Here is a 57,671-nt window from a genome sequence, read left to right as displayed (position 1 = left end):
TGAATATTGATCCAACTTTACGTGCTGAAAATCTTACTGTAGAGCAATACTGTCAGCTCGCTAATGCATGGATATAATCGTATGGCAAACCTACTTATCGGCGATATTCATGGATGTTATGATGAATTTATGCGATTACTTGAGAAAGTCAATTTTTCATCATCAGATGTATTATGGTTGACCGGAGACTTGGTAGCAAGAGGCCCTAAATCACTTGAAGTTTTACGATTTGTTAAACAAAATAATCAACAGATTCGTTTAGTATTAGGTAATCATGATCTACATTTACTATCCATTTATGCTGAAATTACGTATTCTAAAAAGAAAGATAATCTTAATGATGTAATTGCAGCTCCCGACTATGATGAATTGATGAATTGGCTGCGAAAACAACCTCTTCTTCAAATAGATGAAAACTTAAAGCTCATTATGACCCATGCAGGCGTTTCACCACAATGGGATCTTGAAACACTAAAAAAATGTGCCCATGACCTAAATGTTATGTTATCAAGTGATTCTTATCCTCTTTTTCTTGATAAAATGTATGGTAACTTCCCAAATGAATGGTCATTAAATTTAAAAGGGTTTGATCGATTACGTTACGCTAGCAACGCTTTAACACGTATGCGATTTTGTTATGAAGATGGCCAGCTTGATTTCTATTACAAAAAACATCCTGACCAAGCCCCTGCAAAACTGAAACCATGGTTTTTAATGCCAAGAAAAATTCCTGATGAATATCATATTGCTTTTGGACATTGGGCTGCATTGAATGGTAAAGGAACGCCTGAAAATATTTATGCTCTTGATACAGGATGTTGTTGGGGAGGAAAATTAACATGCTTACGGTTCGAAGATAAAAAATATTTCAAAAAAAGAAACATTGAAACGAAGAATTTAGATAAACTTCTATAAAAGGATCACATTTATTATGTCTTTTTTATCTGTCATTAAATCTATTTGGAAAGTAGTCAACTTTATTAGGGAAGTCTTTCTAAACCTAGTGTTCTTAATTATCCTTATTCTCATTTTTAGTGGTATTGCATTAATTAAAGAAATACAAAAAGAAGATACTACTCCCAAACACGGTACTTTAGTTTTAGATCTTGAAGGTATTATCGTAGATAGTACACTTTACAATGATAATATCTATGCTTTACAAAATAAAATTTATGGAAAAAAGGTAAATCTTGCTCGTGAAAATAGCTTGTTCGAATTAACACAAAAAATAGATCAAGCAGCCGCTGACCCCAATATTAAAAATATGGTATTGAAATTAGATCACTTTGTTGGTGCCGATCTTAGTTCGCTACAGTATGTAGGTAAATACTTAGCTAAATTTAAAGCAAATAAAAAGCCTATTTATGCTATTGGTACAAACTTTAATCAAAGCCAATATTATTTAGCAAGCTATGCCGATAAAATCGCTTTGACACCACAAGGAGCCGTTAATTTATATGGTTTTGCTGCAAATAATCTGTATTATAAAACATTACTGGATAATTTAAAAATTAATACTCATGTTTTCCGTGTCGGTACCTACAAATCAGCTATTGAGCCATTTATCCGAGATGATATGTCGGAAGAAGCAAAAAGTAACACTACCCATTGGTTGACACTTATGTGGAATAATTATCTAAATGATATATCTAAAGAACGAAAAAAAGCTACAACACAATTAGTTCCACCTTCTAATATTATGTTATCAGAATTAAAAGCAGTTAATGGCAGTATGAGCCAGTATGCTTTATCAAATGGCTTAGTCGATGTTGTAACATCAAATTATGAATTTGAGAAAAATTTCTTTGAATCCGTTATTCAAAAAGAAGATTTGCCTGAAATTAGTATTTATGATTACAAACTAAAAGCTGAAAACAAGCCAATTAATAAAAACATCACAAAACCACTTATATCTGTAGTCTTTGTCAATGGCGCTATTGCTGAAGGTGAAAATAATAGCAATATTGCAGGAAGCCAAGAAATAGTTACACAATTAAAAAATATTCGTGAAAACATTAATACTCAAAATATTCAAGCTGTTGTTCTGCGAGTAAATAGCCCCGGCGGAAGTGTTGATGCCTCTGAAGCTATACGTAGTGAGTTAGAATCATTACGTGATTATCAAGTTCCTGTTGTTGTTTCAATGGGCGGAATGGCGGCTTCCGGAGGATATTGGATTTCAACAGCTGCCGATTATATTGTTGCTAGTCCAAATACTATAACTGGCTCTATTGGTATTTTTGGTATTATTCCAACATTTGAAAATTCACTTTCGTACATTGGTGTTCATAGCGATGGTGTATCAACATCCCCATTAGCAAATAATAATTTTGCTAAAAATTTACCAGATGAAATGAAGCAACTTATTCAAATGAATATTGATAACGGTTATAGCACGTTTATCTCTTTGGTAGCAAAAGCACGAAACATGACAATAGAGCAAGTCGATAAAATAGGACAAGGCCAAGTATGGTTAGGCGCGGAAGCTTACAGAAATGGTTTAGTCGATAAATTAGGAGACTTTGATGATGCTATTGAAATGGCTGCGTCGCTAGCTAATCTTACTGATTACAGAATTGACTGGCAAAAACCTGAAACAAACTGGTTTAATGCTTTTTATTCAGACATGATTGCTATGTTACCTAAATCAACAGCAGAAGTTTTGTTTGAAAAATTACCTAGCGTTAAACAAATCCAACAAAAAGCATCTTTATGGGATAAATTTTCTGATAAGCAAAATCGTTATATTTATTGTTTAAACTGTGCAGATGTGCATTAATACTATTCAATTTTAGCCACCTTTTTGGTGGCTTAATTGATCTCTTTTTGCTATTTTGATAAAAATAACACATATTATTTATCAGATCATGGATGTATGGATAACTCACTGTTTCGTCAATTTCATAATTATATGAGTCCATATAATGGTTAATACCCATACGATTAACAAGATAAATATTACTCAGTTCGAATAGCGTAAGAATTATAATTTGAAATCAATAACCAATTTCTATCTTTTATTGGGTTAAATAAAATAATCCCTTATATCATCTCCATAAACATATAATACTTCATTAATGATGGTATTACATCTTCATGATTTGTTAATTTATGGCGATTAACCTAAAGCTTTTTAGATTGTGCTCCCCACAATAATAAAAAGGCCTTTTTGTTTGTCAGTAATTACTATCTAAAATTTTAAAAAATAGCACATCTAGGTAAAATTCTAATAGAAAATTGGCAAAAAAAAGCTCTATATAGAGCCTTTTAATATTATTAATATATGGTTATCGACGATCTGCAAAAACTCTTAATAACATAATGAATAAATTTATGAAATCAAGATAAAGTGTCAATGCACCCAAAATGACAAAACGTCTAAATACATTCTGATCGTCTTGAGGTAAATCTTGACCAAATTCTTTAAGTTTTTGAGTATCGTAAGCTGTCAAACCAGCAAAAACAAATACGCCAATATAAGTCACAGCCCACATTAATGGAGCGCTTTGCAAAAATATGTTAACTAAAGATGCAATAACAATACCGATTAGTCCCATAAATAAGAAACGCCCAAAACCTGATAAATCTCGTTTTGTGGTATAACCATAAAAAGCCAAAGCACCAAACATCCCTGCAGTAATAAAAAAGACGCTTGCAATTGAAGATGAAGTATAAACTATAAAGTAAATAGAAAAAGTACATCCATTTAAAACTGAATAAATCATAAATAATGTGGTTGCTGCAGCTCCCGACAAACGATTAATAAAACCAGAAATAACAAAAACTAATCCTAGTTCAGCAATCAACAGAACCCACATACCTCGATACAAAATTTCCAAAAGCTGTATACTATTAGATGCATACCATGCTACCAAGGCTGTTAAAAGTAAACCAACTGTCATCCAACCATAAACATGGCTCATATACGTTTGTACACGGCTATTAGATTGTTCAATAATTGAACCGTTAGGGGTGTAACTCGTCATTCCATACCTCTCGAATTAAATGTATAACAAAAACTATCACTATTATATATTAAATAATAATTAATACCATTTTTTCAATGATTCTATATCCGATTTTTTTGCATCAATCCATACGTCACCATTTTCTGTTCGTTCTTTCTTCCAAAATGGAGCTTGATTTTTTAATACGTCCATAATAAATTCAGCTGCTGCAAATGCATCAGATCGATGCGCACTACTCACACCAACAAATACAATTTGTTCATTAACACTGATCTCACCAATTCGATGAATAACGGCAATACGACTCAATTGCCATCTTTCTCTAGCTTGAGAAATAATATTAGTTAAAACTTTCTCTGTCATTCCTGCATAATGTTCTAAAAAAAGGCTCAACATATGTTTTTCAAAACAGCGAACTTTTCCCATAAAGGTTACCACGGCTCCATCTTGTGACAATTCAGAAAGCCAATCAATTAATTTTTCAGTATAAATCGGTTCATTACTAACTTTAATGATATCCATATCATCCGCCTGTTACTGGAGGAAAAAAAGCGATTTCATCACTAGATTGAATAATATAATCAAAATCAACAATACATTGATTTACAGCACATAATACTGTTCTTTCTTTTAATGCTAATGACCATTTATCACCAAGTTTACTTAACCGCTCAATCAGAAGGGAAACCGAGAGTTGATCTGCATCTAACGTAACTTTATCAATACCCACTAATTCTCTAATCTGAGCAAAAAAAATGACATTATTCATTTTATCTCTATACATTTATTCGGCGATAAAATCACCGGATTTACCACCTGTTTTGTTTAATAATCTTACTTGCTTAATTACTATATCTTTTTGAATTGCTTTGCACATATCATAAATAGTCAAAGCAGCAACAGATGCAGCAACTAAAGCCTCCATTTCAACGCCTGTTTGTCCATTTAAACGGCAAATTGACTGAATTATAACACATTGTTTAGTAATATCAGCTTGAATATTAACCTCAATTTTAGTCAATAATAATGGATGGCAAAGCGGAATAAGCTCCCAAGTTTTTTTGGCTGCCTGAATTCCAGCGATTCTTGCAGTTGCAAAAACGTCTCCTTTATGATGTTTTCCTTCAATAATCATATTAATTGTTTCAGCATTCATTATTACTAACGATTCAGCCCTTGCTTCTCTCGTAGTTATTTGTTTATCTGAAATATCAACCATATGAGCATCACCGCGCTGATTAATATGTGAAAATGACACTGGTATTTTGTTCCTTTTAAAATGATCATTCAATCCATACAATCAAGATAACAAATTTTACAAGTAGATACCACCTTTCTATTAATTAGATAAATTTTCAATAATCAATTAGAAATTTTCAACAAAGATTTAAAAAAGTTAATTGGAACAGCCACTTTGCGAGTTAAGCAAAAACTGCGTACAATATAGCTTTCTTTAGTTATATTGTGATAGTTTAATGTTTATCGCTCATATTGCTTTACCTTTACCACTTTACCAGCTTTTTGATTATCAATTAATGACACCTGCAGAAGTCGGAATGCGGGTAAAGGTTCCTTTTGGAAAACGAGATGCAATAGGCATTATTGTTAGTATTGACCAACACACTAATTTTGATATTAAAAATTTGAAAAAAATTACCGCTATTATTGATACTGTTCCTCTTTTTACACCTTCAATATGGCAGCTATTAAATTGGGCAGCAAGCTATTATCATTATCCTATCGGTGAAGTACTATTTCACGCTATGCCAACTTTATTGAGACAGGGGCGCCAAGCGGCTAAAGATGAAATCAAACATTGGCAATTAACCGAATTGGGACAACAATTTGATTTAGCGTTATTAAAACGTGCCCCCAAACAACAATTATTACTTTCATCCTTAAAAAATAATACTGTGCAGGAAAATGATTTTGGTGCAACTATTTATTATGAATTACATAAAAAAAAATTAATTCAACAAATCAGTTACCGACCTGATAGCGTTAAATGGCAAATTAATTTCTCAGTAAATTGTAGTCCAATTCAGTTAAACAAAGAGCAATCTTATGCAATTAATACAATCAATGAACAAACTGACCAATTTGGTGTTTTTTTATTAGAAGGAGTAACAGGCTCGGGAAAAACGGAAGTTTATTTAAATATCCTAGCTAATGTATTATCAACAGGCAAACAAGCATTAGTGCTCGTACCAGAAATTAGCCTAACACCACAAACGATTGAGCGTTTTAAACAACGTTTTAACGCACCTATAGACATTTTGCATTCTGGTTTAACTGACAAAGAAAGGCTTAGGGTCTGGCTACAAAGTAAAAATGATGAAAATGCAATTATAGTTGGTACTCGGTCTTCACTTTTTAGCCCATTCAAAAATTTGGGAATGATTATTATCGATGAAGAACATGATAGCTCTTATAAACAACAAGAAGGATGGCGTTATCATGCTCGAGACTTAGCTATCATGCGTGCTAAAATTGAAAATATTCCAATTTTATTAGGCTCAGCAACACCATCACTTGAAACACTAAAAAATGCTCAAAATCATAAATACCAATTATTACAACTTACTGAAAGAGCAGGTAATGCATCTCTTGCCAAGCAGTCAATTTTAGATATTCGCGGACTACCGCTTATAGCTGGGCTATCACAATCTTTAGTTGACCAAGTAAAAAAACATTTATCTAATAATAATCAAGTAATGTTATTTCTAAATCGTCGAGGGTTTTCACCACAATTACTTTGTCATGACTGTGGTTGGATTGCTGAATGCCCCCGTTGCGAACATCCTTATACTTATCATCAAAAGCAACATAAATTAAGTTGTCATCATTGTGATACCCCGAGATCAGTCCCTGAGCAATGCCCTAAATGTGGATCAACTCATTTAATACCAATAGGCGTAGGAACTGAACAACTTGAAAAACAGCTTGAAATTCTATTTCCTAATATCAAAATTAGCCGTATTGATCGTGACACAGTAAGTAAAAAAGGAGCTTTAAACAATTATTTGTATAATATTCAACAAGGTGGAGCTCATATTTTAGTGGGAACACAAATTTTAGCCAAAGGTCACCATTTTCCGGAAGTCACTTTAGTCGGAATTATTGATGTTGATGGCGCTCTATTTTCAAGTGATTTTCGAGCAACTGAACGATTTGCGCAACTCTACACTCAAGTTTCAGGAAGAGCCGGACGTGAAGCAAAAGCAGGAGAAGTGATTTTACAAACATATCATCCGGATCATCCATTACTTAATATATTATTAACAAAAGGCTATCGAGCATTCGCTAATGCAACTTTACAAGAACGGCAACAAACACAATTACCCCCTTTTAGTTATCAAGTACTGATTCGTGCAGCAGATCGTAATAATTGCTATGCACCTACATTTTTACAACGAATTCATGAATGGCTAAAAGAAAATGGTGCTCCAGAATTATGGCAGCTTGGTCCTATTCCTGCCAATCAACCTAAAAAAGCAGACTACAATCGTTGGCAATTGCTTTTACAACATACTAATCGTCAATTGTTGCAAAAAATATTAAATCAACTCGTTATCGAAATTGGAAAATGGAGTGAAATATCAAAAGTAAGATGGAATATTGATATTGATCCTATCGATAATTAATATTGATTATCCACCGAAAATAATCGGTGGATAATCAAATTATAATGTTATTTTTCCAGCATTTTTGTCCAATGTAGCCTGACCAATACCGGAGACCTCTTTAAGTTGCTCAATTGATACAAATGCACCAAATTTTTCACGATATTCAATAATCTTACGAGCCTTGTTAATACCAATTCCTGTTAGAGCTTTTGTTAACTCCTCAGCGGTAGCAGTGTTAACATTTACCTGAATAACTTGTTTTTGTTCTTGTTTCACAGACTCTTGTTTAATCGTTTCTGTAACTGATGAATCAGCGAAACTCAAAGATGAAAAAGTAATACTAAATAAAAAAATAAATAATAGTGAAAAAAGTTTCATTTAATTAACCTCTAAAATAATTACGCAAGTAAATTTGCTTTATCACTATCTCACCTAATTAAGCAAAAAAATTTTAAATATGCGAAAAATGAGAAAAGCCACCAAGGTGGCTTTTCTTTTTCATCCAATTTTACTTTATTATTCGAGATATATCACAAATTAGCATCTGGCATAATTTCAATCTTAGCTTTAGAGCGAATATCATTGATTAAAAAGTAATAAGTGCTTTCATTAATGAAAGGGAGCAATTCAGACGAAATATCTCTCTTTAATTCTGGATTTTTGAATTTTGTTAATGCCATAATATAAGCATTCTTATAATCTAAATATTCAACACCATAAACACGCTTGTTAGTTGCTGAGGGTACCAAATCAAAAACCATGCGAACTACTTTCGGATCAAATTCTTTAGATTCTCTACTCAAATTATAATTTTGAGTAAATTGTATATGTTCAGATTTCCCTTTTTCATTTAATTCAGTCATAAAACTATCTACAGTAGATTTAAAACGGCTCTTAGCTATATCATCATACAGCTTTTTATTGATGATATCTTGAACTTCAGCAAACTGAGCAATACCATCAGATTTATAGTCAATAACTTGTATTACAAAATCTTTAACATTAATATCGTTTCCAACAGGAATCATATCAGAAACTTTATTTGTTGCCTTCCCATTAGCAACCATTTCATTACTAAACGCAACATCTCTAACTTCAGGATAACGCAAAATAGAATCGTTATTATTGTAATAGGTCCAGTCTGATTCTTTTAGCTCTAATCCTACTTCTTTAGCTACTACCTCTAAATCATTTGGATTGTTACTAAGTGCAGACTTAATCTTATTTTCTGTATTTATGAAAGCTTTCTCTGCTTTTTCATTTTGTAGTTTAGTTTTGATTTTATTTTTTACATCATCAAAATCTGTTACTTTTGATTTTTTTAAATCATCTAATTTAACAATTAGATAACCACTTTCAACTTGTATAGGTTTTGAAATTTCGCCGATTCGGTGTAAATTGGCATCTTTAAATGCTTGTGGTAAAGAGTCATCATCAGCAAACCAACCTAGTGAACCATTTTTACCGTAAGGTGATATTTCACTACTTTGGTTCATATTCTTTATGACATCAGTAAAATCAATGCCAGATGAAAGATCTTTTATAATATTATTGGCTTGTTGATTATCAGCTGTAAAAATGACACTAAAAGCTTTTTTGGCAGGGAATGTGTAATCTTTAATATTATTATTAAACTCTCGTTTTACTTCTTCATCACTAACGGAGATTGAGTCAAAATAATCTTCCTTATTATTAGCAATATACTTAAATTTTACCCTTTCCTTCCTAAAAAATTCATTCTGATGTTCATCATAATATTTTTGTTCATCTTCTGTTGATATTTTCACATCATTCATACTAACTATAGAAGAGTTTATTGTAGCAGCATAAACTGTTCTTGTTTGATCTTTTAATAATGATATTTCAGAATCAACTGGTAATACAAAACTACTGTCAACTAGCGCACCAATCAATTGTTGTTGTTGTAGCAATGCTCTTAAAGATTCAGCATATTTATCTGGAGTATAGTTATTAGCAGAAAGTAAATCTAAATACTTTTTATTATTAAATTTACCATTTTCAAAAAAGACAGGTTGTTTTCTGATATAATTTTTTATTTGATCATTAGAAATAATAGTATTAACTTCCTTTGACAATTTATAAACTAGAGCATTATTTACTTGATAAGACAATATATTACGGCGAAGTTGCTTAATAAAAGCACTATCTCCTCCTGCATTGGCGGTTTGGGCTTTAGCTTGAGCTTCAAACTCTGCTCGACTAATTCCTTCACCATCTACTTTTGCAATATATTTCTGTTCATCATGTGAACTACCACCAAACCCTAAATAACCGACACCGGTAAAGATAAAACTAATAATGATTACTGCAAAAATAATTTTAACAGCAATATTATTTGCCGCATTTCGGATTGTTTCCATCATTTCTTGCGATTCTCCATAAAAAGAAAGTTGAATTTCGCAAGTATAGCATATTTAACTAAATTGGCTATTATAGGAATGTTAAAGGATAAAAAAAGATCAACATTAAGCTGATCTTTTTATAATAAAATAATCAATTTAAACGAGTAGATACGCCAACATTATTTTTTACCTTTTTGATTGTTTTTTTAGCAGTTTGCTTTAATGATACTTTTTCAGCTACTGGCTCTATACCAAATGGATTGTTTTGTAAAGCAATAGTAATTACCTCATCAATCCATTTGACGGGACGAATATCAATTTCTGCTTTAACATTATCTGGTATTTCTTCCAAATCTTTAATATTATCAATTGGAATAAGTGCAATTTTAATTCCACCTCGATGCGCAGCTAGTAACTTCTCTTTTAGCCCACCTATTGGTAAAACTTCTCCACGTAATGTTATCTCACCAGTCATAGCAACATCAGAACGAACAGGATTACCAGTTAACGTTGAAATGAGTGAAGTACACATTGCAATACCTGCACTTGGTCCGTCTTTTGGAGTTGCCCCATCAGGTACATGCACATGGATATCACGTTTTTCGTAAAAATCGCTATTTATACCTAATTTTTCTGCACGAGCCCGTACAACAGTTAATGCCGTTTGAATAGACTCTTGCATCACATCACCGAGTGATCCTGTATAAGTTAATTTACCTTTACCTGGCACACTGGCAGATTCAATAGTTAGTAAGTCTCCACCTACTTCTGTCCAAGCAAGGCCAACCACTTCTCCAATACGATTTTCATTATTTGTTTTACCATAATCAAAGCGCTGCACACCTAAGTAATCTTTAAGATTATCTTGAGTAATTATCACTTTTTTCAACTTATTATCCAAAGCTAATTGTTTAACAACTTTACGACAAATTTTTGCAATTTCTCTCTCTAAGCTTCGAACCCCTGCTTCTCGAGTATAGTAACGAATAATGCCGATAATAGCAGAATCTTCAATACTAATTTCTTTTTGCTTCAAACCGTTATTTTCAAGTTGTTTTGTAATTAAATGCTGTTTGGCAATATTCAACTTTTCATCTTCTGTATAACCAGAAAGGCGAATAACCTCCATACGATCCAATAATGGCGCAGGAATATTCATTGAATTTGCTGTAGCAACAAACATTACATCGGATAAATCGTAATCAACTTCTAAATAGTGATCACTAAAAGCATTATTTTGCTCAGGATCAAGTACTTCTAATAAAGCTGATGCGGGATCCCCTCGCATATCAGATGCCATTTTGTCAATTTCATCTAATAAGAATAATGGATTTTTAACCCCGACTTTAACCATTCGTTGAATTAATTTTCCCGGCATAGAACCAATATATGTACGTCTGTGCCCACGAATTTCAGCTTCATCACGTACTCCCCCTAACGCCATTCGAACATATTGGCGGCCTGTTGCTTTAGCAATTGATTGACCAAGTGAAGTTTTACCAACACCTGGAGGTCCAACTAAACATAAAATTGGACCTTTAACTTTATTTACTCGACCTTGTACTGCTAAGTACTCTAAAATCCGGTCTTTTACTCTTTCAAGGCCATAATGATCTTTATCTAATACTTTTTTTGCACCTTCTATACTTTTCTTGACTTTACTACGCTTATACCAAGGCACTTGTATCATCCAATCTATATAACCACGCACAACAGTTGCCTCAGCTGACATTGCTGGCATCATTCTCAATTTATTTAGTTCTGCCAAGGCTTTATCTGTTGCTTCTTGAGGCATTTTTGCTTTAGTAATTTTATTTTTTAATTCTTCATATTCATCAGGTTTATTATCTATATCACCTAACTCTTTATGAATTGCTTTGATTTGTTCGTTAAGATAATATTCTTTCTGTGCTTTTTCCATTTGTTGTTTAACACGTTGCCGAATATTTTTTTCAACTTGTAACAAATCGATCTCAGCTTCCATCATTGCAATAAGCAATTCAAACCGTTTTTCAAGATCAGCTGTTATTAAAATTTGCTGCTTTTGTTCAACCTTCAAAAATAAAGTTGCAGCAATCGAATCAGATAATTGTGAAGGTTCTTTAATTAATCTAATGGAATCAACTACTTCTTGGGTAATTTTTTTATTAAGTTTTGAATATTCTTCGAAATTAGATAGCACTACACGAATTAATGCTTCATTTAAATCCTCTGGATTTTTCTTTTCTCTAAGAGGTTTAATATTTGCTATTAAAAAATCATCTTCATCTTGTTCAACAATATCCAAAATTTTAGCACGCTCAACCCCTTCAACTAAAACTTTCACAGTTCCGTCTGGTAATTGAAGTAATTGCAAAATATTAGCCACAGTGCCGATTTCATATAAATCATCAACATCAGGGTCATCTTGAGATGGGTTTTTTTGTGTCACAAGAAAGACTTGTTTATCCATTTCCATTGCACTTTCAAGGCAACGTATTGATTTATTTCGTCCGACAAAGAGAGGAATTACCATATGAGGGAACACGACAACATCGCGTAATGGTAAAATAGGCATAATCATTTGTTTAGTTTGTTTTGTTTTCATTTTTTTCTCTCTAGTAGTACAACCCCATTTGATAGATATTGGGATCGTTTTAAGGTATTCAAGCCTATTTTTTATTGTTTATAATATGTATTATCCTTAAAACATGGTTGATAAAATCATTCAGAATTTTAATGTTAAATTTCATTATTTATTCTTTACTTACTGCTAACAAAATAGCAGCAAGTAGAGGTATCTAACCAGTAAGTTCTGTATCATTACGATAGACTAATTTTGGTGCTTGAGATTTTTCTACTGTATCTTGTTCAACAACGACTTGTTTAATACTGTTCATTGAAGGTAAATCATACATAGTATCAAGTAAAATATTTTCTACTATTGAACGTAAACCTCGTGCACCAGTTTTACGTTTCATCGCTTTTATTGCTATAGCATCTAATGATTCTTTAGAAAACTCAAGATCAACACCATCCAGTTCAAATAATGCTTGATATTGCTTAGTTAAAGCATTTTTAGGCTCAGTTAAAATACTAATTAATGCTTCCTTGTCCAATTCAGAAAGAGTACCAATAACAGGTAGCCGACCAATAAATTCTGGAATTAATCCAAATTTAACTAAGTCTTCAGCTGCTATCTTAGCTAATAATTCAGATTCAGAAGCCCTTTGTTTAGTACTTTTTACTTCAGCACCAAAACCTATTCCAGTATTAGTTGAAACACGATTTTCAATTACCTTGTCTAACCCACTAAAAGCACCACCGCAAATAAAAAGAATTTTTGAGGTATCAACTTGTAAAAATTCTTGTTGAGGGTGTTTACGACCGCCTTTAGGGGGAACTGAAGCAATAGTTCCTTCAATAATCTTTAACAAAGCCTGTTGAACACCTTCTCCTGATACATCTCTTGTAATAGATGGATTATCTGATTTTCGAGTTATTTTATCGATTTCATCGACATAAATAATCCCACGTTGCGCTTTTTCCACATCATAATCACAATTTTGCAGTAATTTCTGAATAATATTTTCAACATCTTCACCAACGTAACCCGCTTCAGTTAATGTTGTGGCATCAGTCATTGCAAAAGGTACATCTAAAAACCGAGCTAATGTCTCTGCCAATAATGTTTTACCGCTACCAGTAGGACCAATTAATAAAATATTACTCTTACCTAACTCGACATCCTTACTGCTAGTATAATTACGTAAACGCTTATAGTGATTATAAACAGCAACAGATAAAACTTTCTTTGCATAATCTTGACCAATAACATATTCATCAAGATGTGCTCGAATTTCATGTGGTGTTGGCAATGGCTTATTGATGAACTCTTCATGTGAAAGAAAGCTTTTTGTTTCTTCTTTTAAAATATCATTACATAATCCGACACATTCGTTACAGATATATATAGATGCTGGTCCAGCAATCAGTTTACGAACTTCATGTTCACTTTTACCACAAAAAGTACAATAGAGTAATTTTTCTGAACTTTCTTTATTCACTTTTACCACCTACCTATATTTTTAAGATCGTTTGTTATATATGGCATCAACCAAGCCATATTCAACTGCTTTTTCAGCAGACATAAAATTATCACGATCAGTATCTTTTTCAATTACACTAATATCTTGTCCTGTATGTAACGATAAAATATTATTTAATCGACTTTTAACCTGTAAAATTTCTTGAGCATGAATTTGAATATCAGAAGCCTGTCCTTGAAAACCACCTAATGGTTGATGAATCATTACACGAGCATTAGGCAAACAATAACGCTTCCCTTTAGTTCCAGCAGTTAAAAGTAAGGAACCCATTGAACAAGCCTGACCAAGACAAATTGTACTTACATCTGGCTTAATAAATTGCATTGTGTCATAAATAGCCATACCTGCTGTCACTACACCACCAGGTGAGTTAATATATAAATAAATATCTTTTTCTGGATTTTCAGCTTCTAAAAATAGCATTTGAGCGATAACAAGGTTAGCCATATTATCTTCGACCTGACCAGTTAAGAAAATAATGCGCTCTTTTAATAACCTTGAATAAATATCATAAGCTCGCTCACCACGAGAACTCTGCTCAACAACCATTGGGATAACACTCATGTATGGTTCTAAAGACATTTTTATCTCCTATTTAAACAAAATAGCCCAAACAGATATTCCTTATTTGGGCTTTATAGTGATCTTATTTAGATTAAATTAAACAGCTAATAATTATGCTACTTGCTGATTCATTAATTCAGAAAAAGAATATTTTTTATCTGTTACTTTTGCACTGGTTAATAATAGATCAACAACTTGATCTTCTAAAGCTACAGAACGAATATTATCCATCGCTTTCTTATCGTTACGATAATATTCTATAACTTCTTTGGGATCTTCATAAGCTGTCGCAATTTCATCAATTAATGACTGAACTCGAGAATCATCCGCTTTAAGCTTATTTTTCTCTATAATTTCACTGAATAATAAACCAATACTAACACGTCTCTTCGCTTCAACTTCAAACAATTCTTTTGGTAATTCGACTGGTTGCTTCATGTTGCCACCAAAACGTGATAAAGCCTGCTTACGCAAGACATCAACTTCACGTTCAATTAATGCTGTTGGAACATCAATCTCATTATGTTTAACTAAACCATCAATAACTTGTGTTTTAATTTTATTACGAATTGTTGCATTAAGCTCACGAGTCATGTTCTTACGAACTTCTGCTCGTAAACTTTCAACAGTACCATCAGCAATACCAAAACGTTTGATAACCTCTTTGGTAAGTTCAGGAAGTTCAAGTTCTTCAATTTTCTTAAGTGTTGCAGCAAAAACGGCTGGTTTACCTTTCAAATTTTCTGAGTGGTAATCTTCAGGGAAAGTAACATTGATATCAAACTTATCACCAACTTTATGTCCAATAATTGCATCCTCAAAACCTGGAATCATTCGACCTTGGCCTAATACTAATACAAAATCATTAGCTTTACCGCCCTCAAATTCTTCACCATCAACTTTACCAACAAAATCTAAAGTAACACGGAATTGTTCTTTAGCATCTTGGTCAACTTCTTTCCAAGTTCCTTGTTGTTTACGTAGCGTTTCAATCATTGTTTCAATATCTGCATCAACTACTTCTGCAACTGGCTTTTCAATTTCAATTTTATCTAGATCTTTAACTTCAACTTCCGGATAAACTTCAAATTCAACAGTAAAAGTATAGTCTTCACCATTTTTATATTCGGTTGGAATATAAGTCGGCGCACCTGCAGGATTCAATTTTTCTTGGATAATTGCTTCAATAAAGTTTCGTTGCATTAAATCGCTTAATGCATCTTGCAAAATAGAAGCACCATAACGTTGTTCAACAATTTTCAAAGGTACTTTTCCTTTACGGAAACCGTCTATACGAACTTTCTTTGCAGTATTAATTAATTCTTTATCAATAGCTTTTTTAATCTCATCGGCCTTAATTGCAATTGACAAACGTCGACCTACACCTTGTGTTGTTTCTAACGAAACTTGCATCTTTATACCTCGGAATTTTTGAATATTCTGCTCTTAATTACATTAAAAGTGATAATTGAGCTAAAAAATTTATAAAATAGGCAGGCATTATACCGACCGAAACCGTTTACGTCGAGACATTTAATAGTTTCTTCTCAAGTGATTTCAAGCGTTTATTTATTTCATCAATATGTAAAACTAAAGAAGCAGTTTTTCTCCATACTTTATTTTCTTGTAAAGGAATACCTGATGAGTAAACGCCTGGTTTAGTTATTGGACGCATTACCATACCCATACCAGTTACAGTGACTTGATCGCAAATCTCCATATGACCATTAAGAACGCTTGCACCACCAATTAAACAATGGCGACCAATAGTTAAGCTTCCAGCCATAATCACGCCACCAGCAATAGCTGTATGATCACCTATTATATCATTATGTGCAATTTGACACTGATTATCGATAATAACTCCATTACCAATAACCGTATCATCAAGTGCACCGCGATCAATTGTTGTTGATGCTCCAATTTCAACATTATTGCCAATAACAACTCGACCAAGTTGAGGAATTTTTATCCATTTACCTTTATCATTTGCATAACCAAAACCATCAGCACCAATAACTGTTCCTGATTGTATTAAGCAATTTTCACCAATTATACAGTTATGATAAATAGAAACATTTGCCCATAATTTTGTACCTTTACCTATTATGGTATTTTTACCTATAAAACAACCAGCTCCGATGATACATTCATCACCTAATACCACACCGCTTTCAATAACAGCATTAGCTCCTACTGAGACATTTTTGCCCAATTGTGCCGTTGGATCAATTACTGATGAAGGAGCGATATCTTTAGCTGGATTTGGCGTAGTATCGAGAAATTGAGCTAATTTAGCGTAAGAGAGATAAGGATTTGTAACTATTAAAGCTGCACCATGCCAATGTCTAAGATTTTCTTCTGTTAAGACTACAGCAGAAGCTTTACAATCCAATAAATTATTCCGTAACTTTTTGTCGGACAAAAAAGTAATTTGCCCAGGTACTGCATTTTTCATTGACGCTATACCGGTGATAGTTAAATTACCATCACCATGTAATTTTGCATCAAGATGCTTAGCTAGTTGCTCTAAACGAAAAGCCAACATTAATTTTTGACCTTTTCCAACACTTTTTCTGTAATATCAACAGAATCTGAAGCAGATAAAGCGGCTTCTGCTTTTAAAATAAGATCATATTTTTCTGTTGCAACGATATCTTTAACTGCTTCTTGAATTTTAGCTAATAACTTTTCTGCCTCTTCAGATTCACGTTTACGATATTCATTTGAAAACGCTTTAGCTTTACTTTCAAAATCAGAAATTGTTTTATTTAATTTACTTTTTTCAGACGCAGATAACGTTTGACCTTCTTTTTTCAAGCGTGCACTTGCATTTTTAGCCTTAGATTCAACATCTTGTAATGATTTAATTTTTGCATCAAATTCTTTATCTAATGCTTTACCTACTGCTTCTCGTTGTGGCATGCGTTGTAATATAGACATTACATCTATAACGCCTATTTTTACTTCTGCATTTGCGATACCTGTAAAGAAGAACGTAGCACTAATACCAAGAATTGATATAATTTTTTTCACTTTTTTCACCTATTTGTATTTTTATTTATACAACGCGTATATTACCACGTTGAACCTATATTAAACTGAAATTGTTGAGCTGAATCACCATCAAATTTCTTAAGCGGTTGAGCATAAGAAAAGACCAATGGTCCTAATGGTGACATCCATTGAACAGCAATACCAGCTGATACACGAATATCAGAAGGAGAGCTATAATCTGGCATATTATTACCTTTTAGCTTCCATTCAGAATCCCAAACAGTACCTGCATCCACAAAGAACGATGTGCGAATACTATTAGCATATTTCTCACTCACAAATGGGGTTGGAACAATCAATTCTACACTTGTAAATGCTAATGCATTACCACCTACTGCATCCTTAGACTCTGTACATTTTAGCGTATTATTCAGTCCATCACAGCCTTCATTGTTAAAGTAAATGGCTTTAGGACCTACAGTATTGGATTTAAAGCCACGAAGAACTGTTGAGCCACCAGCATAAAAATTCTCATAAAATGGCAATTGTTTACCTCCAAACCCATTACCATATCCCAAGCGACCACGCGCTAGAAATACCCAGTTATGGTCTGAATCAATTGGATAATAATATGATGCATCAGTAACAATTTTATAGAATCGATTATCAAATAATGGGGCAGTTATTTTAGCATTTGCTGTTATTTTTAGACCTGATGTTGGGAAATAACCTCTATTAAGAGAATTATAAGTCCAATAAGCATTTAACAATAAATCATTCGCATTATAAGTCATTGAGCGTTTGTCTTGCATATTTTCGCCCATTGAATCAAAGTAGCGCCACATACCGTACTGAGCGCGCATATCAGATAATTTATGATTAGTAAATTCAGTACCAAATCGAATAAAGTTATTTTCACTAAGTGGGAAGCCTAAACTTGCTGAAACGCCCCATACTTTACTTGAATAAACAGATTCGTCATCGTCATCATCTGCTTTGTAAGTATTATAATATAAGCTTCCTCCTAAACTTACCCCATCAACGGTGAAATATGGGTTCAAAATTGATATTGAAGCTGTCTTATCAGTATTTGTCGTATTAACATCAAATGACACACTATTACCGGTTCCTAACCAGTTATCTTGTGATATCCCCGCATTAAAGCTTAATCCACTATCAGAACCAATCCCAATACCCAGTTTAATGCTACCAGTATTGCGTTCAACCACTTTATAAGTTACATCAACCTGATCTTCTACACCGGGAACACGTTCTGTACTTACCTCAACAGTATCAAAAAAACCTAATCGGCTTATACGTTCTTTCCCTAACTCAACTAATCCATTGCTTAACCAAGCGCCCTCCATTTGGCGAAGCTCCCGGCGCACAACACCTTCACTTGTCACGGTGTTTCCATCAATATTGATATTACGAACATAATAGCGTTTTCCTACATCAACCATTACGACTAATTTAACAGTATGTGCGGAATCATCCATTTCAGGTTGAACATTAATGCGTGGATAAGCATAACCATAATTTGCAAGTAGCTGTTTAACCTTATCTTCAATTTCAGTTATTTTTTGACCATTATAAAGTTCACCAATTGAAATACGTTCGTTAGCTATTTTGGCAATTGCTTCTTTATGCCCTGCAAAATTACCTCTAAAGTCTAAATTAGATAGCTTATATTGCTCTCCTTCATGAATATTTATAGTAACATATATACCTTTTTTATCAGGGGTTAAGCTAACTTGCGTTGATTCAATATTGAAACGAGCATAGCCGCGATTTAAATAAAAGCTTTGTAATTCATCTAAATCAGCTGCTAATTTTTGTTTTTGATACTTTCGATCACCAAACATATTCCACCACGGAACCTCATCTCGCAATGAAAAACGGGAAACAAGTTCTTCTGGAGAAAAAGCTTTAGCGCCAACTATATTAATCTGATCAATTAAAGCTGATTTCCCCTCAGCTACTACTATTTTTAAATCAACTCGGTTACGAGACAATGGTGTTATAACAGCCTTAACCTGAGCATTATATTTACCCACACTATAATAAAAATCTTCCAAGCCTTTTTCTATTACAGAAAGCATAGTGCGATCTAATGCATCACCTTCTCGAATACCTGAACTGTCTAAATTCTTTTTAAGCATGTCATCTTTAATTGCTTTATTGCCTGAAAAATTAATGCTAGCTATTGTTGGGCGTTCTTGAACATGAACGATTAAACGATCGCCATCTCTAGAAACAGTGATATTGTCAAAGTTTCCACTAGAATAAAGTGATTTGATGATGTGTCCCAGATCTGAATCGCTCACATAATCACCAACTTGAATTGGCATATCAAGTAAAGCAGCCCCTTCAGTAACTCGCTGCAAGCCATCAAATTGAATATCTCGCACAACAAATTCTTCAGCACAAAAGGCATTGGAACTATATACTGCTGTAGAACTGAACAGCAAAGATGCTATAAGTAATTTATTTATTTTCATTGTAAATGTTTATAACCCCATCCCATCACAATCGTAAAAAATCATTAAATAGTGCAATTCCCATTATTACCATTAATAAAACAAATCCAATACGAAAAAATTGCTCCTTTGCTTTATTGGATAGCGCTTTACCATTTATTTTTTCAAATAATAGAAAAATAAGGTGCCCGCCATCTAACATGGGTAATGGAACAAGATTGATAACACCTAAACTTATACTAATAAAAGCTAGAAAATATAAGTAAGGTGTAAAACCATAACTTGCTGTTTGCCCTGCGCTTTTTGCTATAGTTATTGGTCCTGATAATTGATTTAGACCAATAACACCTGTTACCAACTGATAAAGAGAACGTGCAGTTAACCGAATTGTCAACACTGCTTGTTCAATTCCTTTACTAAATCCGTCTAAAAAGCCATACTGCTTAAGTACAGCAGTTGAGGTTGGATATAGTCCCACTATACCTTCGCCATTTTTTTGAATTGCCGGTTTAAGATCAAAATCAAGGATCTCATTTTCTCGCTCAACTTTTAATCTTATTTGTTTACCCTTTTTTATTGTAGCTGCAAAATCATCCCAATTTTCATAGGGGCGACCATCATAGCTTATAATTTTGTCACCTATTTGCAATCCAGCCTTCTCAGCCACCGATCCTGATATAATTCTACTCACAATTGGATAAATTTCCAATGTTTTAGGTATAAATCCAAATGTTTTAATCGCAGATTCTTTTTCAACATCAAAATGCCAATGACTTATATCAACATTTTTTTTGATTTCTTTTCGGTTATTATTACCAACATCTTCTAAATATGAAAGAGAGATACTATCTTTCCCAAGAAGAGATATCAGTACTAAATTCACATCATTCCAACTTTCAATATCAATATTATTTATTTTTTTTAATTCTACACCAGCAGGAATATTAATCATTGCCGCAGGTGTATTCGGTATCGTACCTTCGATTTTGACAGGATAAGTTACTATGCCCATCAAAAAAATAATCCAATAAAGAATAAATGCTAATACAAAATTAGCTAAAGGACCAGCAAATATAATTGCAGCTCTTTGCCAGATTTTCTTTTCATCATAAGCAAATTTTTTATATTCTACCGATACTGCTTTTACATTTTTATCGAGCATTTTAACATAACCGCCTAGTGGAATCATAGCAATTACAAATTCTGTTCCACTTGAAAACTTATGTGACCACAACTTTTTACCAAAGCCTATAGAAAAACACTCAACACGTACACCACATAACCGTGCAATAAAAAAATGCCCAAATTCATGCACAGTAACTAATATACTGATTGTAATAAGAAATAACAACAGCGACCAAAGCAAAATTTATAACCTTTTTACAATAAATATAAAGAAAAAGTAGCAAAAATTGGAACTGCAGCAGTCAAGCTATCTATCCGATCTAAAATACCGCCATGACCTGGAATCAAGTTCCCACTATCTTTTATGCCGGCTTCTCGTTTAAACATACTTTCTGTTAAATCACCAAGGACCGAAGCAAAAATTGCAAACATAGAACTAATCAAAAAAATAACAAAATTGATCTTAAATATGCCTGAAAGATATGCAATAAAACTGATTACAATGGCAACACTAACTCCCCCTATAAAACCTTCAATAGTTTTACTTGGAGATACTTTAGCAGCTAATTTTCGTTTTCCAAAACTACGCCCAACAAAATATGCCCCCGTATCTGTTGCCCAAACCAAAGCAAAAACATAAAGAAGCCAAAATGCACCTGTATAAGAATTAATAGTGTAATCAATCGCTCTTAGCTCAATCATACCAATAAAGAAGGGAACTATTGTAAAAAAAGCAAATAATAACTTGGCAATTAAAGAGCTTCTCCAATATTTAGCAATACGAGGATAACTAGCCACCAAAGCTAGTGCAACTAACCACCAAACAATGGAGAGTAATAATAATACACTATATAATTTCAATTTTACTTCTGTAGATATCGGAGCCAAATAAAGTAAATTCAATAATAGAACGACAGCTAATGCGAAACATAATTTTGTTTGTTTATTAATAATACCAAAAAACTGTGCCCATTCCCAACCGGCTAATCCACATACAACAATCATTATAAAAACAAATATGGATAATGGAGCTAAAAAAAGCGCTAGAATCACTAAAGGTATAAGTACAATAGCTGCAAATATACGGTGAATTAACATAATTATTATTCCTCTACTAAAATACCACCAAAGCGTCGTTCTCTGGTATTAAATTCATTAATTGCTTCATCAAATAATACCTGATTGAAATCAGGCCACAAAACATCAGTAAAATAAAGTTCTGCATAAGCAATTTGCCATAATAAAAAATTACTAATACGATATTCACCACCCGTACGAATAACAAGATCTACCTCAGGCTGGTCACTCATACACATTTCCAAACCAAATCGATCTTCCGTAATTTCATCTACCATTAATTCACCTTGCATAACCTGCTTTGCAATATTTTTAGCAGAATGCAATATATCCCAGCGTCCGCCATAGTTTGCTGCAATATTCAATACAAGTCCCGAATTATTTTTAGTCAATGCTTCGGAATTAATAATCATCGTTTGAAGCTGATCATTAAAACGTGAAATATCACCTATAATATTTAAACGAATATTATTTTTATTTAACGTTTTCATTTCTCGATTTAACGCATAAATAAAAAGTGAAATCAGTGCTGAAACTTCGCTTGAAGAACGTTTCCAGTTTTCGCTACTAAATGCATATAAAGTCAATACTTTTACGCCTATACTTGCAGCATGCATAACAATTTTACGCACAGCTTTCAAGCCGGCGCGATGACCGACCACACGTAACTGATTTCGTTGCTTTGCCCAGCGACCATTTCCATCCATAATTATAGCCACATGACTAGGAATACATCTTTCTTGTGTCATGTTATATCTCATATCGTAACAATCATTTTATGACTAAGCTCTAGTAATCGTATAATTAACGTGTGCCGTAAACTACAATCGTTTTACCATGTGCAGAAATAAGATGTTGGTCTTCCAACATTTTTAAAATACGTCCAACGGTTTCGCGAGAACAACCAACAATTTGACCTATTTCTTGACGAGTAATTTTGATTTGCATGCCATCAGGGTGTGTCATGGCATCAGGTTGTTTGGCAAGATTTAATAAGGTTTGAGCAATACGTCCTGCCACGTCTAAAAACGCCAAATTACTTACTTTTTCAGATGTAACTTGTAATCTACTTGCCATTTGGCTAGCCAATCGCATTAAAATATCGGGATTAACTTGCACAAGTTGTTTAAATTTTTTGTAAGATATTTCAGCTACTTCACAACTTATTTTGGCTTTAACCCAAGCGCTTCGCTCGGTACCTTCTTCAAAAAGTCCGATTTCACCTAAAAATTGTCCTTGATTTAAATATGACAGGATCATTTCATTGCCTTCATCATCCTTGATTAAAACTGCAACTGAACCTTTAACAATATAATAGAGAGTCTCTGCTTTTTCGCCTTGATGAATAAGGGTGCTTTTTGCTGGATATTTATGAATATGGCAATGAGATAAAAACCATTCTAATGTTGTATCCGATTGTCGCTTACCAAGCATCATTCCTGCCTCTCTATTTTATAAAAAACTTACAACTTGTACACTATAACAAAGTTATGCAATAAATTATATACTCACTAACAAGATAGTCTGCTTTTAATTATGGATAACCCTTTGTTATATTATCTTTTATGCCTATTGAATAATAGCCAGCCTTATTGTCTTAATTATTGTCAATGATAAAATTTTTGAAAGAAAAAATCATAAACATAAAAAAGAGTGGACAATTAATTTTTTAAATTAACCCTTAATTTAATTGCATTAGGACAACTTTATACATCTCAATAATAAAATTTATTCTATTTTTTTAGATATCTTTTAATTCATATCATTATTACTGAAGGAAATTAAAAAATCAGAAACTTCTTTTTGTGTTTTAAAAATTCGAATACTTTGTAAAAGCGCCAAAGCTTGAGGATACTGCTGTCGAAGATAAGCAAGCCATTGCTTAATTCGTGCTGAGTGGTACAAAGGTTTGGCGTCATCAATAGGTGTTGTTGCATAACGAATTAGAATTTGCATAACCTGATTCCAAGGTAATGCTAACTGTCTGAAACGAATTACATTGGCTAAATTAGGAGTATTGAGTATTCCACGACCAAGCATAATATCAGTAGTTAAGCTCTGGGTTATGCAACTTTGAGCATTATCAATCGAAAAAATTTCACCATTAGCAATAACAGGAATATTCAGTTTTTTTTTAATTTTACCTATCGTTTGCCAATCAATTTTATCGGATCTGTAACCATCTATTTTAGTTCTACCATGAATAACAATTTCATTTGCGCCAGCTAGTTGAATAGCATTAGCTATTTCATAACAATACGATTTATCATCCCAACCTAACCGAATTTTCACAGATAATGTGTCAGTAGCTGCAATAGCTTGTCGAACTTGACTGACAATATTAAAAATTTGTTCAGGGTATTGCAATAAATACGCACCGCCTTGGCTTCCAACTACAGTTTTAGCAGGACAACCAAAATTGATATCAACACCGTAAGATCCCAACTCAATCGCTTTCGCTGCATTTTCTGCCATCCATTGCGGTGATTGCCCTAAAAGCTGAATACGAACTGGTGTACCTGATATAGTTTTGCCGCCATGATAAAGTTCAGGACAAAAACGATAAAAAGTTTGATTTGATAATTTATGATGGGTAACCCGAATAAATTCAGTAACACAATAATCAAATTCATTAATTTCAGTTAAAATTTGCCTAACATGATAATCAAGCACACCTTCCATAGGTGCTAAAATGATACGATTAATTTTCATTATTTTATCTGATTTATATTACTAGCACATACATAACAATTAGGTTGTTTTGGAAATGTAACTTGGTTAAATTGCATCGTCATTACATCAACAATAAGCAACCTTCTCACTAAAGGAACACCATAATGAGTTAATACCTTTATTGCTTCTAATGCTTGCATGGAACCAAACATACCAACTAGTGGCGCCAATACTCCAGCTTCAATACAAGTTAACTGATCATTACCGAACAAGCGACTTAAGCAGTAATAACATGGCTCGTCTTGTTGATAAGTAAAGACAGTCAATAACCCTTCCATCCGAATAGCCGACCCCGAAACCAATGGCGTTTTGGACTGAAAACAACAACGATTAATTTGCTCACGAGTGATTAAATTATCCGTACAATCAATCACAATATTATGCTGTTTTATAAGCGAAATAAGATCACTATCATCAAGTTGTTGATTAATGGATTCAATGACAATATCATTATTAATTTTACATAGCGCAAGTTTTGCTTCATCCACTTTATAATGATTAATTGACTTTTCAGTATATAAAACTTGCCTATTTAAGTTTGATTTTGACACAATATCAAAATCCAATAAAGTTAATTTTCCCACTCCTGAGGCAGCTAAATATAAGGACGCAGCACAACCAAGACCACCTAATCCAATAATTAATACTGAACTGCTTTTTAGTATCTGCTGTTTTTCAACATCAAAGCCATGTAGTGTAATTTGCCTATCATAACGTAGCAATTCTTTATCTGTAAGCTCTTGCATAAAGTATTATACTTGTTAAAAGATAAAGTGCATTATAGCAAAAACTTGACCTAATAATGTGCCAAGAAATTAAGATTATAAATCAAAGCTAGACAAAGCAATACATTACCCTTTCGCCATTATAAACTAATCACATCTCACAACCAATAAATTAACACGTTGATAATAAAAAATTAAATGTTATGTATATCAACTTTTTTCGTTTTTAATGAATTTTTTTGAACCACATTTTAATAATAAAGAATAAAACTCAACAAATGCCTTTATAAGGTCTTTATTTGTTTTATAATACTCACTAATTTTTATAGATTGATATTTAAACAGGATATTTTATGCGCTCGATTTATTGTGGTCAGTTAACAGCTTCTCATGTTAATCAAGAAGTAACATTATGTGGTTGGGTCAACAAGCGCCGAGACTTAGGTGGAATGATCTTTATTGATATGCGTGATCGTGAAGGTATTGTGCAAGTTTTTTTCGATCCAGATTATCAACAAGCATTCCAACTTGCAGGAGAACTTCGTAATGAATTTTGTATCCAAATTAAAGGTAAAGTAAGATCCCGTCCGGAGGGTCAAATCAATAAAGATATGGCAACCGGAGAGATTGAAATTTTGGCAACTGAATTGACAATATTTAACCGTAGCGATGTTTTGCCTCTTGATTTCAATCAAAACAACAGTGAAGAGCAACGTCTAAAATATCGTTATATTGACTTGCGTCGCCCTGAAATGGCAATGATCTTTAAAACGCGAGCTAAAATTACCACATTTGTTCGTTCGTTTATGAACGAACATGGTTTTTTAGATATCGAGACGCCTATGTTAACCAAAGCAACCCCTGAGGGCGCACGAGATTACTTGGTTCCAAGTCGAATTCATAAGGGTGAGTTCTATGCACTACCACAATCGCCACAATTATTTAAACAACTTTTAATGATGTCAGGATTTGACCGTTATTATCAAATTGTAAAATGTTTTCGCGATGAAGATTTACGAGCCGATCGTCAGCCTGAATTTACGCAAATCGATGTTGAAACTTCATTTATGACAGCAGAGCAAGTACGGGATGTTATGGAGAAAATGATTCGTGAGCTCTGGTTACATGTGAAAAATGTGGATTTAGGCAAATTTCCAGTTATGACTTTTACCGAAGCGATGCGTCGCTTTGGTAGCGATAAACCAGATTTACGTAATCCACTTGAAATTATTGATGTGGCTGATTTGGTTAAAGATGTCGATTTTAAAGTGTTTTCAACACCAGCCAATGATCCCAAAGGTCGTGTAGCTTTACTTTGTGTACCAAATGGTGCTCAATTAACGCGTAAACAGTTAGATGAATATACCCAGTTCATTTCTGTTTACGGTGCAAAAGGAATGGCTTGGCTCAAAGTCAATGAACGCAGTAAAGGTTTAGAAGGCATACAAAGTCCTATTGCTAAATTCTTTAATACATCACAAATGGAAGCATTACTTAACCGTGCCAATGCCAAAGATGGTGATATTTTACTGTTTGGAGCTGATAGTTATAAAGTCGTTAGCGATGCATTAGGTGCATTACGATTAAAAGTGGGTAAAGATTTAAGACTAACTGATGAAAATAAATGGGCGGTACTTTGGGTAATTGACTTCCCAATGTTTGAAGAAACAGATGAAGGCTTAAGTGCAATGCATCATCCATTTACATCACCCAAAGATTATACCCCTGAAGAATTGCTTAAAAACCCTGAAAATGCCGTCGCTAATGCTTATGACATGGTCATAAATGGTTATGAAGTGGGCGGTGGTTCTGTCCGTATTCACCGTAGTGAAATGCAACAAGCTGTATTCTCAATTTTAGGAATTAATGAGCACGATCAACGTGAAAAATTTGGCTTTTTACTTGATGCATTAAAATATGGTACACCACCGCATGCTGGCTTAGCTTTTGGATTAGATCGATTAAGTATGTTATTAACTGGAACGGATAACATCCGCGATGTGATAGCATTTCCTAAAACTACAGCAGCAACTTGTTTACTTACTGATGCACCAAGCCTTGCAAACCCAACTGCGTTGGTAGAGCTAGGGATAGAAGTAAGTAAAAAGTAACAAAATTTTGATGCAAAAATTCAAAAATCCTGAATCAGTGCTAGTGGTAATTTACTGCAAAACAACCAACCGCTGCCTAATGCTACAACGCCAAGATGATCCTAATTTTTGGCAATCAGTCACAGGCAGTATAGAAATTAACGAATTGCCATTCAATGCGGCAATTCGTGAAGTTTTAGAAGAAACAAATATTGACATTATCGGACAAAATCTTGAGTTAATTGACGCTAAACATACCATTGAGTTTGAGATTTTTCCACAATTTAGACATAAATATGCTCCGAAAGTTAAAATGAATACAGAACATTGGTTTTACTTACTGCTTTCACATGAGATAACACCAATACTAACTGAACATCTAGCTTATCAATGGCTAATAATTGATGATGCTGCCAATCTTACATTATCACCCAATAATCGTGATGCGATTAACCAAATAGCCAGTATGATTAAAATTAATTAAGGAACAAAAAAAATGAATTTAAAAAAAACTATTATTAACTTAATCGGTTTATTATTTTCTATAACAAGTAGCCATGCAGAGATAAGCATTAATAAATGTAAAACGAATGGAAGTGAGTACGTTATTTTTGATGAAAAAGACTCCCAAATTGCCGAAAATATAATTGAGTACCAATTACATAACCAACCTGATTTACGTGAAAATAGCATTATTAAAATCTTTGCTAATGAAAATAACAATGATAGAAATTATTGGATTGCATCTTTCGAGTTTGAAGATCAAGATAATAAATTCCTTTTTTATCAAGTTGATCAAAACAAATTTACTGAAATTGATCAGACACAATTTCAAATTTTACTACCAAAGATTGTTGAATGTAATAATAATAAATTAGTACCCATTTACAGTGAAAACGTTGATGCAGACTAGTCGACATCAATTAATACATTAATTTTATAAAAATTTAAAGTTATCTTTTTAGTTAAATAAAACAAGATAAGTTTTAAATAGAGAGTAACCGATAATGAACTTTTTAAACTTTCGTGATTTTTTAAATTATCTTGAACAGCAAGGTGAATTAAAAAGAATTACTTATCCTATTAATCCCTATCTTGAAATGACCGAAATAGCAGATCGAGTATTACGATCTGAAGGTCCCGCTTTATTATTTGAAAACCCTATTGGTTATAATATGCCGGTTTTATGCAATTTATTTGGTACGGCAAAACGTGTTGCAATGGCAATGGGGCGAGAAGATACCGCAGAATTACGGGAAATAGGCGAACTCTTAGCTTTCTTACGTGAGCCAGAACCACCAAAAGGTATACGGCAATTTTTTAATGTTTTACCCAAATATAAACAAGTATTGAATATGCCTGTTAAACACCGTTCATCAGCACCTTGCCAAGAAGTCATATTCAAAGGTGAGCAAGTTGATTTAACACAATTACCCATTATGCACTGTTGGCCTGAAGATGTGGCACCATTGCTATCTTGGGGGCTAACTATCACGAAAGGTCCATATAAAGATCGCCAAAATATAGGAATTTATCGCTTACAACTATTAGATAAAAATAAGCTAATCATGCGTTGGCTATCACATCGTGGAGGAGCTCTTGATTTCGCAGAGTGGCAACAAGCTCACCCTAATAAAAAATTCCCCGTTAGCGTAGCTATTGGTGCTGATCCTGCAACAATTTTAGCGGCTGTAACGCCTGTGCCAGATACACTACCGGAATATGCCTTTGCTGGATTATTACGAGGCAGTCGCACCGAGGTGGTTAAAGCATTATCAAATGATTTAGAAGTACCTGTAACTGCGGAAATAATTCTTGAAGGTTACATCGATCCAAGCGAGTTAGCACCAGAAGGGCCATACGGTGATCACACTGGTTATTACAATGAAATTGAACAATTTCCGGTCTTTACTGTCACACATCTAACTCATCGTAAAGATGCTATTTATCATTCAACTTACACTGGTAGACCACCAGATGAACCTGCGGTTATGGGGTTAGCATTAAATGAAGTTTTTATCCCTATACTTCAAAAACAGTTTCCAGAAATTGTTGATTTTTATTTACCACCGGAAGGATGTTCATACCGCATAGCGGTTGTCACAATTAAAAAGCAATACCCAGGTCATGCTAAAAGAGTCATGCTAGGTGTATGGTCTTACCTACGCCAATTTATGTATACAAAATTTGTGATTGTCTGTGATGATGATATTAATGCAAGGGATTGGAAAGATGTGATATGGGCTATATCAACACGTATGGATCCACATCGCGATACAACTTTTATCGACAATACACCGATCGACTATTTAGATTTTGCTTCTCCGGTTTCAGGATTGGGATCTAAAATGGGATTAGATGCTACGAATAAATGGCCTGGTGAAACAACTCGTGAATGGGGAAAAATCATCAAAAAAGATCCTAAAGTCATTGCTCATATCGACGAAATTTGGGAAAAACTAGGCTTATAGCCACACACATAAAACTATTAAAACAAGTAAAATTAAATTGTGCATTAATGGCTGATATGTAGGCAAGTAAAAATGAGGCATAACAGACTCTTTTCAATCGCAACAGATTTTGACTTAACATAATATTGAGCTTAATGGAAAGATTAAACATAATAACTATATAAAATAACATTTAATCTAGATGCTAAACAATGTAATATGAAGATATATTTAATATGATCTAAAAATTTATTGGTATATAATTAGTCACAGTTTATTTTTCCATTTTTAGACATAAGGGGTTATAGATGGACAAGGAAAAAGCAACCGCATCATCATTTCAAGATGTACTAGAGTACATTCGTTTATCTCGTCGTTTAAATAAATTAAAACGCGAAATATCAGACAACGAGAAAAAAATTCGAGATAACCAAAAACGCGTATTATTACTTGAAAATTTAAGTGATTATATTAAACCAGATATGACTTACGATGAACTTCAGGCGGTTATTGCAAATATGAAAAGTGATTATGATGATCGTGTTGATGATTACATTATAAAAAATGCAGAAATTTCTAAAGAGCGCCGAGAAATCAGTAAAAAAATGCGTACTTACAGATCAAACTAACTTTAGTTTAGCGATACGACCACTTCAACCATGGTCGCATCGCTTATCAGCAATAGGTTTATCCACCTACTAATTTAACTTTAAATCCTTTATCTTCAAGCAATGATTTTAATAAATCACGTTTATCGCCCTGAATTTCAATAACCCCTCCTTTTAAAGATCCTCCGCAACCACAACGCTTTTTTAATTCAGTCGCTAAATGTAATAATTGGGTATCATCAATATCAAATCCAGAAATAACACAAACTCCCTTTCCTTTACGACCCGACGTTTGTCGTTGAATTCGAATAATACCATCACCTTTTGGACGTACAATAGTTTGCTCTGTTGGTTTAATCCGACCAAGATCGGTCGAATAAACAAGCGGATTATTAGACATATTTAATTAACCTTTGGTTACATCAAGTGTGGATAAAATAGCTTGTAAAGCTGCTTTTGGATCTTCTGCTTGCGTAATCGGTCTCCCAATTACTAAATAATCAGAACCGGCAGCTTGTGCACGTTGTGGCGTCATAATTCGACGCTGATCATCAGGGTGCGAACCTGCAGGCCTAATGCCTGGCGTAACTAATTTAAAATCACCACCTAAACGAGTTCGAAAACTTTGTACTTCTTTCGCGGAACACACAACACCATCAAGTCCGCAATTTTTAGCAAGCAAGGCTAATCTTGTTGCTTGCTCTAACGGAGAAATATTAATACCGATTTCTTGAAGATCGGAAGACTCCATACTAGTTAATACTGTTACCGCTATTAAAATCGGAGCCTCTTTGCCATAAGGGTAAAGTGCATCTTTTGCGGCTTCCATCATTCGAGAACCACCACTTGCATGAATATTTGTCATCCACACACCTAAATCAGCCGCTGAAGCTACAGCTTTGGCAACGGTATTTGGAATATCATGAAATTTAAGATCTAAAAAAATGTCAAAGCCTTTATTCATGACCTGCTTGATAAAATCAGGACCGGCATGAGTAAATAACTCTTTACCTATTTTCAAACGACAATCTTTCGGTTCAACCCGATCAATAAAATTCCATGCTGATTTAACATTAGCAAAATCAACAGCAACGATAATTGGTGATGACATAACAAATTTATTCCTTTTATAAAAATTAATAGCCTATTTTTTTCTAACAAATTCATTTAAATCAGTATAAAAGATTTTGGCACTTTCTTTATAACCTTGTAAAGTCTGATGTACTAAATCTGGACGTGCTAATCCTTGAGCCAACCATTTTTTCACAGAATATCGCCCACCCATCGCAGCTTGCCAGTCCCAAAACAATGTTTTTTCGGATCTTGCTACCTGCTTTTGAATATTTTTAATCGTCGAAAATAATTTAGGTATCTGCTTTTTATTAACCATTGTATCTGGTGGAGAGATAAGCAATACAGCTGCTTTTGGCAATAATTTACGTATTTGACGAATATTTTTAACTAAATTACTTCGATACTCATTAACATCTAATGTTTCATCAAAGCTCTCATTTGTACCATACTCAAGAATAACCAAATCACTTTGGGATAACGCTAATTCTTTAAACCAATTTGGGCTCCATTTTTGCCATATTGCCTGTTTAGCACCATTTGTTCCTATAGCAGAAACAACGACACCTGACTGCCGATAGCGAGTTAACCAAATACCACCTATTTCAGTATTTTCATTTCCATTAATCTCAATAGGTAATTTAGATTTAAAAGAAGTTGTTTGCCAAACATTGGCTTTAGGAATAGTACTTAAATAAATTTTATGATTATTATCATCATAAACTACAAGCGGATTAGGTGTATTTTTAACCATTTTAAATGTCAATTTAACTTGCCAGATTTTATTATCTAATACTTTTGGTCTAATTTGAATTTTAGCGTTATTTTTAATAGGCTTTGCAATAAACCCACCCATAGGAAAATCAATATCACTCAAAGCTCTACTGCTTAATACTTCCCAATTTGTTGATTCCCAACTTACGCCAATATGATTTTGACCTTTAATAAATACAGGTGTTACCCAACCAATACCAGCATCACCATATTCAGCTTGCATTAATGTTCTAAATTCACCAGTAAAAAAATCAGCAGCAGTATGCGAATCACCAAATTGAGTAATTTTTACAACTTGTTCAGTATGTTGGTTAATGCTCAACGATTTTAATCGACTCGCAAATTGCTCAGCATTTGGATCACCAAAATCAACAATGCCTGATACAATCTTGGTTTTACTTTCAGCCATACAACAACAGGCAGTGATTACTATCGTAAAAACTGGAATAATATACCTTATAGATTTAATCAATGTGAGAACCCTCTAATTCGCTAAAAGTAATTAGTTTAATAATAGCTTTAGCCAAAATCTTTTGACCTGTTGACGTAAAATGAATACCATCATCGGATCTTACTTTAATTTTTTCTTTACCCATTTCAATGAAACTACTGAACTCTTGGTAAGTACAACCCAATAACATATTAGTTTTTAAGAAATATTGCCTAGCTTTTTCGACTTCTGATTCATATAAACTACTCAAATAAATCATTCCATCATTTAATTTTGATTTACGCATACAAGGAGGTGCAAGCCAAAGCACTTGCACATTATGTTTTTTAGCACTCTCAAAAATAGTTCCTATACGTAAACGATAGTGTTCTTCCCACAGTTCAGATTTAAACTTAGCATACTTGGTATATCCTTTAACCGGAAAATCCCAAGGATCATTAGGACCTAAAAAAATAATCAATAATTTAATAGAAGGATCAGCAGCTAAATATTCATTAATGGTATGTGGCCAATTAAAAGCCTTTGGATAAGCAAGCCCAGTACTTTGCTTACTTAAATCAAGGCTTTCTATACTATACTCCTTAAATAGCATTTTTTTAACATAAGGCGCAACACCTTGCATTAAAGAATCACCAGCTAAAAATACTTTATCATTTTTAGACAACACAATAGGCAAAGTCACTAAATTTTCTGAATGCTCTACTTGATCCACTTCTGATCGCTCACCAAGTGATAGAGGCAAAACACGCTCATTATGTTCAATATAATTTTTAACGCGTGGCAAATCTGGATAGACAACTACTTTTGTTTTTTCTTGATTATTGCGCTTTTCACTCTGATCTGGAGCCGTAACTGCGATTTGTATAGCTTCATGTGATAATAGTTTGCTTTTCAAAAATGAGGGAAGAGATTCCTTAGGAAAAGCAAAATTTCCCATATCAACAATTGGCAATGCTTTAAACTTAATTAAATGCTTCTGAGTCGCTCCTACCTGCTCTTCAACTAAATTATCTTGAACAAAGATTTTTCCAGAATCAAAAAGATCTGTATGATAGGTTTGTTGCCAATAAATTAGTATTGATTTGTAATATATTGCCATTAATGAGATTGCAATAATAAATAATAGCACCAATACATAGCGAGCAGACAAAGGATTATTATCAAGATGATTAGTTTTCTTTCTTGTATTATGGGATGATTTAGCCGGCACACCTTTATTCAGCGCTCTATAACATTGTCGTTTTAAGTCCGATTCAGATTTTACTTTGTTTTCTGAAAATGTTTTTTTATATATCATCATAATTAAAAACTAGCATAAATAAACTGTGGCATACCGGAAGGAGCACAATAAATAACCGCCCATAAAATAAAAACAAACACAAATGGTAAAAAAACTTTAGATATTTTATAAAGTTGCCTAACAAACCAGTCAGGAAAGTTTTTGCAAACTGGATATAAAAAATAGATAAAAGCTATAACTAAAAAAGCAATAGCATAATGTGGCTCAATCAAAAAGTTATGTGTTAGTGCTGTTAAATAATCCATTGCGTCCGATAAACTTTCACAATGAAAAAATAGCCAAGTAAAACAAATATAATGCCACGTCAATAATCGTGCAATAATTGGGGAACGTGCTGTTATCCACCCTCTACCTAAAAAGTGATCACCAAGGTTAAGTACAATAATACCAAAACCATGACATGCGCCCCAGATAATAAAATTAGCCCCCGCACCATGCCATAATCCAGACAACAACATGGCTAACATAACATTAATTTGTGTTCTAGCCAAGCCACGGCGGCTACCACCAAGTGGAATATAAATATAATCACGAATCCAATGAGATAAACTAATATGCCAGCGTCCCCAAAAATCTCTTAAATTCAATGCCAAATAGGGAAAATTGAAATTAATGGGTAAACGAAAACCTAATAATAGCGCAATACCGGTCACTAAATCAGTATAACCAGAAAAATTTAAATAAATTTGTATTGCATAACCATAAAGACCAACCAGCAAATCAAGAACACTAAATTCTAAAGGATTAGCAAAAATCGGGTTAACCCATTCCTCACAGATAAGCCCACCTAAACAATACACCTTAATTACAGACAAGATAATCAATGTAAATGCTCTATAAGGCTCTAAAATTTCTCTAGGCTGATTTACCGAAATTTGAGGTAAAAAATCTTTAGCACGGTTTATAGGGCCAGCAATAATACTTGGGAAAAAAGATAAAAATAGAGCAAAATCCCAAAATTTAACAATCGGCAGTTCCCTTTTTTTTATTGAAACTAAATAACTTATTGAATGGAATGTGTAAAACGAAATACCTATGGGAATAAAAACAGTCAAAACAGGTAATAAAATAGGTAAATTTAATAAATTGAGTAATGCCTGTAACTCTGAACGGAAAAAATCAAAATATTTGAATAAAGCTAAATTAATTATGGATAAGCATAGCCCCAAAAACAACCAATGCTTTGCATAACGCCTTGAACGAGTGATCATAACTGAAAAACAATATATCACACATGTATAAGCAAAAAGAATAAATGCAAATTGCCAACTGTAACTACAAACGATTAGATAACTAGATATTAATAATAAATGATTTTGTAATTTTGGGGTCAACCGGCATCCCCAATATAACCCGAAAAAAGCGATAAAGAGCAAACCAAATTCAATAGATAAATAACTCACTCACTACAATCCTTTTACATCAAAGTATGCCTAAAACTGAAAATTCTACACCATTTTAATTAGTCTATTGACAATTAATTAACTCTGATTGGGCAAGAACATTATAAATAATTAATTCTTTATTTAACCCTGTTACTGAAAGTAATTGGCGTCTAGCCTGTAACCACAGATCATAAAGCGCATTAATCTTTTCATTACTTAATGTTGCAAGCAATCTAACTAAAGGTACTTGATCACGATTAACAATAAATCGCCCAGCTCTTTGTTTAGCCTTTAACGCATCACTTAACAAAGCACAAAACCAAATAACACGCTCAACAAATTGCTCATGCTCAAAAGTATCTGCCAAAAACCAATAATCATTTTCAGGTAATAACTTTAACAAATTTTCGCAAAATGTTTTTCGTTGTTGCCACTTTTCGGGGGCTAATAAAGCAACTGCTGATAATGGCGCATTTTCGCTCAATAATAGTGCACAGGCAAGTTCATTATCACTATATGGCTGACTGTGCTGTTTTTTCACCCACTCCATAGATTGTTCAAGTGTCGGAATGGGTAAAAAATAGGAAAAACAACGACTACGAATCGTTGGTAACAAATTGCTATTATGCTCATCACTTAAAATAAAATAGGTATTTTCAGGAGGTTCTTCTAAAGTTTTTAGCAATGCATTAGCAGCCGCTTCTGTCATTGAAGCAGCATATTTCACCCAAATAACTTTATTGCCCCCCTGCTGTGATTTTTCATAAATCTTACTTGAAATATTACGTACTTGATCGATACCAATCGACGGCTTACCCAACTCATTAGAAATCACGTAAAAATCAGGATGATGACGTGATAAAAACAACTGACAACTATGACAATTCAAACAAGGCTCTAAATTTACTGAAGCTTGACATAACAAACGGCTAGCTAATTTATAGATAAGTTCATCCTCACCACTACCTTGTACATAACGGATTAACAAAGCATGATGAGCTCGATTTTGAATTATGCCATCGGCCAATTGCTGATAAGGTAATAATAGCCAAGGATAGTCATTTAAAATCATGTAATATTAACCTGTGTTGATAACCATAAAGTTAAAATTTGTTCAATTTGCTCAGTCACCATATTGATTGGTTTTGTTGCATCAATAGTAATAATAGCTTCATCTTGCTTGGCTAGTTCTAAATAACGCTGACGAATTCGCTTAAAAAATGGTAATGATTGCTGTTCAATGCGATCAAGTTCACCACGAGACCTTGCACGTATTAACCCAACTTCGGGGTCGACATCCAGATATAAAGTTAGATCAGGCTTAAAATTTCCTAAAACTTGTTCTTTTAATGTTTCAATAAAAACTTGATCTAATTGACGGCCACCGCCTTGATAAGCTTGCGTCGACAAATCATGCCGATCACCAATAACCCATTTACCTACTTCAAGTGCCGGTTTAATCACATTATCAATTAACTGAATACGCGCTGCATATAGCATAAGAAGTTCAGCTTTATCGGTTAAAGGCTCATGATCCAAACCATTTTTAATCATATTCCGTAATGCTTCTGCAATTGGTGTACCACCCGGTTCACGCGTAAATCGTAAATCGTAAATATTATGTTTATTTAAAATTTGAGCAACAGTATTAATTGCCGTGGTTTTACCTGCCCCCTCAAGACCTTCGATGACAATAAATTTACCTGTCATGCTTAATTTCCTAACTTATTTATGATGACCACACAGTTAATATTGCATATTGTACGCTATTTTTACCAAATTTATTAGCTCCTATCACAATTAGCAGCTTAATAATGAATAGAAAAAAAATCAAAAATGGGAAAATTTTCATCAGATCCCACTAAGTGAATTAATTATATATCTAGATAATATATACAAAACCTGTATCATAATTGGCACTAACAAAATAGTTAAATATTTACTCTCTTTCTAAATATGAGCAATTTACCCGTGTTTAACGTTTATAAAATTTGCACATATTTAAGAGAAACACAATAATTAAAAAATCATTAGGATTTAAGTTAATGAACGATTTCATTCATTTTTATGACCTATTAGCAATAATTTTAAGTCCATTTTTATTTATTGCTATACTTAACTTGCTATTACCAAAAAGCATAAAAGAAAATGTAAGCAAAGATGAGAATAAATACACCTCTATCGACGGTTTGCGTGGTATCTCTGCTATTTTTGTATTTATATCTCATTCATTATTATCGTGGCGGTATTTTTTTGTGGATGGCGGTTGGATCAACAACACACCGCTTTTAATTTTTGATAAAAACTTAAATGAACAAATCGCAATAGGTTTTCTATCTTTAGGAGGATTAGGTGTAAGTTTTTTCTTTATGATTACAGGGTTCTTATTTTTTGACCAATTGCTTAGAAATAAAGGAAAAATAAACATCATAAAATTTTTTATTAAGCGTTTTTTTAGAATCGCTCCTTTATATTACTTTGTTATTGCTCTAGTTTTTATTACAGTTTTTTTAACAGGGATTCCAGAGTTTCCAACACTTAAAAAAGAGATACAAGCCTTTTTATCATGGACAACATTTGGGTTATCAAATATTAAAACCATATCGGCATTAATACCTACATCATTAGTTGTTGCAGGTGTGTTATGGACATTAGCCATTGAATGGAAGTTTTACGCATGTGTACCTATCTTAAGCATATTCACTCGAACAAAATTAACGGCAATTTTATTTGTTTTTTGTGGGATAGCTATCACAATTGTTTTATTTAATCTTGGCAAAATAAAAGACATTAGATTGTTTTTACCTTTCTTCTTTGGAATGCTAGCAAGTTTATTTGTTAATAACTATTTAATTCCATTAAAATCAGGTATTATCAAATCGCCTATTACCTCACTATTTATATTAGTGTTTTTCCTCTTTGCTGTATTTAAACTACAATTTGGGTATTCAGGGTTAATATTTCAAAGTGCATTAGGACTAATATTTATTCTCATTGCAAGCAACAATAGTGTATTTGGACTACTCAAATCAAAAATCTTCATAACATTAGGTAAATTAAGCTACAGTTTTTATCTAATACATGGGCTTGTTTTATTTCTAATAAACGGCGTAATAATGAAAAGCGGAAACTTTTTATTAAATAGCCTTGTATCCATGTTGATAACATTATTGATTAGCATTTTTACCTATTACTTCATTGAAAGAATAGGCATTAATTTTGGTCATAAAATAACTAAAAACTAAAATAGATAATGTCCCTTTGTTGACATGACTATTAATAACAACGGTTTGTTTATTATTAAGAATAGCAAAACGACAACCTCTAACGATGTTTTGTGCGGTTTTAATTTCAGGCATTTCAAGCATTGAAGAAAGAAATAGCATTAATATTTCAAACACCTAAAACCGCACTAAAAATTTTAAGGTTTGCAAGGCCAAATTATTGCCATTTTAGAGCAACTTTAACTAATGTTGTTTAGAATTTATCCCTGTGTAAACAGGGAACAAGTTTGTGGTTTTGACTCATAATATACCTAATTACGGTTTATCCCTGTGTATACAGGGAACACTCCAAATGTAGCTATTTGTTTTATTTAGAGTTATAGCAATGAATAAATTCTACCAGGTTTTTGAAAATTTTAAAAAAATTTAACCTATTGATTTTAAACAGGTAAAAAAGAAACTAATCTTAACCCATCCAGATCTACCGGAACTCTTCTATTTGTACCATAAGTTTGGAAATCAAATCCAGATTCGGTATTTGTTGCCCACGCAAGGACAACATTGCCTTCTTCAGCTAGTTCAATGATTTGCTGCCATATCATTTCCCGAATGGGGCGAGGTACATCACCAATATAAACACCAGCTCTAATTTCTAATAACCATACAGCTAAACGACCTCTTAATCGAGGTGGTACATTTTCGGTAACCACAACGCACATACTCATAGTTAGTAACTCCTAAAACCACTATCAGCAAGTGATTGTGGTTCGGGGATAGCAGGGGGTTGTATGTCATCAGGTGGAAGGGGTGGTTCAATCCCCCCTGCAGATAGTACTTCTTCAATTAGAGGAATTAAAGTTGCCAATGTTTTTTGACTTCTAAAAATTTCACGGCAAGCTATTCGTACTTGGCGATCAGGGTCAATTTTGTTTTTAGCTGCAATTTCAAAAGCGATAGGAACTACTGTATCAAATTTGATTATATCGGCAATATCATATACAAAAGAAAGTGGCTTTCCGCTGTGCACAAAACCAATTGCAGGCGCATAACCAGCAGCTAAAATTGCCGCTTCAGTTATACCATATAAACAAGAAGTTGCTGCACTTATGCATTGATTAACCGTATCCCCCTTTTGCCAATCTTTAGGATCATATTTTCGTCCATACCATTTTACATGATAGCGTTTTGCCAATAATGAATAGGTTTCACGCACACGTGAACCTTCAATCCCTCGTAATTGCTCAATCGAGCGTCGACTAGGAGCCGGTTCACCAAATCGTAATTCAAACATCTTTTTAACGACTTTTAAGCGAAGATCATCATCTAGTGCCAATTTTGCTTGGTAAAGTAATTTATCGGATCGCGCGCCACCAGGTTGACCTGATGAATACATCCTCACGCCGGCTTCCCCCACCCAAACGAGTAATGTTCCCACTGTTGCCGCTAGTTTTACGGCAGCATGTGATACTCTTGTACCTGGCTCTAACATAATACAGGCAATAGAACCCACTGGAATATGAGTTCTAATACCGGTTTGATCTATCAAAACAAACGCCCCGTCTAACACATCAATTTGTCCATATTGCAGAAAAACCATTGATGTTCTATTTTTTAAAGGGATAGGGTTAAGTGGAACATACACCATATTACATGCCCTATTGATAGCGTTTTATCAAGAATAATCCACAACCAAAGCCTTTACTTTTACCAATGCCTTGATAAAGCGTTTCCAAAAATAGTTTAGGATCAGTGACAATTAAAACTCCTTCAAAATCAACACTACTATACCTAATCGGCTTAAGATTTTTTGCCTTATTTAAAAGGTTTAGGTTATAGCTAGTAATAGCACAATTAATTGTCTGATTGTCGTTTTGCTTTAAGGAAAAGCCACGTTTTTCTCCCTGCCGAATTAGCCAATCAAGTGCAGCTTTATTTTGATAAATTTTTATATCATTACTAGATAGATTTTTTTCCTTATCCTCAGCTTTAGCAATGTACTTAGCGTTCATCATGACATCACAACGTTTACCATTTTTAACAACAACTGGATTAGCACGTAAGGAAAAAATTAACTCTAATCCTGATGTCAATTGTGGCGAATAGGGTTTTGTTTCCACAAAAAATAGTTCGTGCTCAGCTAGTGGCGCAACATTTGATAATAGATAATACTGTCGACCTTTGTTTGTTTGCTCTTCGCGAAATAAAAACGAACGCTTATTTTGATTAGGGAAGAGTTGCCATAACCATTGATGAAGTGCATAAGAACCAGCAGATTGCATTTTTTGTTGCATCGGATAAGAAAGCCGATCTAACTTTAGGGTAACTCGGGAAAAATACATCTATTCGCTCCTTTTTAAATATCCTACATACTGTCGGCGATTTTCAAATTGCCAACGCTGCCGATTAATCGGCTGATCTTGACGAAGCTGAATTTTAATCAAATCAAAATTAGCCTCTTGATCGGCATGTTCCCAATAGTATTCATCAGCAACGCTTTCGATTAAATCACGAATAACAGGATCGTTGTGATGATGTTGTCGATAATATTTATCTGCATAAACAAAAGCATCGCTGAGCGTACCTTCATAGATAACAGGCGATAAAGGTAACGCTAGTGGTGAATTTTTCCTGCCTATATAAAGTGGAAATTCTGGCGTTAATAATGCCTGCTGTATTTGCTCAACACAATAAGGTGCCTTTTCGGTTTCAGTCATTACAATTTGATAATAAACATCATTATAATATTCGCGATGCGTAAGCAAAGTTTCTAACTCTTTCGGATTTCGGCGAATTTCATCAAAACGGGTATAAAGGGGTTCTTTTTTATTAGCCCTTGGCGCCTGAAGAGTATGAAAATCCCTGAACCAACTGTTATTGGCAATAAAAGGGCGAATAGCAAAATGATAATGCCGATTAAAGGTTTCGATATGCTTATCATCGCGCCGAATACCTAATGCTGCCGACGCTAAGCCCAATAAAGCAGAGCGGGAAGGAATAATATTGCTGTGGCGTACTTCACCAACAGCATGTTCTCCCCACGAGGTTAAAGGCGCATAAATTTGAAAAATAAGATGTTTTATCACCTTGTCTGCTCCTTATTTTTGCACAACAAAATCTAATGCATCGGTTAAGGTTCCTGTACCTGTTTCAGTGTTAAGCACATATCGGCTATCAGCACATTGACCATATACCTTATCAAACTTATCCAGTTGTTGTTCTAAACGCGTAATAGCGTCGTTAACCAAATCTTCGCTACAAATAGCTTTAAAATAAGCCACAGCAAGCGATCTAGGTTGCTGCGTTCCTTTTTCAATGAGTAAATAAGAAGTATAAGCACGAGATGCAAAGCTGTTTTGCAAACCCAATGGTGCTACTTTTGTTGCAGATTCAGTTAAGGCTTTAAGTGTTTTTTCAACCAATGCTTCATCGCCATTTAAATTTTCAAGTAGCAGATCACGGCTTATACAGATATAAGTGTAAAAGAGTGCTGAAGCAAAAGCACGCTCTCCTAAATGAGCCGATCCTGCATCTACATCTTTGTTGTTTAAATCATCGACAGCAGTAAAAAAATCATCTTCAATGGTAACGGAACTTACACCTAAAGCATGAGAAACTTGGCACGCAGCTTCCACACTAAACGATGGGCTGTCAGCTAACATTCGTCCAAATAGCGCAATATCAATACTACTATTTTGTTTACGTAATAATTTTACTTCGTCATCAGTTGGTACTCTTTTTTCGTTGATCAGCTGTTCAACCAATTGAGCTATCGCTCGTTGTTCATCGTTACTAATATGTACCAATTGTTCAATATCCAAATTATCCAATGGATCTTTTGGAGTTTTCTCTTTTTTTAATTTACCAAATTGCTCCGCTATTTTAATGGCACTTTCTTTGGCTATTTTATCAACAACACCCTGTTCAACCATCGGTTTGTAAACCAATTCTCTTGCAAATCGTCGAGAGCGAATACCGATGTTATCGCTTAAAGATTGATAAAAGTATTCCGATGTTCGCCATGCTCTTTTTAAACTTTGTGATGAAATACGTAAACGATTACTATTCCCCATTTTGGCCGTTTTTGGTCGTCCTAAATCGTCACGATTCAGATTAGAAGGCGCATAAGCAGTTAATAAATGTAATTGAATAAATGTACTCATAATAGTTATTCCTTAGATTGTTTTTTAGTTGAGTTGTAATCCATTGCCCAACGAACAGAAAGACGTTTAAATGGATCAGTATTACGTAGTAAATTTTGCTGACGATCGTGCCACTCTTGCATCCATAAAAAGATGCCATCAGCCAGGGAAAAAAGATTTACGCCTTTTTCACCCCTCATTTTTACAGCACGAATTAAGCGAATGCAAAATTCTTCAGGTGTTTGACTTGCTAAAAGTTGTTCAAAACGCAAACAAGATAAAAAATTACGTTCTCCACTCTTAACTCTTTCACTTAGTTGTGCGGCAAAAGTCCCCTTTCCATTATTTGCATCAGCAAATGCAGCAACCCTCGTAAATTGAGCCAATGCCTGGTGATAAATCGGTTTTGAGGCTAATGCACTACTTTCATTAAATAATGCATTAGCTAAAATCATATAGCCTTCTTGTAACATTACTGCGTAAAGTGACGATGATCGACGTAATTCTGAGCGAAGCTTTCGCCCATTATAAGTGCCACCGTTGAAGTTATATAGCCGTTGTTGTAGCATCGAAAACCATTCATCAATAATTTTTTTATGGTTTTCATTAAGTACAATTGGTTTTTGGATAAGGCTGTTTGACATATTGTTCTCCATTTCTACAAGCAAGACTATTTGCTTTCTTTAATTTTTTTAAAATATTTAAGTTTATTAAAATCTGTGAGCAATCTTTCTCTCGCACTAATTTGGCAAAACACCTTTTGGTTGCTATTGTTATCTTTAATAAATTTAAATGTCTGATCAGGATCACCAAAAGCGGCTTTATCATAAGTTTGAGTAATATAAGTTAGCAAAGTCTTTGCCCAACTATTCAATAAAGGTAGCCGACCTTCTGGATTATCTTTTTCGGCAATAAGCTGTTTGACCAATTGATAGAATGGAAATTCTGTTTCCTTCCAATAAGCAATATCTAAGTAACTTGACTCTTTTTTTATACTAGTCATGGCCTTACGCAATATCGGCAAGGTATCTTTACTAAGATCTAATGCCCGCTCAATTAATTCTTTGATATCAGAATCAGGATCAGCTAAATCAAGATAAAAAGGGAAAGTATGTTCATACCAGCAACGTACTTTCATATTGTCAAAATCATAACCAAAACACCATAAATGATATTTATCACTCGATTGTAATCTACGACTATAATGCGTGGATATCACTCTGGCTGATTGCATATTATCATTTATACTGACCATACCTAACCAATCTCGATATATTAAACCACCCGGTTGCCCCTTTATAGCAATCGGTGCACCTGTTTTGATGTCAGTCCGATAAGGAGTTAACGGATGTCGCCAATTTTGATATTGAGTACCGTAATTTTTAGTTTGGTATTGAGTAATAAGTGTAGATGAAGCCGCTCCACAAAGATCACATTGTCCTTGTTCGGTTTGTTCAAAATCAAGCTCTATTCGACGCGGCATCCCCCAGTAGGCTTGACAATAATTGGCTTGTTCAGGAAAAACACTTAAATTTCCTGGTGCTTCACTGGTTTTTGTAGCACTGAGCCAAGGGAAGACCGAATCATCAAATTGTTGTGGTTTTTCTTCGTCATCTAATGGTATAACGTTTAACCATAATTTTTTCCATAATGGGGTAGATTGATTACATTCTGGCATTATTAAGGTAGTGATAGGTCCACCACCACGCAAACTAACACGATGCCCAACCCCACCAGATGGTGCATTAGTTTGTAAAGTAAATAGCGCAATTACCGCACAGTGCGGACAGAGTCCTTTAACAAAATCACGTTTAATAAAGTGATCGGTATTTTTCTTTAATGCATTTTCACCTGGCGCTTCAACTAATAAGCCAGCTATCGATACCTTACTGCCTTTTAACTTATTAAAGTCTTGCATAAAAGCTGGTTTAGCTGCCCCAAATTGCATAGCAAGCTCAGCAGGTTTAAAAGCTGAGTCTAATTGAGATTGTTTAATACCATTATCCCAATATTCATACCACTCATCATTATCGTCTGGGGCAAAAGTAGTTTGTAGCAAACCGATAAGAAATTGATAAGCGGCACCTTGAAAATCGGGTCTGAAATAGGCTAAATCTGAAATGGTTTCATCAACTAACTGGCAGGGACTTATTTTACTAATATGACCATCAAAATGAACAACCGGTATCCATTTTTCGTCTAATAAAGATAAAGTAGACAAATTATAATACTCCAAATAAATACTTACAGCTAATAATTCATACAGGTTATAAATATAATACATTTTAAATTTTTTTACATTTAATTTTCATAAAAAAAATTTAAAAGATGAAGCACATAATGCGTAACATTACCCTATTAAAATCTATATAATTATCAGCTTTGTATTAGTGATTTCAAGTCAAGTAAGCATTATAATTGCAAACTATAAGCGCTACCGTTATAAACGACATTTAATTACTGATCACAGATAAATAAAATGTAATGTTGAGAAAGTTATGAATCAAAAAGGTGACGATAAATACCCACTAACAGATAACCAAGGCAGCATAGATACGCCTTCTAGCTCTAGCACTAATCACATAGAAACCAAAATGCATTTGTTTTTTTCAATCTTTATCAAGTTAACTCCCTTTTCGATGATTTGGGTTAGTTTTGTTCTAACCTATGGCGTGATTTGTATGTACACTAATGCCGCTGGGCAAGATGAGTTTTATCGATTCATCTTTTTTTTGCAAAAACCCATTGTGATTATACTTAATAGTGTTGCGTTACTATTGGCGCTAGCGCATAGCTTAATGTGGTTTAAACAGATGCCTAACCTATTAATGTTTAAAAGTAAACCTCAATCCTTTTTACTTATTGCTAGCTTATGGTTAATAACAATAATGGGATCGGCATGGTTAATTATAGTGGTATTAAGTTAAGTAGGTTAAATAATGAAAATTCAAGAAAAACAAAAGCAATGCTCAAGAAATCGTATTATCCAAGGGTTATTTAATTTAGGTAGCACATGGGCAGCTATTTTTGTTCCAGTTGTAATTATTATCATGGGATTTATTATTCCTTTAGGTGATGCTAGAACCCGTTCTTATATTTTAAAATTAGCAAATACTGACTTTGGCAAAGTTTTTTTATTATTAATGATTTCATTACCAATCTGGTATGGATTGAAGCAGATTTTAACCATTTTACACCATTTTAAAATCTCCCCTAAACGCGAAAACTTTCTAGCATATGGCATCGCATTGGCTTGGACTTTACATGCAATCTATATTTTGTTTGTTAGAGTATAACTGTTTGTTTTATGGCTAAATGGAAATGAGCGTTATTCCTAAAATAACGCTTATTAATTAGAAAATTTAATAATAAGTCACTTTTCTAATAATATTTGCCTGTTTATTATTTTGATCTTTCCTTACTTTACTGGCTGTTAACCAATCGTTTTTATCGTTAAAGGTTAAGAAATTAGTTGCATAATGGATCGATCTTTTACCAGATGAAGAGTAAAAAGACTGTATTGCGCTTAAGCGGTGATTATTATCATATTGGTATAAAAAATCACTTTCACTTTTCAAATCCTTACCAAATTGAGAGACAAATTTAGAAAGTTTTTGATCTTGATAGTTATAAGTAAAAACAGAGTTACCTTTTAAAGCTTTATCAGTATATTGACCATTGATATCGGTTTCTTTAAGTTGCCATCTTACCTTTTTATTAATCAAGCAATTGTTGCTGTCATATTGATAACTATCGTTTTGAATAAAAATAAAATTAACAGCTTTTTTCACTTGATGCGACTGAATAATTTTACCTTGTGTATCTGTAGTGAATTGAGTGATGCTGTTAGTTTTATCTTCAAAATCTTCAATAATGTTTTCCCAGCCTGTATCAATCTTTTGCAAATGTTCGGAATACAGCTGCTTATTATTATCCGAATAAAGTTCATAGTGACTTTGTATAATTAGTCCATTTGGGTCATAATCCAATGTATGATTTGCTATTGTTTGATTTGTATTTTCGTCTTTTGTGATTGTCGTTGTGGTTTCTTGCTTAATACCTTTTACAGGCAAATCAATATAATCAAATAGTTGAAAAATATAATTGTTTGCTTCAACAGTATTTTGATCGGCATTATCACCACATGATAATGCCATTGCATTTAACGAAATCAAAGATAAACACGGTATTAATAATAAAGAGAGTATTTTTTTTTGCATAATTTTCCGATATATTTATTTGGTTAAATCAGTTATCAACACATCATTATTGATTTGCTTTATTCCTTACGCATTAACAGCGCATCACCCCAATTTATTTTATTTTTCTGTTTTTTATCATCTTTATCCTGTTGTTCATTGGTCTTATCAGAATAAATAAATGTTTTATTTTTTGCTTTTAAGAAAAACGACTTATCTAAAAATGACAGTAATGTTTTAGTATATTCACTTTCTGGTTCAAAAAAGATCTTATCATGCGAGCCTTGCTCAATAACTTTACCGTCTTTCATGACTATCACTTGATGACACATTGAGCAAACCACAGCTAAATCATGACTGATGAATATATAACTTAACTGATACTTCTCTTGCAATGATTTAAGCAGATTTAAAATTTGCTGTTGCATTGTATGATCTAAAGATGAAGTAGGTTCATCTAAAATTAATAACTCAGGTTTCAAAATTAATGCTCTTGCAATGGCTATTCGTTGACGCTGCCCACCTGAAAACTCGGTTGGATAACGATAACGAATTTGCGGATCTAAGCCAACTTCTTGCATAATATCAACTACAGCTTGCTCACGTTCGGATTTGCTAAGTTTTTTATGAGTTTTTAACCCTTCACTAATAATTTGCTCAACATTAAGACGGGGATTAAGAGAAGAAAATGGATCTTGAAACACCACTTGGATACGACTACGAAATGGTAACAATTTTTTTCCCGTTAAATTTTGTATTGGATGACTATCAAATACGATTTCACCTTGAGAGTTTATCAGACGTAAAATAGCCAACACTGTTGTGCTTTTTCCTGAACCTGATTCCCCAACGATACCAAGCGATTCACCTTGGTGCACTGAAAAGCCAACGTTGTCGATAATTTTCTTTTTTTTATTACTAAATAGCCGTTTTTGAGTAATCACCTCGACATTAAGATGATTAACATTAAGTAGTATACCCGGTGTATCTGGCAGTGACACTGGATCGCCACTAGGCTCTGAATTCAATAATGTTTGTGTGTAGGTATGCTGCGGGCGTAAAAAAATACGCTGTTTATTATTGTATTCAACAATTTCGCCTTGTTGCATAACAGCTACTTTATCAGCTAGTTTTTTCACAATACCAAGATTATGTGAAATAAACAGCATGCTCATATTCAATTCTTTCTTTAACTCTTTTAATAACTGAATAATTTGCGCCTGAACAGATACATCAAGTGCTGTTGTCGGTTCATCAGCAATCAATAATTTAGGGTGCGTTAATATAGCCATAGCAATCATTACTCGCTGCCTTTCGCCGCCAGATAGTTGATGAGGATAAGCTGATAATTTACTTTTTGGTTCCCTAATGCCTACACGATCAAGGTATTGTAAAATTTCGCCACGAGCTTGATTACGCTTCATTCCTCGATGTAACGCCAGCACTTCATAAAGTTGCTTTTCAACTGTATGTAAAGGATTTAATGACACCATCGGTTCTTGGAAGATCATGCTAATTTCATTGCCACGAACTTTACGAAGTTCTTTATCTGGCGCATGTAATAATGATTTTCCTTCAAACAAAATATCGCCAGTTGGGTATACAACTTGTTCTTTACGTAGTAGTCGTAAAATTGATAATGCGGTAATGCTTTTCCCTGAGCCTGACTCCCCCACTAACGCAAGTGTTTCTTGCTCATTAATATCAAAACTAATATTACTTACTACTTGCGATAGTAAATGCGTACTGCGTTTAAATGCAACACTTAAATCCTGAACGGATAATAAAGGAGAACTCATTGATACACACCTTTGTTTGGATCAAATGCATCTCTTACTGCTTCGCCAATAAAAATAAGCAGTGACAGTAAAGTTGCAATAACTAAAAATGAACTGACGCCAAGCCAAGGAGCTTGTAGATTGTTTTTACCTTGTAGTAATAATCGTCCTAGTGATGGCGAATCAATCGGTAAACCAAAACCTAAAAAATCTAGCGCTGTTAGTGTTGTTATCGAGCCACAAAGTATAAAAGGTAAAAAGGTTAATGTTGCCACCATGGCATTAGGCAAGATATGACGAAACATAATTTTAGTGTCACTAACTCCCATTGCTTTAGCTGCACGAATATAATCAAAATTGCAAGTACGCAAAAATTCAGTACGCACTACACCTACTAAAGCCATCCAACCAAATAATACGGTAATACCTAATAACCACCAAAAATTAAGCGGTAAAATACTAGCTAATAGAATAATAACAAATAGCTCTGGTAACCCACTCCATATTTCTATGAAACGTTGACCGATTAGATCAATTTTACCTCCATAATAGCCTTGTATTGCCCCAAAAATGACACCAATAATTGAAGTGAAAATCGTCAAGAAAATCGCAAAAAACATAGATATGCGAAAACCATATAAAATATTGGCTAATACATCGAAACCTGCATCGGTGGTGCCTAACCAATGTGATGCCGAAGGCGGCGTTGGAAACGTGTTTGATGTATCATAAATTAATGTATTGTAGCTATAACGAAATGGCGCCCATAAAATCCAGCCATTAGCTTCTATTTTATTTTGTACAGCAGGATCAAGAAAGTTAGTTTGCGTGGCTAATTGTCCACCAAATTCCGTTTCTGGATAAAAATGAAAAATCGGCGAATAGTAATTATCCTGATATTTAATAAAAATGGGGCTATCGTTAACAATAAAATCAGCAAATAAGCTAATCACAAAACAGATCATAAATAACCAAAGTGAGTAATAACCACGACGATTCTGTTTAAATCGTTGCCAACGCTGTTGATTAATAGAATAATGGGTGGTCATTAGTTGCGAGCCTCAAAGTCAATACGTGGGTCAATCATCATATAAGATAAATCAGATAATAATTTAGTAATAAGGCTGATTAATGTAAAGATATACAATGAACCAAAAATCACCGGGTAATCACGTTGTATAATTGCCTCATATCCCAATAGCCCAAGTCCATTAAGCGAAAAGATAATTTCAATCAATAATGAACCTGTAAATAAAATACCAACAAAAGCCGCAGGAAAACCCGATACAATCAGTAATGTTGCATTGCGAAAAACATGTTTATATAAAATTTTTCTTTCACTTAATCCTTTAGCACGTGCGGTTATTACATATTGTTTGCGGATTTCATCTAAAAATGAATTTTTAGTTAGCATGGTGAGTGATGCAAAACCGCCAATGACCATTGCGATAGTAGGTAAACAGATGTGCCATGCGTAGTCTTTTATTTTGCCCCAAAAATCGAGTTGATCAAAATGGTTTGATATTAGCCCACGTAGAGGAAAAATATCCCAATAACTACCACCAGCAAATAATACAATAAATAAAACTGCCAATAAAAAAGCAGGTATTGCATAGCCAATAATAATTAATGTACTTGACCAAAAATCAAATGCAGAACCATCTTTCACTGCTTTGCGAATGCCTAACGGGATTGAAATGAGATAAACAATCAAAGTACTCCATAATCCCAATGAAATTGAAACAGGTAAACTTTTGGCAATTAAACCTAGTACTGATTCACTTTTAAAGAAACTATTACCAAAATCAAATAATATATATTTCTTTAGTGTTTCGATATAACGTTCAAATATCGGTTTATCAAAGCCGTACTGCTTTTCTATCATTGCGACAACTTGGGGATCAAGACCACGTGAACCTCGATAATTTGATTCATTTTTATACTGCTGCACTGACGCAGATGAGCTACCGCTCCCTGGCAATAGCCCTTGCCCTGCTTGCGGTCCGTTTTCAATCATAGCAAGCGCCTGATCAACGGGTCCACCTGGCGCAACTTGTACAATAAAAAAGTTGATAGTTAAAATCACAAACAATGTTGGAATAATCAACAACAAGCGGCGAATAAGATAATTTAGCATATTAATGTTCCCGATTTTTAGGCAGGCTAGCTGCTTTATTAGCATCATACCACCAGCTATCAACACCTATTGCATAAGTCGGTTGTATAGCTGGTTGCCCAAATTTATTCCAGTATGCATAATACGTTTTACTGTTATACCACATTGGAATCATTGGATATTCTTGCGTTAAAATACGATCAAGCGCTCGTCCTAACGGGACTAATTCTTCTTGATTATCCACATGCTTGGTGATTTCAGCAATAATGGCATCAATCGCCTTGTTATGCAAACCCGATGCGTTCCAAGATGAATTAAGATACTCGCTCCCCCAAAGTATCTGCAAATTAGAGTTTGGGTAATTGACGGCATAATAATCACGTGCAACCATATCATAATCACGTTCACGAACACGTCGTAATTGTTGTGCTGAATCTAGTAAGGTAATATTCATGGTGATCCCCAAACGCGCTAAATTTTGTTGAAAGGGAATGGCATATTTAATATCACTACCAAGGTAACTGATTAGTTCAAATTCAAATGGCTGATGTGTTTTAGTGTTAATCAGCTTACCGTCTTTAATTTCCCAGCCCGCTTGTTTTAGTAATTCAGCTGCCTTTAATAAATTATCACGATTAAAGCCCTGACCATCGCTTTTTGGCAAATAATAGGCATTACCGAAAGCACGTTTTGGAATAATATCTTTATAGGCATTAAGCCATTTTAATTCTTGCTCGCTAGGTGTACCAGTTGCGGCATAAATGGTATTTTCAAAAAAGCTATAAGGTCTTTTGTAACTGTCATAATAAAAGGCATGATTTAGCCATTCAAAATCAAATGCTAAGGTAATTGCTTCACGAACTTTAATATCTTTAAATAGATCTTTTTGTAAATTAAATGCAAGCCACCGAGTATCGGTAGCTGTTTGAACTGGTTTTTCTTGTTTAATAATATAATTAGAATCAAAATACCGACCTTGATATTGAGTAAACCAGTTTTTAGGTTGATCTTCAGCACGCAAATCATATTCACCTGCTTTAAAGGCTTCTAGTGAAACATTATCATCCATATAATAATCAATGCGTTTTTCGTCAAAATTATCTAAGCCTTTATTAATGGGTAAATCACGCGCCCAATAATCTGGATTACGTCGATAAACAACATATTGCCCTAATTTATAATCACTAATGTAGTAAGGACCACTACCAATAGGTGGCGTAATTAATGGTTCAGAAAGATCATGATCTTTCCAAAAATGTTTAGGCATAACGCGCATACTACCAACAAACGAAAGGAGTTTTTCACGATCGGAATCGGGAATATCAACCCGCACATGCTCATCATCTATTGCCTTAACTGTAATACCTTTATTATAAACACGATACTGAGGCACACCTTCAGTCATAAATTTATGAAAGGTAAACTCAACATCATGGGCAGTTATTGTTTTTCCATCTTGAAAACGAGCGTTGGAATTAATAGTAATTTCTGCCCAACGATAACTATCAGAATAAGTTATTGACGTCGCAATAAGTGGATAAAAACTGGTAATATCATCAGCCGTATTGGTAAAAAGCGTGTCATATAACGCGCCTGAGTTTCGTTCAGGTGCCCCACGGCTAGCATAGCGATTCAAATTATCAAAAGACCCAACTTCAGCCATTTTAATTACGCCACCTTTAGGTGCATTAGGATTGACATAATCAACATGTTGAAAATTATCAGGATACTTTGGTTGACCTGAAAGTGAAAAGACTGTTTTATAATAAATTTTTTCGCTCGGCTGTACTGGTTGTACTATATTATTTAAAAGCTTTAGCTCTTCATTAGCGAAAACAGGGGAAGAAAGAATAGCAAATCCACTCATGCAACTTAAGATGAGTATCGCTTGTATTTTTGGTTTAATTCGATTAATCACTCTAATTTAATCCCTGTTTAAAACATAATATTGCACAAATACTAATTGCATAACCCTATTAATTTACTTAATAAACACGAAAAACAATATTAATTCTACTTATTTAATTCGCTCTATTTTGCCAAACTTCAACTAAATGAGCAAAACCTAATTGATAAAATTAATGTTAAATAAAAATGTTAGCAAAAAACCGCTTTATATTTTTACATAAACAACGCTATATTAAGCAACTGATATACCATGATTAACTTTTAACTTTTTATCAAGCATAATCTAAAATAAGATAACTTAAATTGAGTCTTATTAATAATAGCCAATTAATACCCAAAAATTAGATTAATAAAAAGTTAAAACTTAATTTAATTAAAGTTTATATTGCAATACGTTATCGTTTAAAAGTAACACCGAATAAAAGTTATATAGGAATAAAAAGTATAATGAGTGAGCTGTATTATCAATATTGGGGAAAATGTCATCAAAGTTCTGATAGCGATAGTTATCATTTACTTGCTTATCATAATTTAGATGTAGCGGCTTGTGGATATCAAATTGTAAAACAAAATTATTTCAATTCTGCTGAACTTTTTGAACAAATTGGTTTCTCCCAAGAAGATAATGAAAAGAGCGCACTTTGGTTTGCCTATTTTTTATCTTGGCATGATATTGGCAAATTTGCTAATGGATTTCAGCAATTATTTAAGCATAATAACCCAATGCTTGTAGCCGCCGATCCAACTAAACAATACACAACCAGACATGACTCACTTGGTTTTTGGTTATGGAATGAATTTCTTAGAAATAAAACAGAAATTCTGCTTGATAACCATAATCGAGATATCACCCTGTTTTTTGATATCTGGTTACCCATTATGACAGGGCATCATGGCAAGCCGCCATTGATTAGTGCAAATGGTAATTCATCTTTTAATAAACAAGACAAACAAGCATCACTTGAATATATCAACGCGATTAATCAACTATTTATTATTGATAATAAATTAAATCACTACCCTTCTTATTTTTTTGATCAAACTATACGCAACAGGCTTAAACAAACTAGTTGGCTAATTGCAGCCTTAACAGTTATTAGTGATTGGTTAGGATCTAACAAACAATTTTTCCCATTTTGTTCAAACGCAATGCCACTCACTCAATATTGGCAAAACCATGCCATTATTCAGGCAGAAAAAGCCGTAGCATCCTTACCAAAATCATCACCAATTGCACCTTTCACAAGTATTAAAACCTTATTTCCATTTATTGAAAAACCAACACCACTGCAACAACAAGCATTTTCTTGTCAATTATCTGATCATGGTGCGGAATTATTTATTATGGAAGATGTGACTGGAGCAGGCAAGACCGAGGCATCGATGATCTTAGCGCACAAACTCATGTCGGCAAAAAAAGCACAGGGGATTTATATTGGCTTGCCAACGCAAGCAACTGCAAATGCGATTTATCAACGTATGGCAAGTGTATATGGACAGTTATATCAACCGGATAGTCATCCTTCTCTTGTTTTATCCCATGGAAACAGCGATATGAACCCGAACTTTACTGATTCGATATTAAACAGAGACGAGAATAGCGAACAACACTACCCAAAAGGTGAGCAAACAATTAGCGCTGAATGTAATGAATGGTTTGTCGACACGCGCAAAAAATCCTTATTAGCTGAAGTTGGTGTCGGTACATTAGATCAAACCTTAATGGCGGTGATGCCATTTAAACATCAATCATTACGCTTATTAGGTTTACGACACAAATTGCTTATATTAGATGAAGTCCATGCGTATGACAGTTATGTGGTTAAATTATTGGAAGTCTTATTACATTATCACGCTTTACAAGGTGGCAGTGCTATAATTTTGACGGCTACCTTACCTTATTTTTTACGTGAAAAACTGCTTAATGCTTTTTATAGAGGATTAACTAACAATAAACAAAGTATAATGTTAAACCCAACCTTACCTTTTCCACTAATGACACAACTTAATCATCAAGGTTTAACTGAACAAGCCATTGCCACAAGAGAAGAAGTTAAACGTCAGGTAAATATTGACTGGATCAGCAATACCGACGCAGGAATAAGTAAAATACACCAAGCATTAGCACAAGGAAAAATCATTTGTTGGATCAAAAACAGTGTCAGTGATGCCATTACTTTGTATCAACAACTTCAACTTGAATTAAATTTAGATACCAACGCTATTTTACTATTCCATAGCCGTTTTGCTTATTGTGATCGAATCGAAATTGAACAAAAAACCTTGCAATGGGCAGGCAAAACATCTAATCATCAGATTCGATCAGGAAAAGTAATCATCGCCACACAAGTGATTGAACAATCCTTAGATCTTGATTTTGACGAAATGATTAGCGATATAGCCCCGATTGATTTACTCATTCAACGCGCAGGTCGCTTGCAACGTCATATTCGTGACAGCCAAGGCAATATCAAACCGTTTAATAAAACTAAGCTTGAAGATGATCGTGATAAACCAACATTAACAATACTAGCCCCAACTTGGCAAGAAGAGCCTAATAAAGATTGGCTCGATGATGCACCTTTCCGCAATACTAGCTACGTCTATTCTGATCATGCCTATTTGTGGTTTACCCAAAACATTTTGCGCAAACAAAAGGTTATCAAAATGCCAGAAGACGCACGATTGTTAATTGAGTCAGTCTATAGTGAAGATAAAATACCACCAACAGGTTTACAAGAAGTGCATGATAAAGCAACAGGACGGAAATATAGCGAATCATCTATCGCCAAACAAAGTGTCTTAAAGTTTAACGACGGTTATAGCCGTGGCAACCTAAGTCAAGAATGGGATAAAGAAGTTGAACTCTCCACCCGCTTAACAGAACCTAGTGTTAATCTCTATTTAGCTTATAAAGAACAAGACAAAATAATACCGTACTGCACTAATAGTGATAAATACGCATGGGAACAAAGTCGTATTGGAATTAGCCTTAAAAAATGGGAAAAAATAAAAAAAGACATCCCCCAACTAGACCAACAGAGCTTAGCAAAACTAAGGCAACAAATACACAGACCAACGGCAATTATTGTGCTAATGGATAAAGATAAAGACTCATCCTTTTATTCAAAAACATTAGGGTTTTATGCATATTAACAATTGATACGAAACAATATAAAACAAATTAAAGCCAAGCGATAATATTAATAACATTTAGTCTATTATATCTTGGATAAAATCACTGGTTATAAAAAATCAAGTTCCCCACTATTTAACCAATTTTAGCCTGCTTATATCTAATTAAAAAGCGGGATACCTCTTCTTTGTGGTTTTCTTTAAGCTATAGATTTTTAATAAAAGATACTTTCCATAAATAAACTAAATCGAAATATTAAATAAAAGTAAATATTGCAAAATAGGTAAAAAAAGTGTAATTTTTGCGTTTTTAATTATCATTGCTGATAATTGAAATATTATAAGGTCAGTAGTAAGCGTAAGGTTAATAGAGTTGTTGATATATCGATTTCACTCATTGTGCAGCATTGTATTGATTAATTTGAATACTCTTATACATAATAAACTTTATTTTTTCCCTTTATGGTTTGGCTTATTAATTAATTCCAAGCTATCGCTATACAAATTCGATACTCATCATTTTTATATTAAATACTATTTTATTAAAAATATTTCAAAATACATCAGCAACAGTAAATTGGATAAAAAAGAAATATTACTTTAAATGGAAAAAAGGAAATATATAAGAAATAATGATTTTTGAATTAAATAATACCAACAACTTATCTAAATATCGTTACTTATTGGTTGATAACATCGTCGCCCTTAACCCAGTTGAACCATTATCAAAAGAAGGGTTAATAGACCTATTTGGTGAAGGCCACCCATTTAGCGAAAAAAAACTCACGCAAGTTTTACGTTCGGATTTAGATTATGACCCAAGCGTCTGCCCAACACTGGTTAAACTTGCCGAACCCGATGAATTTTTAGAAAGCCCAATATTGGATAGAATTGGCTTTGAAGCAGCAAACGAATGTTTTGAGTCAAAGCGTTATATTTGTGCTTATATTGTTACAGACCTTAAACCATCGGTACTGGCAAAACAACTAATCAATATTGGCAATACCATTGCCAATGCATTGCATCGGCGTTATTACCCCTTTTTTGAACCATTTCGAATGCAATTTCTGCAAGAAGTAGCGAGCAAAGAAGACAACGCATGGCTAAAATCACAATTAACCCAAATTGCAAACTACTACTACCCATCGATTCATGGTGGGCAGTTTATCCGTTTTACCGCCGATGACACCGCCAATATTGCCGAAAGTTGGAGTGAAAATTACGGCAATCGCTTAAAAAATTTGATAATGATTCAAAACTTAGTCAATTTATGGGCAAATAACCGAACATACTATAC

The 57,671-nt window shown here is 33.7% G+C and carries 50 protein-coding genes and 2 pseudogenes (1 of these 52 running past the window's edge); 14 read left to right on the top strand and 38 right to left on the bottom strand.

Going from position 1 to position 57,671, the window contains the following annotated elements:
- The 3 genes in view from rsmA to sppA are tightly spaced (at most 16 nt apart) and all read left to right on the top strand, a layout consistent with a single transcriptional unit that may run on beyond the window.
- A protein-coding gene (rsmA, locus tag A9G36_RS03765; protein ID WP_065585414.1) for a 16S rRNA (adenine(1518)-N(6)/adenine(1519)-N(6))-dimethyltransferase RsmA crosses the window boundary here: on the top strand, nt 1-77 show its final stretch. The gene continues 721 nt to the left of window position 1, outside the view; 77 of the gene's 798 nt are visible here — the last part of the coding sequence; its start codon lies off the left edge, out of view; it ends in the stop codon at nt 75-77.
- Nucleotides 78-81: 4 nt separating this feature from the next.
- Complete coding sequence (gene apaH, locus A9G36_RS03760; protein WP_065568643.1) at nt 82-915, top strand: bis(5'-nucleosyl)-tetraphosphatase (symmetrical) ApaH; 834 nt, start codon at nt 82-84, stop codon at nt 913-915.
- A 16-nt stretch (nt 916-931) separates the two neighbouring features.
- The gene (sppA, locus tag A9G36_RS03755) at nt 932-2,779 is read left to right on the top strand and encodes a signal peptide peptidase SppA (protein ID WP_065568570.1); all 1,848 of its coding nucleotides are present in this window, start codon (nt 932-934) and stop codon (nt 2,777-2,779) included.
- Nucleotides 2,780-3,287: 508 nt separating this feature from the next.
- Here the strand turns inward: sppA and A9G36_RS03750 are convergent.
- The 4 genes from A9G36_RS03750 to moaC are packed head-to-tail and all read right to left on the bottom strand — an operon-like array spanning nt 3,288 to nt 5,226.
- Nucleotides 3,288-3,986 (bottom strand): Bax inhibitor-1/YccA family protein, encoded by a 699-nt coding sequence (locus tag A9G36_RS03750; RefSeq protein WP_034944395.1) that lies wholly within the window; start codon nt 3,984-3,986, stop codon nt 3,288-3,290.
- Between the two features lie 60 nt (nt 3,987-4,046).
- Nucleotides 4,047-4,490 carry a molybdopterin synthase catalytic subunit MoaE gene (gene moaE, locus A9G36_RS03745; protein ID WP_065568569.1) on the bottom strand — a complete coding sequence of 148 codons (444 nt, stop codon included), beginning with the start codon at nt 4,488-4,490 and terminating at the stop codon, nt 4,047-4,049.
- Between the two features lies 1 nt (nt 4,491).
- A complete protein-coding gene (gene moaD, locus A9G36_RS03740; RefSeq protein ID WP_034944853.1) occupies nt 4,492-4,737 on the bottom strand; it encodes a molybdopterin synthase sulfur carrier subunit in 246 nt (81 codons plus the stop codon).
- A gap of 15 nt (nt 4,738-4,752) precedes the next feature.
- Nucleotides 4,753-5,226 carry a cyclic pyranopterin monophosphate synthase MoaC gene (gene moaC / locus A9G36_RS03735; protein WP_034944399.1) on the bottom strand — a complete coding sequence of 158 codons (474 nt, stop codon included), beginning with the start codon at nt 5,224-5,226 and terminating at the stop codon, nt 4,753-4,755.
- A gap of 217 nt (nt 5,227-5,443) precedes the next feature.
- Between moaC and priA the strand changes: the two genes are divergently transcribed.
- Nucleotides 5,444-7,612 (top strand): primosomal protein N', encoded by a 2,169-nt coding sequence (gene priA, locus A9G36_RS03730; RefSeq protein ID WP_065585413.1) that lies wholly within the window; start codon nt 5,444-5,446, stop codon nt 7,610-7,612.
- Between the two features lie 39 nt (nt 7,613-7,651).
- Here priA and A9G36_RS03725 read toward each other — a convergent pair whose 3' ends face one another.
- The 15 genes and pseudogenes from A9G36_RS03725 to A9G36_RS03655 all read right to left on the bottom strand — a co-directional run bounded on the left by A9G36_RS03725 (nt 7,652) and on the right by A9G36_RS03655 (nt 25,767).
- Nucleotides 7,652-7,972: a ComEA family DNA-binding protein gene (locus tag A9G36_RS03725; RefSeq protein WP_065568567.1), complete on the bottom strand. Its 321-nt coding sequence runs from the start codon at nt 7,970-7,972 to the stop codon at nt 7,652-7,654.
- Between the two features lie 152 nt (nt 7,973-8,124).
- Nucleotides 8,125-9,978 carry a SurA N-terminal domain-containing protein gene (locus A9G36_RS03720; RefSeq protein ID WP_081295223.1) on the bottom strand — a complete coding sequence of 618 codons (1,854 nt, stop codon included), beginning with the start codon at nt 9,976-9,978 and terminating at the stop codon, nt 8,125-8,127.
- A gap of 208 nt (nt 9,979-10,186) precedes the next feature.
- Nucleotides 10,187-12,544, bottom strand: a pseudogene (gene lon, locus A9G36_RS03715) (endopeptidase La); the annotation flags it as partial.
- Nucleotides 12,545-12,737: 193 nt separating this feature from the next.
- Nucleotides 12,738-14,012, bottom strand: coding sequence for an ATP-dependent protease ATP-binding subunit ClpX (gene clpX, locus A9G36_RS03710; RefSeq protein WP_065585412.1), 1,275 nt, complete (start codon nt 14,010-14,012; stop codon nt 12,738-12,740).
- Nucleotides 14,013-14,024: 12 nt separating this feature from the next.
- Nucleotides 14,025-14,627, bottom strand: a complete 603-nt coding sequence (gene clpP, locus A9G36_RS03705; protein WP_034944420.1) for an ATP-dependent Clp endopeptidase proteolytic subunit ClpP — start codon at nt 14,625-14,627, stop codon at nt 14,025-14,027.
- 93 nt (nt 14,628-14,720) lie between these two features.
- Nucleotides 14,721-16,022, bottom strand: coding sequence for a trigger factor (tig, locus tag A9G36_RS03700; RefSeq protein ID WP_065568565.1), 1,302 nt, complete (start codon nt 16,020-16,022; stop codon nt 14,721-14,723).
- A gap of 106 nt (nt 16,023-16,128) precedes the next feature.
- Nucleotides 16,129-17,157: a UDP-3-O-(3-hydroxymyristoyl)glucosamine N-acyltransferase gene (gene lpxD, locus A9G36_RS03695; RefSeq protein WP_034944425.1), complete on the bottom strand. Its 1,029-nt coding sequence runs from the start codon at nt 17,155-17,157 to the stop codon at nt 16,129-16,131.
- Nucleotides 17,157-17,645 (bottom strand): OmpH family outer membrane protein, encoded by a 489-nt coding sequence (locus A9G36_RS03690; RefSeq protein WP_065585411.1) that lies wholly within the window; start codon nt 17,643-17,645, stop codon nt 17,157-17,159. Before A9G36_RS03690 ends, lpxD begins: the two co-directional genes overlap by 1 nt.
- A 41-nt stretch (nt 17,646-17,686) precedes the next feature.
- Complete coding sequence (bamA, locus tag A9G36_RS03685) at nt 17,687-20,107, bottom strand: outer membrane protein assembly factor BamA (RefSeq protein ID WP_034944427.1); 2,421 nt, start codon at nt 20,105-20,107, stop codon at nt 17,687-17,689.
- A 25-nt stretch (nt 20,108-20,132) separates the two neighbouring features.
- Nucleotides 20,133-21,452: an RIP metalloprotease RseP gene (gene rseP / locus A9G36_RS03680; RefSeq protein WP_176701011.1), complete on the bottom strand. Its 1,320-nt coding sequence runs from the start codon at nt 21,450-21,452 to the stop codon at nt 20,133-20,135.
- A 14-nt stretch (nt 21,453-21,466) separates the two neighbouring features.
- A complete protein-coding gene (locus A9G36_RS03675) occupies nt 21,467-22,309 on the bottom strand; it encodes a phosphatidate cytidylyltransferase (RefSeq protein ID WP_065568562.1) in 843 nt (280 codons plus the stop codon).
- 5 nt (nt 22,310-22,314) lie between these two features.
- On the bottom strand, nt 22,315-23,037 hold the full coding sequence (locus A9G36_RS03670) for an isoprenyl transferase (RefSeq protein WP_034944441.1): 723 nt from the start codon (nt 23,035-23,037) through the stop codon (nt 22,315-22,317).
- 55 nt (nt 23,038-23,092) lie between these two features.
- Complete coding sequence (crp, locus tag A9G36_RS03665) at nt 23,093-23,725, bottom strand: cAMP-activated global transcriptional regulator CRP (protein ID WP_034944444.1); 633 nt, start codon at nt 23,723-23,725, stop codon at nt 23,093-23,095.
- A gap of 315 nt (nt 23,726-24,040) precedes the next feature.
- On the bottom strand, nt 24,041-25,000 hold the full coding sequence (gene dusC, locus A9G36_RS03660) for a tRNA dihydrouridine(16) synthase DusC (RefSeq protein WP_034944447.1): 960 nt from the start codon (nt 24,998-25,000) through the stop codon (nt 24,041-24,043).
- Entirely contained in the window at nt 25,000-25,767 is a 768-nt protein-coding gene (locus A9G36_RS03655) for a molybdopterin-synthase adenylyltransferase MoeB (protein WP_034944449.1), read from the bottom strand. The genes dusC and A9G36_RS03655 overlap by 1 nt, the downstream gene beginning before the upstream one ends.
- Nucleotides 25,768-26,099: 332 nt before the next feature.
- On the opposite strand from A9G36_RS03655, the gene aspS reads away from it, so the two are divergent.
- From aspS to tmaR, 5 genes are all read left to right on the top strand, one after another.
- Nucleotides 26,100-27,857 (top strand): aspartate--tRNA ligase, encoded by a 1,758-nt coding sequence (gene aspS, locus A9G36_RS03650; RefSeq protein WP_065585409.1) that lies wholly within the window; start codon nt 26,100-26,102, stop codon nt 27,855-27,857.
- Between the two features lie 10 nt (nt 27,858-27,867).
- On the top strand, nt 27,868-28,320 hold the full coding sequence (nudB, locus tag A9G36_RS03645) for a dihydroneopterin triphosphate diphosphatase (RefSeq protein WP_034944454.1): 453 nt from the start codon (nt 27,868-27,870) through the stop codon (nt 28,318-28,320).
- 12 nt (nt 28,321-28,332) lie between these two features.
- Nucleotides 28,333-28,749: a hypothetical protein gene (locus A9G36_RS03640; protein WP_065568560.1), complete on the top strand. Its 417-nt coding sequence runs from the start codon at nt 28,333-28,335 to the stop codon at nt 28,747-28,749.
- Between the two features lie 94 nt (nt 28,750-28,843).
- Entirely contained in the window at nt 28,844-30,307 is a 1,464-nt protein-coding gene (ubiD, locus tag A9G36_RS03635) for a 4-hydroxy-3-polyprenylbenzoate decarboxylase (RefSeq protein WP_065568559.1), read from the top strand.
- Between the two features lie 287 nt (nt 30,308-30,594).
- Nucleotides 30,595-30,915: a PTS system regulator TmaR gene (gene tmaR / locus A9G36_RS03630; protein WP_034944469.1), complete on the top strand. Its 321-nt coding sequence runs from the start codon at nt 30,595-30,597 to the stop codon at nt 30,913-30,915.
- A 58-nt stretch (nt 30,916-30,973) separates the two neighbouring features.
- Here the strand turns inward: tmaR and yciH are convergent, their stop codons facing one another.
- The 7 genes from yciH to tmk all read right to left on the bottom strand — a co-directional run bounded on the left by yciH (nt 30,974) and on the right by tmk (nt 37,585).
- On the bottom strand, nt 30,974-31,294 hold the full coding sequence (gene yciH, locus A9G36_RS03625) for a stress response translation initiation inhibitor YciH (protein WP_034944472.1): 321 nt from the start codon (nt 31,292-31,294) through the stop codon (nt 30,974-30,976).
- Between the two features lie 6 nt (nt 31,295-31,300).
- Entirely contained in the window at nt 31,301-32,005 is a 705-nt protein-coding gene (pyrF, locus tag A9G36_RS03620) for an orotidine-5'-phosphate decarboxylase (protein WP_065568558.1), read from the bottom strand.
- A gap of 33 nt (nt 32,006-32,038) precedes the next feature.
- A complete protein-coding gene (locus A9G36_RS03615; protein WP_141670300.1) occupies nt 32,039-33,148 on the bottom strand; it encodes a GDSL-type esterase/lipase family protein in 1,110 nt (369 codons plus the stop codon).
- 55 nt (nt 33,149-33,203) lie between these two features.
- Complete coding sequence (locus A9G36_RS03610; RefSeq protein ID WP_065568556.1) at nt 33,204-34,490, bottom strand: SGNH/GDSL hydrolase family protein; 1,287 nt, start codon at nt 34,488-34,490, stop codon at nt 33,204-33,206.
- A 2-nt stretch (nt 34,491-34,492) separates the two neighbouring features.
- Nucleotides 34,493-35,893, bottom strand: coding sequence for an MBOAT family O-acyltransferase (locus A9G36_RS03605; protein WP_065568555.1), 1,401 nt, complete (start codon nt 35,891-35,893; stop codon nt 34,493-34,495).
- Nucleotides 35,894-35,957: 64 nt separating this feature from the next.
- Nucleotides 35,958-36,947, bottom strand: coding sequence for a DNA polymerase III subunit delta' (gene holB, locus A9G36_RS03600; RefSeq protein ID WP_065568554.1), 990 nt, complete (start codon nt 36,945-36,947; stop codon nt 35,958-35,960).
- On the bottom strand, nt 36,944-37,585 hold the full coding sequence (tmk, locus tag A9G36_RS03595) for a dTMP kinase (RefSeq protein WP_034944483.1): 642 nt from the start codon (nt 37,583-37,585) through the stop codon (nt 36,944-36,946). The genes holB and tmk overlap by 4 nt, the downstream gene beginning before the upstream one ends.
- 335 nt (nt 37,586-37,920) lie before the next feature.
- Here tmk and A9G36_RS03590 point away from each other — a divergent pair, with 335 nt between their 5' ends.
- The gene (locus A9G36_RS03590; protein WP_034944485.1) at nt 37,921-39,120 is read left to right on the top strand and encodes an acyltransferase family protein; all 1,200 of its coding nucleotides are present in this window, start codon (nt 37,921-37,923) and stop codon (nt 39,118-39,120) included.
- 419 nt (nt 39,121-39,539) lie between these two features.
- Here the strand turns inward: A9G36_RS03590 and cas2e are convergent, their stop codons facing one another.
- Genes cas2e through casA form a run of 7 tightly spaced genes read right to left on the bottom strand, consistent with a single transcriptional unit; the run spans nt 39,540 to nt 45,459 of the window.
- The gene (gene cas2e, locus A9G36_RS03585; protein ID WP_034944488.1) at nt 39,540-39,824 is read right to left on the bottom strand and encodes a type I-E CRISPR-associated endoribonuclease Cas2e; all 285 of its coding nucleotides are present in this window, start codon (nt 39,822-39,824) and stop codon (nt 39,540-39,542) included.
- Nucleotides 39,825-39,826: 2 nt separating this feature from the next.
- Nucleotides 39,827-40,744 carry a type I-E CRISPR-associated endonuclease Cas1e gene (gene cas1e, locus A9G36_RS03580; RefSeq protein ID WP_065568553.1) on the bottom strand — a complete coding sequence of 306 codons (918 nt, stop codon included), beginning with the start codon at nt 40,742-40,744 and terminating at the stop codon, nt 39,827-39,829.
- Nucleotides 40,745-40,754: 10 nt separating this feature from the next.
- The gene (cas6e, locus tag A9G36_RS03575; protein WP_065568552.1) at nt 40,755-41,438 is read right to left on the bottom strand and encodes a type I-E CRISPR-associated protein Cas6/Cse3/CasE; all 684 of its coding nucleotides are present in this window, start codon (nt 41,436-41,438) and stop codon (nt 40,755-40,757) included.
- A complete protein-coding gene (gene cas5e, locus A9G36_RS03570) occupies nt 41,439-42,182 on the bottom strand; it encodes a type I-E CRISPR-associated protein Cas5/CasD (RefSeq protein ID WP_065574166.1) in 744 nt (247 codons plus the stop codon). It abuts the gene before it with no gap.
- Between the two features lie 12 nt (nt 42,183-42,194).
- The gene (gene cas7e, locus A9G36_RS03565; RefSeq protein WP_065585408.1) at nt 42,195-43,259 is read right to left on the bottom strand and encodes a type I-E CRISPR-associated protein Cas7/Cse4/CasC; all 1,065 of its coding nucleotides are present in this window, start codon (nt 43,257-43,259) and stop codon (nt 42,195-42,197) included.
- Between the two features lie 5 nt (nt 43,260-43,264).
- The gene (casB, locus tag A9G36_RS03560) at nt 43,265-43,882 is read right to left on the bottom strand and encodes a type I-E CRISPR-associated protein Cse2/CasB (RefSeq protein ID WP_176701010.1); all 618 of its coding nucleotides are present in this window, start codon (nt 43,880-43,882) and stop codon (nt 43,265-43,267) included.
- Between the two features lie 26 nt (nt 43,883-43,908).
- Nucleotides 43,909-45,459 (bottom strand): type I-E CRISPR-associated protein Cse1/CasA, encoded by a 1,551-nt coding sequence (gene casA, locus A9G36_RS03555; RefSeq protein WP_065574204.1) that lies wholly within the window; start codon nt 45,457-45,459, stop codon nt 43,909-43,911.
- A gap of 277 nt (nt 45,460-45,736) precedes the next feature.
- On the opposite strand from casA, the gene A9G36_RS03550 reads away from it, so the two are divergent.
- Together A9G36_RS03550 and frdD are read left to right on the top strand one after the other, a co-directional pair.
- Nucleotides 45,737-46,165, top strand: coding sequence for a hypothetical protein (locus A9G36_RS03550; protein WP_065574165.1), 429 nt, complete (start codon nt 45,737-45,739; stop codon nt 46,163-46,165).
- A gap of 12 nt (nt 46,166-46,177) precedes the next feature.
- Nucleotides 46,178-46,534, top strand: coding sequence for a fumarate reductase subunit FrdD (gene frdD / locus A9G36_RS03545; RefSeq protein ID WP_051825096.1), 357 nt, complete (start codon nt 46,178-46,180; stop codon nt 46,532-46,534).
- 66 nt (nt 46,535-46,600) lie between these two features.
- Here frdD and A9G36_RS03540 read toward each other — a convergent pair whose 3' ends face one another.
- The 5 genes from A9G36_RS03540 to A9G36_RS03520 are packed head-to-tail and all read right to left on the bottom strand — an operon-like array spanning nt 46,601 to nt 53,198.
- The gene (locus tag A9G36_RS03540) at nt 46,601-47,458 is read right to left on the bottom strand and encodes a hypothetical protein (protein ID WP_065568549.1); all 858 of its coding nucleotides are present in this window, start codon (nt 47,456-47,458) and stop codon (nt 46,601-46,603) included.
- Between the two features lie 59 nt (nt 47,459-47,517).
- Complete coding sequence (gene yejF, locus A9G36_RS03535; protein ID WP_065585407.1) at nt 47,518-49,236, bottom strand: microcin C ABC transporter ATP-binding protein YejF; 1,719 nt, start codon at nt 49,234-49,236, stop codon at nt 47,518-47,520.
- Nucleotides 49,233-50,264 (bottom strand): ABC transporter permease, encoded by a 1,032-nt coding sequence (locus tag A9G36_RS03530; RefSeq protein WP_065585406.1) that lies wholly within the window; start codon nt 50,262-50,264, stop codon nt 49,233-49,235. The genes yejF and A9G36_RS03530 overlap by 4 nt, the downstream gene beginning before the upstream one ends.
- Nucleotides 50,264-51,352, bottom strand: a complete 1,089-nt coding sequence (locus A9G36_RS03525; RefSeq protein ID WP_065585405.1) for a microcin C ABC transporter permease YejB — start codon at nt 51,350-51,352, stop codon at nt 50,264-50,266. The genes A9G36_RS03530 and A9G36_RS03525 overlap by 1 nt, the downstream gene beginning before the upstream one ends.
- Before the next feature lies 1 nt (nt 51,353).
- Nucleotides 51,354-53,198: an extracellular solute-binding protein gene (locus tag A9G36_RS03520; RefSeq protein WP_065574203.1), complete on the bottom strand. Its 1,845-nt coding sequence runs from the start codon at nt 53,196-53,198 to the stop codon at nt 51,354-51,356.
- 488 nt (nt 53,199-53,686) lie between these two features.
- On the opposite strand from A9G36_RS03520, the gene A9G36_RS03515 reads away from it, so the two are divergent.
- Both A9G36_RS03515 and A9G36_RS03510 read left to right on the top strand, forming a co-directional pair.
- Nucleotides 53,687-56,395: a CRISPR-associated helicase/endonuclease Cas3 gene (locus A9G36_RS03515; protein ID WP_065585404.1), complete on the top strand. Its 2,709-nt coding sequence runs from the start codon at nt 53,687-53,689 to the stop codon at nt 56,393-56,395.
- A gap of 611 nt (nt 56,396-57,006) precedes the next feature.
- Nucleotides 57,007-57,671, top strand: a pseudogene (locus tag A9G36_RS03510) (hypothetical protein); the annotation flags it as partial.

This window comes from Gilliamella sp. Choc6-1 (assembly GCF_001690385.1).
GTDB lineage: Bacteria > Pseudomonadota > Gammaproteobacteria > Enterobacterales > Orbaceae > Gilliamella > Gilliamella apicola_A.
This window is presented reverse-complemented; position numbering and strand designations above follow the sequence as displayed.

What these genes read in the sequence shown, in the direction of transcription:
- frdD (WP_051825096.1), top strand. Translation starts at nt 46,178, where the DNA reads ATGAAAATTCAAGAAAAACAAAAGCAATGCTCAAGAAATCGTATTATC.
- A9G36_RS03640 (WP_065568560.1), top strand. Translation starts at nt 28,333, where the DNA reads ATGAATTTAAAAAAAACTATTATTAACTTAATCGGTTTATTATTTTCT.
- cas1e (WP_065568553.1), bottom strand. Translation starts at nt 40,744, where the DNA reads ATGGTGTATGTTCCACTTAACCCTATCCCTTTAAAAAATAGAACATCA.
- A9G36_RS03615 (WP_141670300.1), bottom strand. Translation starts at nt 33,148, where the DNA reads ATGGCTGAAAGTAAAACCAAGATTGTATCAGGCATTGTTGATTTTGGT.
- pyrF (WP_065568558.1), bottom strand. Translation starts at nt 32,005, where the DNA reads ATGTCATCACCAATTATCGTTGCTGTTGATTTTGCTAATGTTAAATCA.
- ubiD (WP_065568559.1), top strand. Translation starts at nt 28,844, where the DNA reads ATGAACTTTTTAAACTTTCGTGATTTTTTAAATTATCTTGAACAGCAA.
- A9G36_RS03525 (WP_065585405.1), bottom strand. Translation starts at nt 51,352, where the DNA reads ATGCTAAATTATCTTATTCGCCGCTTGTTGTTGATTATTCCAACATTG.
- priA (WP_065585413.1), top strand. Translation starts at nt 5,444, where the DNA reads ATGTTTATCGCTCATATTGCTTTACCTTTACCACTTTACCAGCTTTTT.
- A9G36_RS03655 (WP_034944449.1), bottom strand. Translation starts at nt 25,767, where the DNA reads ATGCAAGAGCTTACAGATAAAGAATTGCTACGTTATGATAGGCAAATT.
- aspS (WP_065585409.1), top strand. Translation starts at nt 26,100, where the DNA reads ATGCGCTCGATTTATTGTGGTCAGTTAACAGCTTCTCATGTTAATCAA.
- A9G36_RS03590 (WP_034944485.1), top strand. Translation starts at nt 37,921, where the DNA reads ATGAACGATTTCATTCATTTTTATGACCTATTAGCAATAATTTTAAGT.
- cas7e (WP_065585408.1), bottom strand. Translation starts at nt 43,259, where the DNA reads ATGAGTACATTTATTCAATTACATTTATTAACTGCTTATGCGCCTTCT.
- cas6e (WP_065568552.1), bottom strand. Translation starts at nt 41,438, where the DNA reads ATGTATTTTTCCCGAGTTACCCTAAAGTTAGATCGGCTTTCTTATCCG.
- A9G36_RS03670 (WP_034944441.1), bottom strand. Translation starts at nt 23,037, where the DNA reads ATGACACAAGAAAGATGTATTCCTAGTCATGTGGCTATAATTATGGAT.
- A9G36_RS03550 (WP_065574165.1), top strand. Translation starts at nt 45,737, where the DNA reads ATGAATCAAAAAGGTGACGATAAATACCCACTAACAGATAACCAAGGC.
- apaH (WP_065568643.1), top strand. Translation starts at nt 82, where the DNA reads ATGGCAAACCTACTTATCGGCGATATTCATGGATGTTATGATGAATTT.
- A9G36_RS03725 (WP_065568567.1), bottom strand. Translation starts at nt 7,972, where the DNA reads ATGAAACTTTTTTCACTATTATTTATTTTTTTATTTAGTATTACTTTT.
- A9G36_RS03520 (WP_065574203.1), bottom strand. Translation starts at nt 53,198, where the DNA reads ATGAGTGGATTTGCTATTCTTTCTTCCCCTGTTTTCGCTAATGAAGAG.
- bamA (WP_034944427.1), bottom strand. Translation starts at nt 20,107, where the DNA reads ATGAAAATAAATAAATTACTTATAGCATCTTTGCTGTTCAGTTCTACA.
- sppA (WP_065568570.1), top strand. Translation starts at nt 932, where the DNA reads ATGTCTTTTTTATCTGTCATTAAATCTATTTGGAAAGTAGTCAACTTT.
- dusC (WP_034944447.1), bottom strand. Translation starts at nt 25,000, where the DNA reads ATGAAAATTAATCGTATCATTTTAGCACCTATGGAAGGTGTGCTTGAT.
- A9G36_RS03720 (WP_081295223.1), bottom strand. Translation starts at nt 9,978, where the DNA reads ATGATGGAAACAATCCGAAATGCGGCAAATAATATTGCTGTTAAAATT.
- tig (WP_065568565.1), bottom strand. Translation starts at nt 16,022, where the DNA reads ATGCAAGTTTCGTTAGAAACAACACAAGGTGTAGGTCGACGTTTGTCA.
- crp (WP_034944444.1), bottom strand. Translation starts at nt 23,725, where the DNA reads ATGATGCTTGGTAAGCGACAATCGGATACAACATTAGAATGGTTTTTA.
- yciH (WP_034944472.1), bottom strand. Translation starts at nt 31,294, where the DNA reads ATGTCTAATAATCCGCTTGTTTATTCGACCGATCTTGGTCGGATTAAA.
- tmk (WP_034944483.1), bottom strand. Translation starts at nt 37,585, where the DNA reads ATGACAGGTAAATTTATTGTCATCGAAGGTCTTGAGGGGGCAGGTAAA.
- A9G36_RS03530 (WP_065585406.1), bottom strand. Translation starts at nt 50,264, where the DNA reads ATGACCACCCATTATTCTATTAATCAACAGCGTTGGCAACGATTTAAA.
- A9G36_RS03540 (WP_065568549.1), bottom strand. Translation starts at nt 47,458, where the DNA reads ATGCAAAAAAAAATACTCTCTTTATTATTAATACCGTGTTTATCTTTG.
- moaD (WP_034944853.1), bottom strand. Translation starts at nt 4,737, where the DNA reads ATGAATAATGTCATTTTTTTTGCTCAGATTAGAGAATTAGTGGGTATT.
- cas2e (WP_034944488.1), bottom strand. Translation starts at nt 39,824, where the DNA reads ATGAGTATGTGCGTTGTGGTTACCGAAAATGTACCACCTCGATTAAGA.
- A9G36_RS03675 (WP_065568562.1), bottom strand. Translation starts at nt 22,309, where the DNA reads ATGTTAATTCACCGTATATTTGCAGCTATTGTACTTATACCTTTAGTG.
- A9G36_RS03515 (WP_065585404.1), top strand. Translation starts at nt 53,687, where the DNA reads ATGAGTGAGCTGTATTATCAATATTGGGGAAAATGTCATCAAAGTTCT.
- yejF (WP_065585407.1), bottom strand. Translation starts at nt 49,236, where the DNA reads ATGAGTTCTCCTTTATTATCCGTTCAGGATTTAAGTGTTGCATTTAAA.
- lpxD (WP_034944425.1), bottom strand. Translation starts at nt 17,157, where the DNA reads ATGTTGGCTTTTCGTTTAGAGCAACTAGCTAAGCATCTTGATGCAAAA.
- nudB (WP_034944454.1), top strand. Translation starts at nt 27,868, where the DNA reads ATGCAAAAATTCAAAAATCCTGAATCAGTGCTAGTGGTAATTTACTGC.
- clpP (WP_034944420.1), bottom strand. Translation starts at nt 14,627, where the DNA reads ATGTCTTTAGAACCATACATGAGTGTTATCCCAATGGTTGTTGAGCAG.
- A9G36_RS03750 (WP_034944395.1), bottom strand. Translation starts at nt 3,986, where the DNA reads ATGACGAGTTACACCCCTAACGGTTCAATTATTGAACAATCTAATAGC.
- moaE (WP_065568569.1), bottom strand. Translation starts at nt 4,490, where the DNA reads ATGGATATCATTAAAGTTAGTAATGAACCGATTTATACTGAAAAATTA.
- casB (WP_176701010.1), bottom strand. Translation starts at nt 43,882, where the DNA reads ATGTCAAACAGCCTTATCCAAAAACCAATTGTACTTAATGAAAACCAT.
- holB (WP_065568554.1), bottom strand. Translation starts at nt 36,947, where the DNA reads ATGATTTTAAATGACTATCCTTGGCTATTATTACCTTATCAGCAATTG.
- A9G36_RS03610 (WP_065568556.1), bottom strand. Translation starts at nt 34,490, where the DNA reads ATGATGATATATAAAAAAACATTTTCAGAAAACAAAGTAAAATCTGAA.
- tmaR (WP_034944469.1), top strand. Translation starts at nt 30,595, where the DNA reads ATGGACAAGGAAAAAGCAACCGCATCATCATTTCAAGATGTACTAGAG.